The following is a 57,671-nucleotide window of genomic DNA, read 5'->3' on the forward strand; positions in this document are numbered from 1 at the left end:
CCGAAGGTTTCATAGGGCTTTTCGACAATGCTGGTGCCGTCACGGACGACGGTGAACTTATAGGAACCGAGCTTGAATTGATTGATCTCGGGCAAAAGCGTTCCATCCATATGATTGCTTTCTCCAGTTGCGGCCGCTTCGGCCTTCTCTCTTAAAATGACCGGCGCCGCCAGCAGGCCAAGGCCTGCGGCAAAAAGGGTACGTCGTTTTATTCCCGATGAAATTGCCATATGTCCATCCTCTTATGACGTGCGGTGCGTCGCCGCACGGCCCCAGTGTCGATTCCGACCGGATTTCTTGCCCCGGCCAAGTAAACATATGTCAATCTTGACTGGCGACGTTGTTGCGCAAGCCGTCTCACGCAGACGTGAAGCAAACGTGTCGTCGACCCGGATTTGGGGATTGGCAGAACCCGCCACTGGGACTAAACAGCACGGGCCTTTCCAGCTCCAATCCGCTGCCCCATCAAGGCTCCCGCCTATGAATCGCATCGTCCCGCTGATCCTCGCCGTCGCCCTTTTCATGGAACAGATGGACTCCACCGTCATTGCGACGGCGCTGCCGGCGATCGCGGCGGATTTGCATGTCGGGCCAATCACGCTGAAGCTGGCGCTGACCTCCTACATGGTGGCGCTTGCGGTATTCATACCGGTCAGCGGCTGGATGGCCGACAGGTTCGGCGCCAAGAAGATCTTCCGGCTTGCCATCTCAGTCTTCGTCATCGGCTCGATCCTCTGCGCAATCTCGTCCAACCTCGTCGAATTCGTGCTTGCGCGCTTCCTCCAGGGCATGGGCGGCGCGATGATGACGCCCGTCGGCCGCCTCGTGCTGGTGCGTACCACGAAGCGCAGCGATCTGGTCTCGGCCATGGCGCTGCTCACCATCCCCGCACTTGTCGGCCCGCTCACCGGACCGCCGCTCGGCGGCTTCATCACCACCTATTTCAGCTGGCACTGGATCTTCCTGATCAACGTGCCGGTCGGCATCATCGGCATCTGGCTTGCGACGATTTTTCTGCCGGAGGTGGAAGCGACGGCGCCGCCGCGGCTCGATTTCACCGGTTTCGTGCTGACCTCGCTTTCGGCCGCGGGTGTCGTCTTCGGCCTGTCGGTGGTCAGTCTGCCAGCCCTGCCCCCGATCATAGGCATCACCGCCACCTTGATCGGCGTGCTTTGCGGCTTTCTCTATATGCGCCATGCCAAGCGGCATCCGGCGCCGATCCTCAACCTCAACCTGTTCAAGAACCCGACGTTTCGAACCTCCACCTTGGGCGGCACGCTCTTCCGTATCTGCGTCGGCGCCATGCCCTTCCTGACGCCGCTGATGCTGCAGCTCGGCTTCGGGCTGACGCCGTTCCAATCCGGCCTCATCACCTTTGCCGGCGCAATCGGGGCGATCACCACCAAGTTCATGGCGAAGCGCGTCTTCGCCGCCGCCGGCTTCCGCACCACGCTTCTCGGCGCCGCCATGGTCACGACCCTGGTGACTGTCGTCACTGGCCTGTTCACACCGTCGACGCCGCATCTCGTCATCATCGGCGTGCTGCTGCTCGGCGGCTTCTCCCGCTCCTTCATGTTCACCGGCGTCAATGCGCTTGCCTTCGCCGATATCGAAGATTCGGAAGCGAGCCAAGCGACATCGATGAGCTCGGTGATGCAGCAGATCAGCCTGGCGCTTGGCGTCGCACTCGCCGCCGCGATCCTCGAGAGCTCGATCTATTTCCGCGGCGAAGCGCTGCAGGTGGCCGATTTCCACCTTGCCTTCTACATCATTGCCGGACTGACGGTCATTGCGACCATTCCCTTCATCCGGATGGACCGCAATGCCGGCGCACTCGTTTCCGGCCACCGCTTGAAGACGATGACGGCAGCAACTGTCGAAGCCGAACAGCACGCGGTGAAATAAAGCATGCGCGCAAAAGTGTGCAGCGGTTTTGCGGTAACGACATGCGTGGAAACAAAGAGCTAAAGCTCGAGGAGCGAATCTGAAAGATTGCGACGAGCTTTTGGCAGCTGCTACCGCGGGTTTTCGCAGACTGCAGAGAGCTTGTTGCCGTCGAGGTCACGCACATAGGCGGTATAGAAATGGGCATGGTAGGAGCGCAGGCCGGGCTCACCCTCATCCACGGCGCCTGCCGCGATTGCCGCCGCATGGAAGGCATCGACATCCGCCCGTGTTTCGGCTGCAAGCGCCACCATGGCGCCATTGCCTGAGGTCGCCCTGCGGTGATTGAACGGCGTCACCACCCAGAAGCGGCAGCGCGTATCACCCTCGGCGGCATAGCCGATTTCCTCTTCGGAAGAGCGCTGGCGGCGATAGCCGAGGGGAGACAGCACGGCATCATAAAAATGCCCTGCGCGATAGAGGTCGTTGGTTCCGAGCGTGACGTAAAGAAGCATGGGATCAGCGGTTCAATCCTTACAGCGCCGCGCGTCCTTTCAGACGCGCAAAGGACGCGGCGACGCTTTCCATTGCTGCATATCTTATCCTTAAATCGATACCGTTTTAAGGAGTTATGCAGTCGATCGCCATCATCCGTCAGGACCGGCCCGAAGATCAAGCTTCTTCAGCGTCGCCTTCGGCCTTGCGCCCCTTGAACCCCTTGGCCAGCAGGAACATCTCGACCGATTCGGCGCGCGACGAGTTCGGTTTGACATGGACGACCTGGCGGAAGTTCTGCTTCAGCATGGCGAGTAGCTCACGCTCGGTGCCGCCCTGAAAGGTCTTGGTGAGGAAGTGCCCGCCTTCCCCCAGGACTTCGACGGCGAAATGTGCCGCGACTTCGCAGAGATGCATGGTGCGCAGATGATCGGTGCGATGGTGGCCGGTGGTGGGCGCCGCCATGTCCGAGATGACGAGATCAGGCGTGCCGCCGACGGCCTCCAACAGCTTTTCCGGCGCACTGGGATCGAGGAAATCGAGCTGCAGGATCTTGACCCCCGGCAGCTGGGTCATTTCAAGGAAATCGATCGCAGCCACACGAATATCATCATCTGTCGAGCCGGTGACCTTGGCTGCGATCTGCGACCAGCTGCCCGGCGCAGCGCCGAGATCGATGATGCGCCTGGCGCCGCGCAGGATATGATGTTTCTCGTCGATCTCCAGCAGCTTGAAGGCGGCCCGGGCGCGATAGCCTTCAAGCTGGGCGCGCTGCACATAGGGATCGTTGATGTGACGCTCCAGCCATTGGCGGGAGGAGGCCTTCATCTTCTTGTTTTTGACGCGCTGGCCGAGTTTGCGGCCGGTGCGGTTTCCCGCGATCGGTGCCTTGGTCATGCCTATTCCTTATCTCACGATCTCACGCGCTGGCCGCGGCGGTTGCGATTGCGCCGCCACACGCCGTCATCGGCCATCATGTCGGTGAGCAGGCCTTCCCTCAAGCCGCGATCGGCAACCCGCATGCGCGGGCTCGGCCAGCGGCGGCGGATCGCCTCGAGAATGGCGCAGCCGGCGAGCACCAGATCGGCCCGGTCAGGCCCGATGCAGGGATTAGCGGCGCGGCTTGCGAAATCCCAGGAGAGAAGCTTTGCCTGCATGGCGGAGACCTCATCGTCGGACAGCCAGATGCCATCGACCTTGCGCCGGTCATAACGCGGTAGGTCGAGATGCACGCCGGCAAGCGTCGTCACCGTGCCCGATGTGCCGATCAGGTGAAAGTCGCCGCTCTGGGCGACCTCGATCTCCGGGCAATTGAAGCTTCCAAGCATGCCTTCGACTTCACGCACCATGCCTTCGAAGGCCTCCGGCGTGACGTCGTGCCCGCCATGGCGCTCCGACAGGGTCACGACGCCGACCGGAAGCGAGGTCCAGTGGGTGATGTGATTGGCAAGGCGGCTGAAGCGATTGTCGCCAATACGGATGACGGCAATCTCCGACGAGCCGCCGCCGATATCGAAAAGCACGACGGAGCGCGTCTCGCGACCGACCAGCGAGGAGCAGCCGGAGACGGCAAGCCGCGCCTCTGTCTCGCGATCGATGATCTCGAGCGCGAGGCCGGTTTCGGCAACGACCCGGCTGAGGAATTCCTCGCCATTGACTGCCTGGCGGCAGGCTTCGGTGGCGATCAGCCGCATGCGGCGGATCTGCCGGTTCCTGAGCTTGGAGGCGCAGATCCTCAGCGCCTCGATCGCCCTCTCCATCGCCTCATCCGACAGACGGCCGCTTGCCGCAAGGCCTTCGCCGAGGCGCACGATGCGGGAAAAAGCATCGACGACGCGGAATTGACCCGGACGAGTCGGCTGGGCAATGAGGAGGCGGCAATTGTTGGTGCCGAGATCGAGGGCGGCGTAGAGCTCCTCCGGCCACACATGCTCGCCGGCCTGACGATCCCCCGGATGCCCGGAATGGGACTGGCTTTCCTGGCGGCCCCTGCGGTTGGCGCTTGCGCCATTCAGTGCTTCACGCAGTTCGGCCCTGAGCACGGTTTCTTCTGCGCGGCTTTCCTGCTGCTGGGCGCCTGATGGTTTTGCCGGTGTCAGCGGCCGGCCCTGCAGACCGCGCTTGCCGCGGTTTTTGCGGCGATTGCGACGGCTCGGCGCTGAATCGCTATCGGAGCGGACAGCATTGCCTGCCGCCGCCGTCTGTTCCATTGCCTGGGGGAGAGGTGAACCATCCTGCACAGCACCATGGCCACCACGACGGCGACGCTTGCGCTTGCGGGCCGGATTCCCGGCTGCATCTTCTATCGGGCGCGCAGGCTGTCCGGCACCGCCGGAGGGCTCATGCGAAGCGGGATGAGCCGCGTTGCGGGATTGCCCGCTACGTTTGCCCTTGCGGCGCCTGGACTTTTTGCCGTCCTTGCGCCCTGCCGCCGACGCCCCGTCAAATTGCGGCTTTGCGCCGCCTTCGGGGTCTTCCACGTTGTTTTTCCACCGCGCCGCGCAAGTCTTGAGATATGCAGCAGGCGCTCATTCGATTTTTGCGTTGCGGCAAGAATATCAGCGCCCGCCGAAATCGCCAAATTCTTTTTTGGACAGGGGATTTGCAGCGGTTTCACCTTTCCGTGGCAGCACCGATTTTTTTCAAAACAGCTATTTGCAATCCCCCGGCTTTTGGTTATAAGCGCCGCACACCAGCCGACCGCCCGCCGGTTCGCTTATACTGGGGAATAGTTCAATGGTAGAACGACGGACTCTGACTCCGTTAATCTTGGTTCGAATCCAGGTTCCCCAGCCAATATTTCACTAAGCGATTGATTTTACGGCAAAACGGGTTTGCTTTTATCTGCCCTCCCGGTGCCCTCCTCCAATGCCTGCTTCCTTTTCGCTGCCCTGATCACTTGGATCGATTGGCGCAGCATGTCGGCGAATCCGACATCGTGGCTTGGGCGAGCATCTTGCAGCATCTACGCACTACACGCGCCCATTTCGATTTTTGTTGCTTTCGTGCGTGCCGTGGTGGGCAGCGATTGTAGGCGCTATTGGCATCGGCCTGACGTCTTCTGGCTTCTGGAACGGCCCATCGACAAAATTGGTCAGCGACTGGGAAAACAAATGCAAACTAATGAGGGTTCCGGAATGCTGATTTACAACAGCGCAGAAAATAAAGATTGAAATCGGCCCCGCCCACAAATCTTTTATCAGGCCACACTGTTCTCCCTCCAAGATCTCTGTGTTAGGCACCCCAAAAGCGCCAATCTTGCGCGCGACCAAAGTACGCTCTCGATATCGAAGGCAGGCACATTGAAGGTTTACCGACCAGAGATTGATGGCTTACGGGCCATATCGGTGATCGCGGTCATTCTTTACCACGCCGGGTTCACGGTTGCCGGCCACACGTTGCTTCCTGGCGGATACATTGGCGTCGACGTATTTTTTGTGATCAGCGGCTTCCTGATTTCCCAAATTTTGTTGACGGAAATCGAAGCAACGGGGCGTATCGATTTCCTTAAATTCTATGCTCGGCGCGCGCGGAGAATTTTGCCGGCGTTGTTCGCAGTCATTTTTGCGACAATTCCCCTCGCCTATTATTTTTTGTTACCATTGGAACTCACAGACTACGCGAACTCCATAGGGTCGTCGCTCCTGTTTGGATCGAATATCTATTTTTATTTTACTGCGGCTCTGTACGGGGAGCCCAATACCCTTCTCAAGCCCTTTCTTCACACCTGGTCGTTGAGCGTCGAAGAGCAATTTTATATCGGCTTTCCGGTCTTATTGCTGATCGTGCGTCGATACTTGAAATCAAAATTCTTGCCATACGTGTTGCTCGTGGCAGCCCTCAGCTTTGTATTGTGTATCGTGACGGTGCGGCATGATCCGCAACAGGCCTTCTACTCGCCACTCACCCGGGCCTGGGAACTGCTGGCCGGAACACTTCTCGCCTATCACGAAGTGAGGCGTGGACGAACCCGCCCTCGGCCGTTACTCGCGGCGGCCGGGCTTATCCTCGTTCTTGGCTCACTCATCTTTTTTGGAAAGGATACGGTTCATCCTGGCAGGTTGACTTTGATCCCAGTCATCGGGACCTGTCTGGTGCTCGCATTCGCCGGTCAGCAGAACGCAGCCGGGCGCCTGTTGGCTTCTCGGCCTGCGGCGCTCACCGGATTGGTATCCTACTCTTTATATTTGTGGCATTATCCGGTCTTCGCCTTCTGGCGGTTGACAAGCTTGAATTTCGACAATGGTGACAAGCTTCTCGCCATCGCAGTGACGGTCCTGGTCGCGGTCGTCAGCTTTGTCGTCATCGAAAAGCCCCTTCGCCACACCAGGAGAAGCCGCGCTCTCTGGATCACCCTGAGCTCATCCGTTGTCACCATCACGGCTGCTGTCCTGTCAGCAATCACTATGGCCGGTTTTCCTCACAGGCTGGATGAAGTCTATTCACCTCTCGCGCAGACGAACGAAGCACGGCTCGAAAGCACTTTTCTAAGCCTGAACGACAACATTCAAGCTGGGAAACCAATTATCTTCATCATTGGGGACTCGCACGCCAGAAACTGGTCGATCGCGCTAAAAAATTACATCGATACCGACCGATATCAAATCGTGGCAATCAGCTACTTGAACTGCATGGTGGAGATCAAGAACGATATCGTTAAGGCCCCCTCTCGCGCCAGCATTTACGACAAATACTGCATTCCCTTTGAAAAATATATCAACGACAAGTCATTGCTCAGCCGAACGAAAGCGATCTTTCTCACGAGCCTTCGGCCTTTCGAGTACACCGTCAACCCCTTCAGGTTTGAGCTTCTTTCCTGGATGAAAAGCCACTCGGACGACGCGCGCATTTTCGTTTTCGGAAATTATTTCCAGCTCGACGAATCGCACTCGTGCCTAGGGCTGATGTTTCAGAGAAAATCTGATGCCTCCATATGCCTGCGGGAGGCGACCTATCCGCCGGCTAACCAGCCTTTAGAGCAACTGCCATTTTTCCCATCCGATCTAGCGTTCACCTACGTCGATATCGTCAAGCTTCACTGCGATTACGACAAGGAGAAATGCCTCACGAGCAGCAGGGGTGTTCCGTTCATCACAGACTGGAACCATCTGACAGCACAATTTCTGACGACCCTGATTGGTGACATTCTGGAAAAGAGAACCGCCGACCTACGGGGCGACGGTCTCCTCGATTTCCTGGTACCGCCGCACGCCAGGCAATCCGAACGAACTGCAAGTTCTCAGCCGAACGCTGGTCGAACGTCTTCCGCTTCTCCATGAGTTTGAGCGGACGGACGCCGGGAACGACGGTAAACTTGGTGTTCAAGTCCGGACCTCGGCATGCCCCATCGTCTCGATCAAGGAGCCACGTCGCCTAAAGCTGACGGCTCACACGTCACGCCAATCGCAGCCCTTTGGAGTTCTGGATGCCCGACAGCTATTGTCGCGCTACGGCGGCTTTGCCTTCGAACTGCAGGAACCAATCATACACTGCGCGGATACCTTCCTCCAGCGAGATGCGTGGCTTCCAGCCCATGTTCTTCAGCTTGTCGGTGCTCATGAGCTTACGCGGCGTCCCGTCAGGCTTGGAGAGGTCGTGGGCAATTTTTCCTTCGTAACCGACAACACGGCAAACCAACCGCGCGAGCTCGATGATTTCAATGTCCTCTCCCGAACCGACATTGACGTGCTGCGCGTCCGAATAGTTCTTCAACAGGAAAACCAGCGCATCCGCGCAATCGTCAACGTGGAGGAATTCCCGTCGTGGCTTTCCGGTTCCCCAGATGGCAATTTCGGATGCCCCCGTCACCTTTGCGAGGTGCGCTTTGTGAATTAGCGCCGGCAGAACGTGACTGGATTGCAGATCGAAATTATCGCCCGGACCATAGAGGTTGGTGGGCATGGCAGAAATATAGTCGCGTCCGTGCTGCTTGCGGTAGGCGTCGGCCAGCTTGATCCCGGCAATCTTGGCTATAGCATACCACTCGTTGGTCGGCTCAAGCGGTCCGGTCAAAAGCGCATCTTCAGAAATCGGCTGCGGCGCGAATTTAGGATAAATGCAGCTTGAGCCCAGAAACAGAAGCCTGTCGACGCCGTTACGATGCGCGGCTTCGAAGATATTGGCCTCAATAATCAGGTTATCGTAGAGGAAATCGGCCGGGAAGGTATCGTTCGCAAGAATACCGCCAACCTTTGCAGCAGCGAGGATGATCGCATCCGGTCTGTTCGTCTGGACGAATCTCTCGACCTCGTCCTGCCGTTTGAGATCAAGCTCCTGTCGCGTTGCCGTGATGACAGTGCAATTTTCTGAGTGAAGCCTGCGCACAAGCGCGCTGCCGACCATGCCGCGATGACCGGCGACCCAGATTTTCTTGTTGGACAGGTCGGACACTCAGATCTCTTTCCGGCTGTTTTGAGCCTTCCAGTGCTTGACATCCTCCCGCACCATTTCGGCGGCGAGTTCGCGAACCGGGGTCTTGTGGTGCCAGCCCAATTTCTGACGTGCCTTGGTCGGGTCGCCAAGCAAAAGGTCGACTTCCGTCGGGCGGAAATACCGCGGGTCGATTTCCACAAGGCAGGCACCGGACGCGGCGTCATAACCCTTTTCGTCGACGCCGGACCCCTTCCATTCCAAAGCAATGCCCACGTCGGCAAAAGCCCACTCCACAAACTGGCGGACACTCGTCGTCTCACCGGTCGCCAAGACGTAGTCATCCGGCTTGTCCTGCTGCAGCATGCGCCACATGCCCTCGACATATTCACGCGCGTGGCCCCAGTCACGCTTGGCGTCGAGATTGCCGAGGAAAAGCTTATCCTGCCGCCCCAGATGGATTGCAGCCACCGCCATCGTGATCTTGCGCGTGACGAAGGTTTCGCCGCGAAGCGGGCTTTCGTGATTGAAAAGAATGCCGTTCGACGCATGCATGCCGTATGCCTCGCGATAATTCACGACGATCCAGTAGGCATAGAGCTTGGCTGCAGCATAGGGAGAACGCGGATAAAAGGGCGTCTTCTCGTTCTGCGGCACTTCCTGCACAAGACCGTAGAGTTCCGAGGTCGATGCCTGGTAGAATCGGGTCTTTTCCTCGAGCCCCAGGATACGGATCGCTTCGAGCAACCTCAACGTCCCGATGCCATCGGCATCCGCCGTATATTCAGGCGTTTCGAAGCTGACACCCACATGGCTTTGTGCGGCAAGATTGTAGATTTCATCGGGCTGCGTCTGCTGCACGATCCGCAGCAGGTTGGTCGAGTCGATCATATCGCCATAGTGGAGAATGAAGCGAGGATGTGTCTCATGCGGATCCTGATAGATATGTTCGATGCGGCCGGTATTAAAAGACGAGGACCGCCGCTTGATACCGTGCACCGTATAGCCCTTGCTCAGAAGCAATTCGGCCAAATAGGCACCATCCTGACCAGTCACCCCAGTAATAAGCGCGGTTTTTGTCATTTTTTCACATCGTCGTTCGATACAATCTTCGGGTCGTGTTTATGGAAACGACCGAACGAGTGCAACCCCCATGTAACTGCGGGCAGGTCGGCGAAATGAGTATCGTCGACCTCTTCGGCTGACGTGAGACTGGCACAATGAGACTAGAGCTTTCATTTGTCAGATGTCCAAGGGCTAAATATGATCCTGGTGACGGGAGGAGTCGGCTTCATCGGTGCGAATTTCGTGCTCGGCTGAGCTTGCGCTTCACGATGAACCAGTCGTCAACCTCGATGCGCTCACCTATGCCGGCAATCTTGAAAACCTTACGTCCGTGATGGCCATTCAAGCACCATAGAAGAAACTGTCGATCACTGTCTCAAGATTGCAACGGCACCCTCCAAACAGGTCCAAATTTGCCTTGTGACCGGGCCGTTGTGGGTGTTGTCGTGATCGCAGGATATGCTAAGGCCAATACCAGGAATTAATTAGGTGCAACTGAATGGATGACGCGGATGGCCCCTCGCCCCAATTGGTGAGAGCGCCCTTTTGCGGATCTCCGTGACGATCAATTCGTGACAGCATCCGCTGGCTGTGACCCTTTTACAAAGGGACGAGAAATTGAGGAGCGAGATCCGCTGTGTCAGATTATCTGTGAAAAACGACGCGGTTCTCCGGCCTGATCGAAATGTGAAGTAGGCGTCTGCTGGCGGAGGCTGAGGTTAGTCAAAGCATGAAAATTGGCATCTTGTTAGAAAACCCGATTCAGGTCGGTGGCGGATTCAATCAAGCAATCAATGCGATCGTACAACTCCAGCGTATCATCGGAAAACAGCATGAGGTCGTGGCTTTCACGACAATCAAAGCCAATCTTCAGCATCTCAAGCGGCTTGGAGTTCCCGCAGAATACCTGCCTGCCGCCGGAAGGCTATCTCGAATTGCACTCGCCGTGTTGCGCCGCTTAATCCGCAAGGAAATTGGCAAAGCGTGGATGGCAAACAAGATCGAAAATGCGCTGCTGAAAGCAGGCATGGATCTGGGGTATTTCGTTACACATTCCTCAACTCCGAACTATTTCCGCAAGCTCAACTACGTCACAACAGTCCTTGATCTCTGTCATCGGGACGATCTCGAATTTCCGGAAGTCAGCTCCGAAGGCAGATTCGAAGAACGAGAGCGGCACTTTTCCACATGCCTGCCACGTGCGGTCGCCGTCTTGGTGGCATCACATCAGCTACTGAAGAGGATTGTCGTTCGCTACGGAGTTGACGAAGAGCGCATGATTGCGATGCCGTTCGAGCCCTCTCCTTTCTTAAGTGAAGCGCATTCGATTGATCGCACAGCCGTGCTCGGCAATTACGGGCTGAGGGATGGCTATTATTTCTATCCGGCGCAATTCTGGCCTCATAAGAACCATATACGCATTCTTGAAGCGATCTCGTTGTTAAAGCAAAAGGCGGCCGTTAATTCCGACGTACGCGTGGTCTTTTCGGGTGCGGATAGCGGTAATTTGGCCTGGATCAAGCAGCAAGCGCAGCGGTTAGGCGTCTCTGACAATGTGACGTTTCTCGGCTTTGTACCGGTTGATCACATGCGCGCGCTTTACGAAGGCGCTCTGGCCGTCGTGATGTCGACTTATTTTGGCCCGACCAATCTACCGCCGTTGGAAGCGTGGGCAGTCGGCCGCCCGTTGATCTATTCGGCGCACCTCAATGAACAGGTCGGCGATGCGGCGTTGTTTGCCGACGCTAATGACGCAGAGCAGTGGGCCGACGCAATGTTGCGCATTCGGGATCCTGCGGTGGCAGTTGATCTGATCGAAAAAGGGCGTAAGCAGCTAAAAGCGATCGACACGGAGCGGCTCGAAGCCGAGACCCTATTCGTACATAGACTCGAGCAATTTGCGCAACGCAGGAAATGCTGGGAATAATCATGGAATGCGCACCAGTCATACTTTTTGTCTTCAATCGTCCCATGCATATGGCACGGACTATCGCTGCATTGCAGGCAAACGAATTGGCGGAACAGACGCCGCTGTTCATTTTTTGCGACGGTCAGCGCAATGAAAAAGAAGCGGAGCGCGTGCGCCAGGTCCGTGAACAGGCAAAGACGGTAACGGGTTTCAAGTCAGTCACTATCGTCGAGCGTGAAAAAAACTATGGCCTTGCCGGCTCCATCATCGATGGCGTGGGCCGTCTGTGCGAACAATATGGCCGCGTCATCGTCGTCGAGGATGACCTGATAACCTCGCCTGACTTCTTGCGCTATATGAACCAGGGGCTGGATCTTTATGCAGATGAGGAGCGCGTCGCCAGCATTCACGGTTACGCCTATCCGGTCCCCAACGACGATGCTCCCGAGAGCTATTTCCTACGTGGGGCGGACTGTTGGGGCTGGGCCACGTGGGCCCGGGCATGGAAACATTTCGAACCCAATGGGGCTAAGCTTCTGATAGGCCTGAAAGAGAAAGGCCTTGCCAAAGCTTTCGACTATGATGGGAACGCCTTTTTCCTGGCGATGCTGCGCAATCAAGTCAAAGGCAAGAATCAATCTTGGGCGATCAGGTGGCATGCCAGCGCTTATCTGGACAATATGCTGACTCTCTACCCTCGCCAGAGCCTTGTGGAGAACTCAGGGTTTGACGACAGCGGAGTCCACTGCAGCGATGTCGATTATTACGCCGGCAGCCTCGGGCATGCGCCGGGGAAATTGCAAAAGATCCCCGTTGAAGTTAACGAACAAATGCGACTGCGCGTGTTGGGCTTTTTCGCAAAGATGCGCCGCCAGCGGATGAATGATTTTTACAAGCTCGTATTCTCGGCCGGGGTCAAGCGCATACGCAAAGTAGTCGGTTTGGCGGCATCCTGACGCATCGGTCGATTTGGGAAAGAGAAACATGATAGAAAAGATCACGAACCGTGGCGAACTGCAGGCCATGATATTGCGGTCGAACTACACGTTCGATGGTATCCAATTTTTCACGCCGGACGAATTTTCGCAGCAACTCGCCTATATGAAGCGACCGACTGGCTATGTCATCCAACCCCACGTTCACAACGCCGTCGCGCGCGAGGTCCTCTATACGAAGGAGGTCCTGCTTATAAAGTCGGGCGTTGTCCGCGTGGACTTCTATTCCGACGCGCAGGAATACTACGAAAGCGCGATCCTGCGCGCTGGCGACGTCATCCTGCTTGCCTTCGGCGGACATGGTTTTGAAATCATCGAAGAAGCTGAAATCATCGAAGTCAAACAGGGACCTTATGCCGGAGAATCCGATAAGACACGATTTGTACCGTCGGTGCGGGAACTGAAGATAAAGGGTGTCGAATGATTCCGGTCAATGAACCGCTGCTGAATGGTAACGAGAGCAAGTATCTGCTGGAATGTATCGAGACCGGCTGGATTTCCTCCGAAGGCCCTTTCATCACACGTTTTGAGCGTGAGTTTGCCGCGACTGTCGGCCGCAAGCACGCAATCGCCGTTGCGAACGGTTCGATGGCTCTCGACGCTGGCATGATGGCGCTTGGCCTGGAGGAAGGCACTGAGGTCATCATGCCGTCCTTCACGATCATTTCCTGCGCAGCAGCCATCGTGAGAGCGGGTTGTGTGCCGGTTGCGGTGGATTCGGATCCTCTCACCTGGAATATCGATCCGACGAAGATCGAAGCAGCTATTACGCCGAAGACGCGCGCCATCATGGTGGTGCATATCTATGGCCTGCCCTGCGATATGGCCGCGATCAACGAGATCGCCCGCCGCCACGACCTCAAGATCATCGAAGACGCTGCAGAAATGCATGGACAGACATATAACGGCCAGCCTTGCGGCAGTTTCGGCGATGTCAGCATTTTCAGCTTCTATCCCAATAAGCACATTACCACAGGCGAAGGTGGCATGATCGTCACCGATTCCGACGCCCTTGCCGACAGATCTCGAAGCCTGCGAAATCTCTGCTTCCTGCCTGCCCGTCGCTTTGTTCACGAGGAACTGGGCTGGAATATGCGTATGACAAATATGCAGGCGGCTTTGGGTTGCGCGCAGCTTGAGCGCCTTCCGGAATTCGTCGAGCGCAAACGTGCGATGGGCAAACTGTATACCGAGCTGCTTCAGGACCTGCCCGGCATTCAACTGCCGTTGCCCGAGACAACGTATGCCCGGAATATCTATTGGGTCTATGGCATCGTGCTGAAGGACGAGATCGATTTCGACGCAGCCGAAGCGATGAAACGATTGGCGGCCAAAGGGGTAGGCTGCCGTCCGTTTTTCTGGCCGATGCACGAGCAGCCCGTTCTGCAGAAGATGGGCTTCTTCAAGGACGCAGATCTTCCCATCGCCGCAAAGCTTGCGCGCCGCGGCTTCTATATTCCAAGCGGCATGGCGCTGAGGGAAGATCAAATTCGCGAAGTCGCGGGTATCGTAGCGGAGGTCATCCGTTGACGACCAGTTTCGGATTGTACTCCCAGTATTACGATCTTCTCTATAAGGACAAGGACTACGAGGGCGAAACAGCTTATGTGAAAGCTCTGCTGGAGCGTTATGCCACCGGCCCAATCTCACAGATTATGGAGCTAGGCTCCGGCACCGGCATTCACGCCGAAAAGATCGCAGAAGCCGGATATGGGGTGCTGGGGGTAGAGCTGTCGGAAACCATGCTTGCGGCGGCCATGCCGAAGGCGGCACAGTCGGGCGGCAAACTTGATTTCAAGCTGGGCGATGCACGCACATTCCGGACGGATCGGCAATTCCAGGCGGTCATCTCCCTTTTTCATGTTTTGAGCTATCAGACGTCCGATGCCGATCTCGAAGCGATGATGGAGACTGTCTCCCACCATCTCGAAGATGGAGGAATTTTCATATTCGACTTCTGGTACGGACCAGCAGTCCTTTGGCAGCGGCCGAGCACCCGCGTCAAACGCTTGGAAAACGATGAGATTTCCGTCGTTCGCGTTGCAGAGTCGGTCGTGCATGACGCCGAGAACGTCGTGGATGTCAATTACACGATCTTCGCGACGGAGAAGCTGAGCGCCAAGACCGAAATGGTTTGCGAAACCCACCGCATGCGCTACCTCTTCCTGAACGAGATAAACCGCCTCCTGACGAATGCGGGGATGAGCCGTGTGATTGCCGAAGAGTGGATGTCCAGTTCGACGCCGGGGACCGAAACCTGGGGCGTCTGTGTCGTAGCGCGCAAGAACGCGGGCTGACTGTTGGCGATACATTTGGACGACCGAATTACCTTGCGCCGGAAGAGGATTGGTTTCTATCTCGGAGTAGGCCGCCATGCCGGTGGTATGTTCCAGTATGCGCAAAGCCTTGTGCAGGCCCTGTCTTCAATCGACGGCACGGACGTGGAGGTCATCGTTGCCTATGGGGACGAAGCCTGGCGCTCTGAACTTGATGCCAGCCCGCTGAAGACCGTCCCGCTGCAGCACTGGAAGCGGGGCGAGACACTTGCCAAGCTGTTCATGGTTCTGCCCGGCTCCGTAGCGCGTAACATCGCGAGATGGGTGAACCCACTCGTGCGGGAATTGACATCTCTCCAATGTGATCTGTGGATTTTTCCGGCTCAAGACGCCCTGACCTGGCAGATCAAGGAGCCCTCGATCGCAACCATTCACGATTTGATGCACAGATATGAACGCAGCTTTCCAGAAGCCGGAAGCTGGTTGCGCTTTCAACTGAGAGAAAGCCGGTTCCGTCACCTTGTGAACCAGGGCGTTGCCGTGCTCGTCGATTCCGAAACCGGGCGGCGGCATGTCATGGAAAGCTACGGTACGCCAGAAGATCACATATATCCGCTGCCTTATATCGCTCCGAACTATCTTACGGATTCGGTCGAGACGCCCGCCTTCGCCGAACGCTACCGGCTTCCGGAAAAATTCTATTTTTATCCGGCGCAATTCTGGCCTCACAAGAATCACTTGCGGCTCATACAAGCGCTGGCAGCCGCGCGCAGGACTCATCCGAACATGGAACTGGTCTTGGCGGGCAATACAAAGCGCGAATATGCGGCCGTCAAAGCGACAGCAAGCGAGCTTGGGCTATCCCAAGCTGTTCACTTCGTCGGTTATGTACCGGATTCGGATCTGGCTGGGTTTTATCGTCGTGCCAGAGGGTTGGTCATGCCGACTTTTTTCGGCCCGACAAACATTCCGCCGCTTGAAGCGATGGTGTGTGGTTGCCCCGTTTTGATATCGGACAAGTATGGTATGCGTGAACAGTGCGGCGACGCGGCTCTCTATTTCTCGCCGCAATCCGTCGCGGAAATTCAAGGGGCAATGAGCCGCCTGTGGGAAGATGAAGACCTACGTTCCTCTTTGATCAAAAAGGGGCTTGAAAGAGCTTCCTTGTGGAAGCAAGAAGATTTCGACCACCGTCTGAGAGAAATTTTGGGGCGTGTCCTCGATCGAGTCGCATGATACATGGCGTTGGTCCATGCAGTCCCCTGAGGCCGTAGAAAATATGGCACGAGTAACGGCTAACGGAGAGTTTGAGCGCATTAATATGACAGGTCACGTGACAAAACAGGAAGGGGAAAGCGGCACCGAACCCTGGGATATAGTCATCAAGCCGTCCGGCACCATCAGCGTCGGGCTGACGACCGCGTGGAAATATCGTGAACTTATCTGGATGTTCTTCAAAAGGGATTTCACGACATTCTACAAGCAAACCGTGCTTGGACCGGTTTGGTATCTCATACAACCGATACTGACGACGGTCACCTATTACATCGTCTTCGGAAAGATTGCCAATCTCTCGACCGATGGAATTTCCCCGCTTGTCTTTTATATGTCCGGCACCATTATCTGGAATTATTTCTCAGCTTGCCTCACCAATAACTCAGAAACATTTTCGAAAAACTCGAACTTGTTTGGAAAAGTGTATTTCCCCCGGCTAGTCGTACCACTCGCAGTCGCGATGAGCGGCCTGGTCGCATTTGCCATCCAATTCACGCTGCTGCTTACGATCTCTTTTGTTCTCTGGCTTAGTCAGGATGATATTGTGATCAGCTTGCGTTTCGTTTTCGCGACACCATTGATTTTGCTATATGTTGCAACGCTTGGTGTGGGAATGGGACTCTTGGTTTCCGCGCTGACAGTTCGATATCGTGATCTGGTTTATGCCGTCGGTTTCGTTACGCAGCTTTGGATGTATGCGACACCCGTCGTCTATGCTTTCAGCCAGGTTCCCGAACGATATCAATGGTTTTACTACCTCAATCCGATGACGACTCCGGTTCAGGTATTCCGTTGGGCACTTTTCGACGCGTCGCCGCTTCCTCTGAGCATTTGCCTGGCGAATGTCGCGGCCACTCTGATTATTATGTTTGGCGGCTTGATACTTTTTGCGCGGGCTGAGGCAACCGCTATGGATACCGTTTGATGAATGATATCGTTATACGCGCCGAGAATGTCAGCAAACACTATCGCTTGGGTATCATCAATCACGGCACCTTGTACCGCGACCTCCAAAGCTGGTGGGCGCGGTTCCGCAATCTGCCGGACCCCAATGCCTCCGTGTCGGATTACGCTTCCGACAGACAGAACAAGGCTCGGCTTAAGAACGATATTTTTCACGCCCTGGATGATGTCTCCTTCGAGATCTCCCGCGGCGATATCGTTGGCGTAATCGGTCGCAATGGGGCAGGCAAGTCGACCCTTCTGAAGCTGATGTCTCGCATAACGCGTCCAACCTCGGGCTATATTGGCATTCGAGGCAGGATTGCGAGCCTCTTGGAAGTCGGAACCGGCTTCCACCCCGAACTCACGGGCCGCGAAAACGTTTACTTAAACGGTGCCATTCTTGGAATGACACACTCCGAAGTTCGCAGGAAGTTCGATGAAATCGTCGAGTTCGCAGAAATCGGCGATTTCATCGACACCCCAGTCAAACGTTACTCTTCAGGCATGTATGTTCGACTTGCCTTTTCCGTTGCGGCACATCTGGAACCCGAAATACTTCTTGTCGATGAGGTTTTGGCAGTTGGCGACGTCAACTTCCAGAACAAATGTATGGGCCGAATGCGGGAGGTGACCAAGGCGGGCCGAACAATCATGTTCGTCAGCCATAATATGACAGCTGTAAGCAGTCTTTGCCCTCAATCCATTCTGTTGTCCGACGGTCGCGTAGCTGCCGTGGGCAGTACGTCCGATGTCATTCGCGCCTATCTCGACCGGCCTGAACTGAGCGGGAAGATAGATTTTGAAATCGACCCACAGGATGTCGACGGCAAGGCGGTGATCTCTCGCCTTTCCATCCGAAAGGAAGATGGCGAGTTAGCACAAACTGTTGAACTCACGAAGAATTTTATCATCGAGATGGAGTATGAACTGCGCGAGCCACTGACAGGGCTTTCCGTCGGGCTGCAGATCATGATGGAGGATGGTTATTCCTCGGTCATCAGCCTGTCTGATCCGGAACTCGACGTAAGCCGCCTCGACACCCGGTCCCCAGGTTATTATCGGGCACGAGTCGTCATTCCGGCTGGCTTGTTGAACACTGGAACCTTTTATCTCCGCGCCGGCATTTCCAGCCGTTTTTCGATCTATTCGGTGGTTGAGGGTATTCGGTTCGAAGTCGAAGACAATGTCGGGATCATCCAGATGCTGGGGCAGCAGCGAAAACCGTCGATTTCGGCGATCCAGCTCCCCTGGGATGTGAAGATGCTCTACCTCCGCGATTCTGAAGGCTTATTGAAATGAAGAAAGTACTCGTGACCGGTGCGGACGGCTTCATCGGCTCTCACCTCGTTGAAACCTTGGTCAAGGCAGGCGTGGAAGTCCGCGCCCTCTGCCAGTACAACTCGTTTTCCAGCTGGGGCTGGCTGGACCAGTCTGAATACCGCGGCAAGTTCGAGGTCATTCTTGGAGACGTTCGCGACCCGGCGCAAATGCGTGCCGTCGCTAAAGGCGTTGACACGATATTTCATCTGGCCGCGCTCATCGCTATTCCCTATTCCTATCAGGCGCCGTCCAGCTATGTAGACACCAACATTAATGGCACGTTGAATGTGCTTCAGGGCGCTCTCGATGCAAGCGTTGGCCGCGTCATCCAGACCTCGACCAGCGAGGTCTACGGAACGGCTCGCTTTGTCCCAATCAGCGAAAGTCATCCGCTGCAGGCACAGTCGCCCTATTCGGCGTCAAAAATCGGTGCTGACGCGATGGCCTACAGCTATCATTCGAGCTTCGACCTGCCGGTGACGGTCGCACGGCCTTTCAACACTTTCGGCCCACGACAATCCGCAAGGGCGGTAATTCCGACTGTGATTTCACAGCTTCTGAGCGGACGGACGACGCTGAAGCTTGGTGCGCTCTCGCCCACCCGGGATTTCAATTTCGTGCAGGATACATGCGACGGCTTTCTGGCGCTCGCGGCCTGCGACGAAGCCATCGGCCAGACGGTCAATATCGGCTCGGGCAGCGAGATATCGATCGGCGATACCGTTCGGCTGATCGCCGATATCATCGGCGTCAGCGTCGAGATCGAATGCGATGAACAGCGTTTGCGTCCGGCAAACAGCGAAGTGGAACGTTTGTGCTGCGACAACAGCCTGATCAAGTCTCTGACAGGATTTTCGCCGCGTTACAGCTTGGAAGATGGTCTGAAAGCGACGATCGACTGGCTGCGTCAGCCACAGAATCTGGCGAGATACAAGGCGGATATCTTCAATGTCTAGGCGCGCAGTCATTCTGGCCGGCGGAATGGGAACGCGGTTGCGGCCCTATACCGTCGTGCTTCCAAAGCCTTTGATGCCGATCGGCGACTATCCTATTCTTGAGGTGATCATTCGTCAGCTGATATCAGGCGGATTTCAACATATAACGCTTGCCGTCAACCACCAGGCCGAGCTGATCAAGGCTTTCTTCCAGGATGGCGACAAGTGGGGTGTACGCATCGACTATTCGCTTGAGGACGAACCTCTTGGCACCATGGGGCCGCTGCGGCTGATAAAGGATCTGCCGGAGAATTTCCTGGTGATGAACGGCGACATTCTGACGGATCTCAACTATGCCGATTTTCATGATGCTCACGTCCGCGACGGGAATATATTCACGATCTCGTCCAAGACGCGTCAGCATCGCATAGACTATGGCGTTCTTGACACCGGCGAGGCCGGGCTGTTGACCGGTTTTCGAGAGAAACCGACGGCCGAATACAAAGTCAGCATGGGCGTCTACATGGTGTCTTCGAGGGCCGTCGAGCACATACCACAAGGTGGTGCCTACGGCTTCGATCAGTTGATGCTTGATCTTCTTGCGGCCGGCAAGCCGGCCACGGTTCGAGATTTTGCAGGCTATTGGCTCGATATCGGACGGCCTGACGATTATGCCTTGGCGATCGAGCAGTTCGAATCCATGCGGTCCAGGTTCTTGAATGGTTGATGCCATCGTCACCGGTGCTGGCGGTTTTCTTGGGAGTCGTCTGGTCAGACGGCTTGAGCAAGCTGGTTTTGACGTGCTCGCGCTTGACCGAACGCATGGAGACATAAGCGAAGAAAAGGTTTGGCAGGAGCTTCCCGCCGCACGCACGCTGTTTCACCTTGCCGGCAGGACATTTGTTCCAGATAGCTGGAGCCAAGGACCGAGTTTCACGGCCGCCAACGTCCTCGGAACGCAACACGCTTTGAACTGGTGCAAGCGACACAAGGCCAAACTCGTGTTCGCAAGCGCCTATGTTTACGGGGTGCCTGACCGGCTGCCGATCCATGAAAGCGATCCGGTCAGGCCGAACAACCCTTATGCCCTTTCCAAACATCTTGCCGAACAGCTTTGTGAGTTCGCCGCCACGCACGAGCAGATACCGGTGGTGGTATTGCGTCTTTTCAATATATACGGCGCAGGGCAGCGACCCGAATTTCTGATACCGACGCTTCTGAACCAGATACGGGCGAAGCAGGAAATACAGGTCCTGGATCTCAGTCCCCGGCGAGACTATATCTTCGTTGACGATGTCCTGAGCGCCTTTGCCAAGGCCATGGACGTCGCGGAAGGCTACCATTGCATCAATATCGGCTCCGGAATGTCGTATTCGGTGCAGGAAATAATCGACATCTTGCAAGAAGCTGCCGGCACTGCTCTACCTGTAGTGTCATCTTGCACAGTTCGGCGGAATGAAATACCTGACGTGCGGGCCGATATCACGCGGGCTCGCACCATTCTCGGATGGCGGCCGGAATGGGATCTGCCGGCCGGGATGCGCGCGATGATGAAGGAGTCGTAAATTGAACGAACGTTACGTTCCGATCAACAAGGGCAACTACTCGATGGACACGGTCGAGCGCGAAGCCGCGTTCGACAAATTCCGGGGCGAAGGGTGGGAAGCCGAATACGCAGATTACCGTCGCAAATGGTCAGAATATGCCCTGACCCAGCAGGTTTCGGACTATCCGCTGCTGGTCGATCTTGAACTGGCATCGATCTGCAATCTGCGCTGCCCGATGTGCTATACGATCAGCGACGAGTTCAAGAAAAGTGTGAACACGACGCGGATGGACTGGGATCTCTACTGCCGCATCATCGATGAGATCGGCGGCAAAGTTCCTGCGATCCGTCTGTCGCTGCGGGGCGAGGCCACGCTGCACAAGCGCTTCGCCGACTGTGTGCGTTATGCCAAGGATCATGGGATCAAGGAAGTCTCGACCCTCACGCACGGCTTCAAGCTCAACAGAGACTATTTCGCTCAGCTTGTCGACGCCGGCATCGACTGGATCACCGTTTCAATCGACGGCACCGGTGAGACCTACGAGAAAATCCGCAAGCCGATCAAGTTCGAGGCCCTGCTCGACAAGATCAAAGACATCAAGAAGTACAAAGACGAGCGCGGGCTCCACCGTCCGGTCATCAAGGTGCAGGGCATCTGGCCGGCGATCAGGGAAAATCCGGATCTCTACTATGAAACCTTTGCGCCTCATGTGGATCTTGTCGCCTTCAACCCGCTGATCGACTATCTCGGCAACGATTCTGACGTTCAATATCTGGATAACTTCACCTGCCCTCAGCAATACCAGCGCCTCGTTATCGGCGCCGACGGGCTTGTGATGAAGTGCTCGAACGACGAGGAAAATCGCGAAGTCATTGGTGACGCGACGATGGAGACGGTACACCAGATTTGGCACGGCGAAAAAATGAATGCAGTCCGCGCCTTGCACAAAGAACCGCAGGGCTTCTTGAAAAGCGAAGTATGCCGCCGATGCTACCTGCCTCGCCTGACGGATGACGAGCCGACCGAAATCTGCGGCCGGAAAGTGATTGTCCGAAATTACGTGGATCGGGCTCAGGAAATCGGAAAATAGAGAAGCAGCCGGGAGTCGTATACTGGTCGTGTGCGGGATGACGTCGCTGTGCTACCGCTATTGGAACGCCGGCTGTATAGTGAATTGCAGGAGTAGCAGATGTTCCGGAACTACCGACCTGACCGGTGTTATATTATCGCCGAAATCGGCGGGAATTTTACGACTTTTGATCAGGCAAGACGGCTGATCAACGAGGCAAAGGCGTCCGGCGTGGATGCTGTCAAGCTCCAGACTTATCGCGCAGAGACCCTGTCGAGCCGCAACGCCATGTTCGATATGGAAAACACCGGCGTTACCTCGCAATTCGAGCTTTTCCGTAAGTATGAAATCGGTCACGAGCTTCACGAAGCGGTTTTCCGCTATGCCGAGGAGCATGGGCTGGACTGGTTTTCGTCGCCCTCACACGAAACGGATGTCGATCTGTTGGAGAAGTGTGGGGTTGGTGCCCACAAGGTGGGTTCGGACGATGCGGTCAACATTCCCTTTCTCCGCTATCTGGCAAAAACGGGCAAGCCGATAATCCTGTCGACGGGGATGTCGACGCTCGACGAAGTTCGGGAATCCGTTGCCGCAATCAAGGAGGCGGGTAATCAGAAGCTCATTCTGCTGCACGCCATCACAAGTTATCCGACGCATCCGGAAAATGTGAACCTGCGCGCAATGCAAACGATGATGGAGGCGTTTCCGGATCTCGACGTTGGCTATTCCGACCATACGTTGTCCCCCGTCGCCAGCCTTTGTGCTGCCGCGATGGGGGCACGGGTTATAGAGCGGCATTTCACCTACGACAAAGCCGCCGACGGTCCCGACCACATACTCTCCGCCGATCCGGCGGAAATGAAATGGCTTGTGGATGCGATACGTGCGTTCGAGATCATGAAGGGCAGTGGTCGCAAAGAGCCGGCAGCAAGTGAAGCGACGACAAGATTGAACAACCGCAAAAGCATTGTCGTCAATCGACCGCTCAAAGCCGGCCATGTCATCTCTGCCGGCGATATCTCTGTCAAACGACCTGGGACGGGAGTCGAACCTAAGCATCTCGAAACTCTTGCGGGGCGACGGCTCGTAAAGGATCTTGATGCGGACGCCGTTCTCCAGTGGAGCGATCTGGCGTGACGCTTGGCATCATTATCCAGGCGCGGATGGGATCGACCCGATTGCCGGGAAAGGTGCTTCGCGACATTTCCGGCAAGCCGCTTCTCGGACATGTCCTGGGTAGGCTTCAGATGTTGACGCGGCCTGCCAGGATTGTCGTTGCAACATCATCGGCCGGCGAGAACGATATGATCGAAGCCTGGTGCCTTGAGCACGGCGTAAGCTGCTTTCGTGGCGACGAAGCCGATGTTCTCGATCGTTATTTTCAATGCGCAAAATCGCTCGGAATGTCCGACATTGTTCGATTGACCGCGGATAATCCTTTCACTGACATCGAGGAGCTCGAAAGGCTGATCGATCTGCACCAAAGACAGGGATTCGACTACACGCATGCGTTCGGCCAGTTGCCTATAGGCGTCGGCGCCGAAATATTTACCTTCGAAGCGCTGTCGCGCAGTCATCGCGAGGGAAAACTGCCGCACCATCGCGAGCACGTGAATGAATACTTCACCGACCGGCCGGAACTGTTCAAGATCGGCCAGCTCGACGTGCCGCCGGCCAAAATATCCCCCGAACTGCGCCTGACGGTAGATACTGAAGAAGACTGGAGACGTGCCTGTGCTCTTACAGCGCGCGGGGGTGGGAACTGGCTCGGGACAGAAGAAGCGATCAGACTATGTTCGTCTTCTGCATAGAAAGTTCGCATGCACGCGGAATGGGGCATCTGTTTCGATCGTTGACACTCGCCACCGAACTGCGTTCGCGCGGTCATCCGGTCCTATTTCTAGCGAACGATCATCCGAATTCGTTGAGGATCATCCGGGAGCGCGGCTTTGACGTGGCGCTTTATGGTCTCGCCTCCGTGACCGGATGGGAGAATGGCTTTATCGAACCCGATGCAAGTTCCTCGGTCTGGATCAATGACCGCCTCAATACGCAGCGATCCCACAGTGAAGCGATCAAGCGTTTGGGCGCCAAGCTCGTTACCTTTGATGATCGTGGCGATGGCGCGGAACTTGCCGACATCAACATCTGCGCTCTCCTGTTCGAAAAGACGGAGGATCTCAAGGGCAAGGATGTTCGGCTGGGGGTGGAGTACATGATACTCAATCCGGAAATCGCGGCGTTTCGCAGGCTTCGGCAAAGCCTCGCGTCGATCCTGGTCACGCTCGGCGGCGCCGATACCTACGGCGTGACTGTCCGCGTCGCCAAATGGCTGAGCAGCAAGTCTTTTCCCGTCACGATCGTTACAGGCCCGAGCTTCCAGCACATGGCGGAGCTTGAAGAGGTCGTCGCGACCGCGGCACCCGATCGGTTCAAACTGCTCAACCAGGTGCCGTCGCTTGCGGCAGAGATGCATGGGCACGATCTGGCGATTACCGGCGGCGGTGTTACACCTTTCGAAGCCTGTGCGGCTGGCTTGCCGTGTGTGGTGATCGCCAACGAACCTTTCGAAATCCCGGTCGGACGTGCACTCGAGGGGTTAGGAGCGGCGTTCTTTGCCGGGCATCACTCGGCGTTCGATCTCGGCATCCTGGAAAAGCCGATCCCCATCAGGACCATGAGCGAGACTGCCATGGCCAAGGTTGACCTTGGCGGCGTCGGCCGCGTTGCCGATTTGCTTGAAAGACTGGCTGCATGACCATCACAGCGGTTATTCACCAGCCGGATTTCGCTTCATATCTCGGCTTTTTTCAGCGTTTTTTGAATGCCAACCTCTATATCGTTCTCGATCACGTTCAGTTTGTCCATGGCACGAGCAAGAGCTGGACGCATCGTGATAAAATAAAGACGGCACAGGGCGATCGGTGGCTCACCGTCGGAATCAGAAAGCCAAGGCTCGGCACCCGGATCAACGAGGTGGAAATGGCGCCCGGCACCGAATGGATTGACCAAAACCTTTCCCTGCTTCGCGAAAACTATCGCAAGTCCGCCGGTTGGAGCGAGGTCTTTCCGCGCATCGAGGCTCTCTACGGCAAGCGGTTCGATCTGCTGGCCGATTTCAACATGCATTTCCTCGAAGGCATCCTGGATATGCTTCAAATCACCATGCCAACAGTGCGGTCGAGTGCGTTAAGCCCGGAGGGGCATAAGAACGAATTGCTTATCGAACTGCTGCGCAAGGTAGGAGCAACACGTTATCTCTCAGGTCTCGGCGCGCGCGGCTATATGCAGCCTGAACTGTTCGAGGCAGCCGGGATCGAAATCGAATGGCAGCATTTCGTCCATCCGGTTTATCCACAGCCCTTCGGCGAGTTCATGCCCTATCTCAGCATCCTCGACACACTGCTGAATTGTGGTATTGCAGGCACGCGTGACCTGCTCTGGAGTTGCAAATGAATATTCTCGCGATCGGTGCCCATTTTGACGACGTGGAACTAGGCTGTGGCGGTGCATTGGCGCGTCACGCTACAAACGGCGACACGGTTTATGTCTATGTCGCGACCGTATCCGGCTTTTCCAACCAGTATGACCAGTCCGTCCGCAGCAGCCAGGTCGCCAGGGCGGAAGCGGATGCTGCGATGGACATTCTCGGCGTCCAAAAGATGTTCTGTGGTGAGTTCAAAACCCTTCAGATCGAATTCGTCGATCCGCTGAATATCGAGATCCTCAAGCTCGTGCAGGATCTGAAGATCGATATGGTCTACACCCACTGGGTCGGAGACATCCACCATGACCACCTGGCCTTGTCGCGCGCATCGCTGCACAGCTGCCGCCATGTGCCTCGTCTGCTGATGTACCGCAGCAACTGGTACCATTCGACCGTCGATTTCAGGGGGAATTTCTACGTCGACATCACCTCCCATTGGGACCAGAAGGAAAAGGCGATCCTTGCCCATGAATCCGAGATGGAGCGCACGGGGCGGAAATGGGTGAGCTTCTTCCGCAACGAAGCCGAGAACGCCGGCCAGCGCATCGGTGTAAAATACGCGGAGGTTTTTGAGGTGGTGAAGTGGCTGCAGCTTTGAGGAAGATTTTGACCTTTGGCTCCATGCTGCTCCCCTATGGTGTGCATGAGTTGAGGCGCAGGCTAAGTACTCGCCACAAATTCTCTGCTGATGTCGCGAGATCACTGGCAGAAAATAGACAGCTTGCTGGTCAGCACGAGGGTGGCCGCTGTTTTATTTTAGGGAACGGCCCGAGCGTCAAGGGCTTGGATCTGTCGCGACTTCATGGCGAAGCCGTTATAACCGTTTCCAACGGCTATTTGCACTCCGATTTTGGCAAGTTCCAGTCTCGTTATCATTGTGTCCCGCAGATTACCTACGTGACGATGACATCGGAGGACGTGATCGACTGGTTTAACGAGATGCATTCGCACTTGGGCGCCGCGGAACTGTTTCTCAGTTCTACTGAAGCGGAGCTCGTTCGAAAACACAATCTGTTTTCAGGGCGAACGGTTCGGTATCTCGTGCTCGGTGAAAGCTTCGACGAAAGAACATCAGAGGAAATCGTCGATATCTCTCAACCGGTCCCTCGTGTCGAGTCGGTGCCGGTGATGGCCTTGATGATAGCGATGTATCTTGGTTTCAAAGAGATCATCCTGCTCGGCGTCGACCACGATCGTTTCCTGTCATCAACCTACCAATATGCGTTCGACCTCAAGGTGCAAAAGGGAAAAGATTTCACCGTCAATGCGGACGGCACCCTGACAAGGAGCCGTCACGACGAGTTTCAGCAGCTGGCGCGGCTGTGGCGGCAGTATCGAGCCATCGCAAATATTGCCAAAGCGAATGGTATCCGCGTCGTCAATTCCACACCCGGCGGAGCACTGGACGAATTTGAGAGGCGGCCTTTCCAAGCTTGGTTCGAAGAATGAAGCGCCTTCATCCTGCGTCAGTACTGGTTGATAGAACAAACGCGCGGTTCGCTGTCGCCGATGTGTCTTTTGCGCAACGGCCAGATTTCTGTTGGTTCGTAAGGAAAGACGACAATATTTGATGCGCGTAAAGGTCCTAATTCCGGTCTTCAACCGACTTGAGCACACTCGCAAAGTTATCGCGGCCTTGAGGGCCCAAACCGTTGTCGACAGTATTCGAATTGTCGTCATTGATGACGGCTCAACCGATGAAACGGCTGAGTTCCTCGCGGCGCAGCCTGACGTGACGAGCATAAGAGGCGACGGCAATCTTTGGTGGGGCGGAGCCATAGAGGTCGGTCTGAAGCGGGTTCTGCCCGACTGCGGTCCCGAAGACTACATCCTGTTCGTCAACAATGACACGTGGTTTGGCCCGACCTATGTCGAGACATTGATACGGTGTTCACGCGAAAATGGGGATGCCATTGTCGGCAGCGTCGTTCATGAGGAGGAGAGCGACCCACCTTTGACGGGCGTGGGACCGCGCTTGAACATAAATCGTATTGCGGTATGGGACATTCTTGCCGAGTTGAGTGAAGAGGAGCGCCGGAATCCTAAGCCGCTCTATAAGGCGGACGCGCTCAGCGGTCGCGGAACGTTGTTTCCCGCGGAACTGTTCAAACGACATGGAACCATGCGTCCGCGTTTCCTGCCGCATTATATGGCCGATTACGAAATATCCATGCGCTTCGCACGAACGGGCGTACAACTCCTTGTTTCCAGCGAAGCCATAGTTTATTCACCGCCAGTCTACGGCGCTCACGTGTCGAATACGTCTTCGTGGAAGAAGCATTTTGGCCGGCGCTCGCCCCACAATGTATTTCAGCGGGCCGCGTTCTATTCTTTGATCGGCACGCCTTTGCAACGGCTGACAGCGCCATTGCGCATGGCGGCCTTCATGATTATCCGGACGGCCCACACTCTGCGAGCGAAGAAATGAAAAAGGACAATAACGACGCAATGAAGAGCGATCATCAGATGCAGTGTATTGCCTGCGGTTCGAATATGGAAACATTTATCGAGCGCATATCCGACGATCGATACGGCTGCCCCGGTGTATATTCGATCGAGAGGTGCGTGTCTTGCGGTCATATGACGACAACACCGCCGCTGACGGAAGAAGACCTGCCTGGGCTTTACAGCACCTATTATCCGCGCCGGGAAGTCGATTTCTCCGCCATAGAGCGAGAAGCTGCGCTGGTAAACAAGCCTTTCGCCGCTTTCAATCGTTGGATGGCCGGCACCGATCACCAAGGCCACTATCTGGCGCAGCCTGGTGAGAAGGTACTGGATGTCGGTTGCGGCTCATGCATTTCGCTGCTCGAAATGAGGAACAAGGGTATCGAAAGCTGGGGGATTGAGGCCGATCCGAATGTACGGACGATTGCCGATCACTTCGGTTTGCAAGTCCATATCGGCAACATTTACGATCTGCCTTTTCCCGACATGAAGTTCGACCTGATTGTATTGAATCAGGTGCTCGAACATGTGCCGGATCCCTCGGCCATGCTGCAGGCGGTAAGAGAACGTCTCACCCCCCAGGGCCGCGTGATCATGGCGTTCCCCAATACGGGCTCGTTTCATCACAAGATCTGGAAAGACCGCTGGATCAATTGGCACATTCCCTATCACCAAAATCATTTCAACCGCACCTCTTTTACCAAGCTCGCCGGCAAGTTTGGTTACAAGGTCGAAAACGTCAGAACGGTTACGCCTAATCTCTGGTCGGTCCTGCAATTACGCACCGCACGCGAGCGGAAGCAGGAGGGCAAGTCATCATCCACCTGGACGCACAATGCTGATGCAATCCAAGTCAGGCCACCGTTCTTCACTCGACTGAAGAACGTAGCCCTATCGCGTGGCGCACGTGGGGCCGGGATGGTGATGGGATTGGGCAATCGAATTCTGGATGCCGCAGGCAAGGGCGACAGCCTTCTCTTCGTGCTGAGGCCGATCTAGAAATTCCACCCCGCTCTCCCGCAAGGTCAGGCGATCGCAGGTAGGAGAATTCAACATAACGCTCCGACTGCATGGGAGCGGATATGCAGGCATGGGTGCAGTTCAAGCTCACGCCGCGAGGCCTGGATACAATGACATATGGCGTGTCAAGAACCGGAAGAAGTTGCTTCGAACTGGCGAGGGTCGCAGGATGGAGCCGAGTGCTCGAGGCCCCGGCTAGAAAGATGGCCTTGCGCGGCTTTTTCTTCGGGATCTCCTGCATTGATCAAGGATAATCTGCAGTACTGGATTGCGACGCCGCCTTTCCGTCTGCTACGGGTTGGCCAGATTTCGCCCCTTAAAATGTAAGCAAGACACCCGTCAAGATGGCTGCAGACACTGCCGATCCACGTATTCCCCGGATAAGCCTCATCACCGTTTGCTGGAACGCCGAGCGGACCATTGCCGATACGTTGCGGTCCATCGACACGCAAACCTACCGCGATTTCGAGCACATCATCATTGACGGGGGCTCAAGCGATTCCACGCTCGCCATCATCGCTTTGGCGCCGGCGGACAACCGCCGCGTACTTTCGGGACGGGACGGAGGTATCTATGAGGCGATGAACAAGGGGATTGGCCTTGCGAGCGGCGACATCATCGGCTTTTTGAATGCGGACGACACTTTCGAGAGCAGCGACTCCCTCGAAACCGTGGCGGCCGCGCTGGAAGATCCAGCGTATGATGGCTGCTACGGCGATCTCGTCTATGTTTCCAACCGGCATATCGACCGCAAGATCCGCTACTGGAAATCGCGTACGTTCAGGTCCGGTTCGTTCGCCCGTGGCTGGTGTCCACCGCATCCGACATTTTATGTTCGCCGTAGCATTTATGAACAGTTCGGGCGGTTTGATCTGCGTTATCGGCTTGCAGCCGACGTCGAGCTTATGATGCGATTTTTGGAAGTCGCGCGGATCAGAACAATCTATATCCCGCGAGTCCTGGTCAGGATGCGCTTAGGGGGGGCCACGAACAAGAACGTTCAAAATATATCGCGTCAGAACAAGGAGGTGCTGTGCGCCCTTGCCGACCACGGCCTGAAGGTCTCAACATCAATGTTCTGGGTCTTTAAGATCGTGAACCGGTTGGGCCAGTTCCTGATGCGCAATCGATCGCAGGATTTATAAGCGTAAATCCACGCCGCCGTCGATAGCCGGTTTCACACCGCCACCCTCCCCGAACCCGTCCGCAATCGCCGTCATCCGCTCCGCCGCAGCATGCCCGATCTCCCCCCGGGGTACCAGGAGGTCCGATTGGGTTCACGCAAAAAGGAAATCCCCCGAGTCTAGGCTCGTCAAGGCTACGTTCCTCAACACTATGGTGTTGTCGATATCGGCTGTAACGATTGTATCGTTGCCATACTGACTGGATGCAGCAAAAAGCGATTCCCAGTCGGCGAAAATGTTGTGATCGATTCTGATCGTGTCGTGCGCCGTGCCGGTTGCCATGAAGTCTATGATCGTGTCGTGGCCCCAGTTCGACAAATAAACGAACAAGTCTGCCGCCTCGCCACCAACGAGGATGTCGTTGCCGGCGCCACCGGCAATGGTGTCGGTCCCGCTACCGCCGACGATTAGGTTGTCCAGCGAGTTTCCTGTTCCGACAAAGTCCGTCGTTCCGATATAGGTGAGGTTCTCGACATCACTGCCAAGCGTGTAACTCGCCAGTGTCGTGCGAACCGTGTCGATCCCCGCGTCAGCGTTCTCGGCTACGATATCGACGGCATTGTCGACGATGTAAGTGTCATTGCCTGCCCCGCCGATCAAGGTATCGGCGCCGGCGCCACCATCCAGCACATCATTGCCGGCGCCGCCGGTGATCGTGTTGGCGAGAGCATTGCCGGTGCCGGTGAAGTTTGCCGATCCCGTGTAGGTGAGGTTCTCGACATTGTTGCCGATCGTATAGCTGGCAAGCGCCGTCTGGACCGTGTCTGTCCCCTCGTTCGCATTCTCGATCACAAGGTCGGTCGCAATATCGACGACATAAAGGTCGTCACCCGTCCCGCCTGACATCGTGTCGGAACCCGCACCACCAATCAATGTGTCGTTGCCGACGCCACCGCTGAGATTGTCCGCAGCTGCCCCACCGGTCAGGACGTTGCTCAGCGCATTGCCCGTGCCGGCAAAGGCTGCCGTTCCGATATAGGTGAGGTTCTCGACATTGGCTCCCAGTGTGTAGGCGGCCAGGGCCGTGCGAACCGTGTCGGTTCCCGCGGCGGCGTTCTCGGCAACGCTGTCACCGACATTGTCGACGATATAGGTGTCGTCGCCCGCACCGCCGATCAGCGTATCGGCGCCTGCCCCGCCATTCAGCACATCGTTGCCGGCGCCGCCGGTGATGGTGTTGGCGAGCGCATTGCCGGTGCCAGTGAAGCTGGCCGATCCCGTGTAGCTCAGGTTCTCGACATTGATCAGTGCAGCGATCGAGTAGGTCGCAAGCGACGTGCGGATTTCGTCGGTGCCGGCACTGGCCAACTCGGTGACGATGTCGCTCGCACTGTCGACCACATAGATGTCGTTGCCCGCACCGCCGTTCAGCGTGTCATTGCCGGCGCCGCCGTCCAGCAGATCGTTGCCGGCACCGCCGGTGATCGTGTTGGCGAGCGCATTGCCGGTGCCGATAAAATCGCCGGTGCCGATGAAAGCTAGGTTTTCGACATTGGCAATATTGGTCAAGGCATAGGAAGAAAGCACCGTCCTGATCAGATCGGTCCCTTCATTCACCCCTTCGGTGACCACGTCGGCCAGATCATCGACGATATAGATGTCGCTGCCCGCTCCGCCGATCAAACTATCGGCACCAGCCCCGCCATTCAGCGTGTCGTTGCCGACACCACCAGTGATCGTGTTGGCAAGGCTATTGCCTGTCCCGGCAAAGGCTGCCGTTCCGATGTAGGTGAGGTTCTCGACATTGGCTCCCAGTGTGTAGGCGGCCAGTATCGTGCGAACCGTGTCGGTTCCTTCATCGGCGTTCTCGGCAACGCTGTCGCCGGCATTGTCGACGATATAGGTGTCGTCGCCCGCACCGCCGATCAAGCTATCGGCACCTGCCCCGCCATTCAGCGTATCGTTGCCGTCGCCGCCTGACAGCGTATCGATGGCAGCCGCCCCTGTGATTACATTGTCGAGATCGTTCCCGGTCCCGGCAAAGGCTGCCGTTCCGATATAGGTGAGGTTCTCGACATTGGCGCCAAGCGTATAGCTTGCCAGGGTCGTGCGAACCATGTCGGTTCCCGCGGCGGCGTTTTCGGCAACGCTGTCGCCGACATTGTCGACGATATAGGTGTCGTCGCCCGCTCCGCCGATCATCGTGTCGGCGCCTGCCCCGCCATTCAGCGTGTCATTGCCGGCGCCGCCGGTGATCGTGTTGGCCAGCGCATTGCCGGTGCCGGTGAAGTTGGCCGATCCCGTGTAGCTCAGGTTCTCGACATTGATCAGTGCAGCGATCGAGTAGGCTGCAAGCGACGTGCGGATTTCGTCGGTGCCGGCACTGGCCAACTCGGTGACGATGTCGCTCGCACTGTCGACCACATAGATGTCGTTGCCCGCACCGCCGTTCAGCGTGTCATTGCCGGCGCCGCCGTCCAGCAGATCGTTGCCGGCGCCGCCGATGATCGTGTTGGCGAGCGCATTGCCGGTGCCGGTGAAGTCGGCGGATCCCGTGTAGCTCAGCTTCTCGACATTGTTGCCGAGCGTATAGTTTGCCAGCACGGTCTTGACCGTGTCGGTTCCCGCGCCGGCGTTCTCGGCAACGCTGTCGCCGGCATTGTCGACGATATAGGTGTCGTCGCCCGCACCGCCGATCATCGTGTCGGCACCTGCCGCACCATTCAGCGTGTCGTTGCCGACACCACCAGTGATCGTGTTGGCAAGGCTATTGCCTGTCCCGACAAAGGCTGCCGTTCCGATGTAGGTGAGGTTCTCGACATTGACGCCAAGCGTATAGTTTGCCAGCACGGTCTTGACCGTGTCGGTTCCTTCATCGGCGTTCTCGGCAAGGCTGTCGCCGGCATTGTCGACGATATAGGTGTCGTCGCCCGCACCGCCGATCAGCGTATCGGCGCCTGCCCCGCCATTCAGCGTATCGTTGCCGTCGCCGCCTGACAGCGTATCAGCGGCGGCCGCCCCTGTGATTACATTGTCGAGATCGTTCCCGGTCCCGGCAAAGGCTGCCGTTCCGATATAGGTGAGGTTCTCGACATTGACGTCAAGCGTATAGCTTGCCACGGTCGTGCGAACCATGTCGGTTCCCGCAGCGGCGTTTTCGGCAACACTGTCACCGGCATTGTCGACGATATAGCTGTCGTCGCCCGCTCCGCCGATCAAGCTATCGGCACCTGCCCCGCCATTCAGCGTGTCATTGCCGGCGCCGCCGGTGATCGTGTTCGCCAGCGCATTGCCGGTGCCGGTGAAGTTGGCCGATCCCGTGTAGCTCAGGTTCTCGACATTGTTGCCAATCGTATAGCTTGAAAGCGCCGTCTGGACCGTGTCTGTCCCCTCGTTCGCATTCTCGATCACAAGGTCGGTCGCGATATCGACGACATAAATGTCATCACCCGTCCCGCCCGACATCGTGTCGGAACCAGCACCGCCAATCAATGTGTCGTTGCCGCCAGCGCCAGTGAGCTTATCGGCAACGACACCGCCCTTGATGATGTTGTCGAGCGCATTGCCCGTGCCGGTAAACGCGGCCGTGCCGCCATAGGTGAGGTTCTCGACATTGACCCCCAGCGTATAGGCGGTCAGATTCGTCTGCACCGTGTCGATACCCTCATCGGCATTCTCGATGACGATGTCACCGGTGGAGATGACATAGGTGTCGTCGCCCGTGCCGCCATTTAGCGTGTCGACCCCGGCACCTCCAGCCAGGACATTGTTCAGCGCGTTGCCTGTCCCGGCAAACGCACCAGTTCCGATATAGGCGAGGTTCTCGACATTGGCGGCAAGCGTATAGCTTGCCAGGGTCGTGCGAACCGTGTCGGTTCCCGCGGCGGCGTTCTCGGCAACGCTGTCGCCGGCATTGTCGACGACATAGGTGTCGTCGCCCGCTCCGCCGATCAAGCTATCGGCACCTGCTTCGCCATTCAGCGTGTCGTTGCCGACGCCGCCGGAAAGCGTATCAGCCGCGGCCGCCCCTGTGATTACATTGTCGAGATCGTTCCCTGTTCCGACAAAGTTCGTCGTTCCGATATAGGTGAGGTTCTCGACATCACTGCCAAGCGTATAGCTCGTCAGTGTCGTGCGAACCGTGTCGGTCCCCGCGTCAGCATTCTCGGCGACGATATCGACGGCATTGTCGACGATGTAGGTGTCGTTGCCTGCCCCACCGATCAAGGTATCGGCGCCGACGCCACCGTCCAATATGTCGTTGCCGGCGCCGCCGGTGATCGTGTTGGCCAGCGCATTGCCGGTGCCGGTGAAGTTGGCCGATCCCGTGTAGGTGAGGTTCTCGACATTGTTGCCAATCGTATAGCTGGCAAGCGCCGTCTGGACCGTGTCTGTCCCCTCGTTCGCATTCTCGATCACAAGGTCGGTCGCAATATCGACGACATAAATGTCGTCACCCGTCCCGCCTGACATCGTGTCGGAACCCGCACCACCAATCAATGTGTCGTTGCCGACGCCACCGCTGAGATTGTCCGCAGCTGCCCCACCGGTCAGGACATTGTCGAGATCGTTCCCGGTCCCGGCAAAGGCTGCCGTTCCGATATAGGTGAGGTTCTCGACATTGGCGCCAAGCGTATAGCTTGCCAGGGTCGTGCGAACCATGTCGGTTCCCGCGGCGGCGTTTTCGGCAACGCTGTCGCCGACATTGTCGACGATATAGGTGTCGTCGCCCGCTCCGCCGATCATCGTGTCGGCGCCTGCCCCGCCATTCAGCGTGTCATTGCCGGCGCCGCCGGTGATCGTGTTCGCCAGCGCATTGCCGGTGCCGGTGAAGTTGGCCGATCCCGTGTAGCTCAGGTTCTCGACATTGATCAGTGCAGCGATCGAGTAGGTCGCAAGCGACGTGCGGATTTCGTCGGTGCCGGCACTGGCCAACTCGGTGACGATGTCGCTCGCACTGTCGACCACATAGATGTCGTTGCCCGCACCGCCGTTCAGCGTGTCATTGCCGGCGCCGCCGTCCAGCAGATCGTTGCCGGCACCGCCGGTGATCGTGTTGGCGAGCGCATTGCCGGTGCCGATAAAATCGCCGGTGCCGATGAAAGCTAGGTTTTCGACATTGGCAATATTGGTCAAGGCATAGGAAGAAAGCACCGTCCTGATCAGATCGGTCCCTTCATTCACCCCTTCGGTGACCACGTCGGCCAGATCATCGACGATATAGATGTCGCTGCCCGCTCCGCCGATCAAACTATCGGCACCAGCCCCGCCATTCAGCGTGTCGTTGCCGACACCACCAGTGATCGTGTTGGCAAGGCTATTGCCTGTCCCGGCAAAGGCTGCCGTTCCGATGTAGGTGAGGTTCTCGACATTGGCTCCCAGTGTGTAGGCGGCCAGTATCGTGCGAACCGTGTCGGTTCCTTCATCGGCGTTCTCGGCAACGCTGTCGCCGGCATTGTCGACGATATAGGTGTCGTCGCCCGCACCGCCGATCAAGCTATCGGCACCTGCCCCGCCATTCAGCGTATCGTTGCCGTCGCCGCCTGACAGCGTATCGATGGCAGCCGCCCCTGTGATTACATTGTCGAGATCGTTCCCGGTCCCGGCAAAGGCTGCCGTTCCGATATAGGTGAGGTTCTCGACATTGGCGCCAAGCGTATAGCTTGCCAGGGTCGTGCGAACCATGTCGGTTCCCGCGGCGGCGTTTTCGGCAACGCTGTCGCCGACATTGTCGACGATATAGGTGTCGTCGCCCGCTCCGCCGATCATCGTGTCGGCGCCTGCCCCGCCATTCAGCGTGTCATTGCCGGCGCCGCCGGTGATCGTGTTGGCCAGCGCATTGCCGGTGCCGGTGAAGTTGGCCGATCCCGTGTAGCTCAGGTTCTCGACATTGATCAGTGCAGCGATCGAGTAGGCTGCAAGCGACGTGCGGATTTCGTCGGTGCCGGCACTGGCCAACTCGGTGACGATGTCGCTCGCACTGTCGACCACATAGATGTCGTTGCCCGCACCGCCGTTCAGCGTGTCATTGCCGGCGCCGCCGTCCAGCAGATCGTTGCCAGCGCCGCCGGTGATCGTGTTGGCGAGCGCATTGCCGGTGCCGGTGAAGTCGGCGGATCCCGTGTAGCTTAGCTTCTCGACATTGTTGCCGAGCGTATAGTTTGCCAGCACGGTCTTGACCGTGTCGGTTCCCGCGCCGGCGTTCTCGGCAACGCTGTCGCCGGCATTGTCGACGATATAGGTGTCGTCGCCCGCTCCCCCGATCAGCGTGTCAGCACCTGCCGCACCATTCAGCGTGTCGTTGCCGACACCACCAGTGATCGTGTTGGCAAGGCTGTTGCCTGTCCCGACAAAGGCTGCCGTTCCTGCATAGGTGAGGTTCTCGACATTGACGCCAAGCGTATAGTTTGCCAGCACGGTCTTGACCGTGTCGGTTCCCGCAGCGGCGTTCTCGGCAACGCTGTCGCCGGCATTGTCGACGATATAGGTGTCGTCGCCCGCACCGCCGATCAAGCTATCGGCGCCTGCCCCGCCATTCAGCGTGTCGTTGCCGTCGCCGCCTGACAGCGTATCAGCGGCGGCCGCCCCTGTGATTACATTGTCGAGATCGTTTCCGGTCCCGGCAAAGGCTGCCGTTCCGATATAGGTGAGGTTCTCGACATTGGCGTCAAGCGTATAGCTTGCCACGGTCGTGCGAACCGTGTCGGTTCCCGCAGCGGCGTTTTCGGCAACACTGTCACCGGCATTGTCGACGATATAGCTGTCGTCGCCCGCTCCGCCGATCAAGCTATCGGCACCTGCCCCGCCATTCAGCGTGTCATGGCCGGCGCCGCCGGTGATCGTGTTGGCGAGCGCATTGCCGGTGCCGGTGAAGTTGGCCGATCCCGTGTAGCTCAGGTTCTCGACATTGATCAGTGCAGCGATCGAGTAGGCTGCAAGCGACGTGCGGATTTCGTCGGTGCCGGCACTGGCCAACTCGGTGACGATGTCGCTCGCACTGTCGACCACATAGATGTCGTTGCCCGCACCGCCGTTCAGCGTGTCATTGCCGGCGCCGCCGTCCAGCAGATCGTTGCCAGCGCCGCCGATGATCGTGTTGGCGAGCGCATTGCCGGTGCCGGTGAAGTCGGCGGATCCCGTGTAGCTCAGCTTCTCGACATTGTTGCCGATCGTATAGTTTGCCAGCACGGTCTTGACCGTGTCGGTTCCCGCGCCGGCGTTCTCGGCAACGCTGTCGCCGGCATTGTCGACGATATAGGTGTCGTCGCCCGCACCGCCGATCATCGTGTCGGCGCCAGCCGCACCATTCAACGTGTCGTTGCCGACACCACCAGTGATCGTGTTGGCAAGGCTATTGCCTGTCCCGGCAAAGGCTGCCGTTCCGATATAGGTGAGGTTCTCGACATTGGCTCCCAGTGTGTAGGCGGCCAGTATCGTGCGAACCGTGTCGGTTCCCGCGGCGGCGTTCTCGGCAACGCTGTCACCGGCATTGTCGACGACATAGGTGTCGTCGCCCGCTCCGCCGATCAAGCTGTCCGCACCTGCTCCGCCATTCAGCGTGTCATTGCCGGCGCCGCCGGTGATCCTGTTGGCGAGCGCATTGCCGGTGCCGGTGAAGCTGGCCGATCCCGTGTAGCTCAGGTTCTCGACATTGATCAGTGTAGCGATCGAATAGGTCGCAAGCGACGTGCGGATTTCGTCGGTGCCGGCACTGGCCAACTCGGTGACGACGTCGCTCGCACTGTCGACCACATAGATGTCGTTACCCGCTCCGCCGTTCAGCGTGTCGTTGCCGGCGCCGCCGTCAAGCGTGTCGTTGCCGGCGCCGCCGGTGATCCTGTTGGCGAGCGCATTGCCGGTGCCGGTGAAGCTGGCCGATCCCGTGTAGCTCAGGTCCTCGACATTGATCAGTGCAGCGATCGAATAGGCTGCAAGCGACGTGCGGATTTCGTCGGTGCCGGCACTGGCCAACTCGGTGACGACGTCGCTCGCACTGTCGACCACATAGATGTCGTTGCCCGCTCCGCCGATCAGCGTGTCAGCACCTGCCCCGCCATTCAGGATGTCATTACCGACACCACCAGTGATCGTGTTGGCAAGGCTATTGCCTGTCCCGGCAAAGGCTGCCGTTCCGATGTAGGTGAGGTTCTCGACATTGGCTCCCAGTGTGTAGGCGGCCAGTATCGTGCGAACCGTGTCGGTTCCCGCGGCGGCGTTTTCGGCAACGCTGTCGCCGGCATTGTCAACGACATAGGTGTCGTCGCCCGTTCCGCCGATCAAGCTATCGGCACCGGCCCCACCATCCAACACATCATTGCCGGCGGCGCCGGTGATTGTGTTGGCCAGCGCATTGCCGGTGCCGGTGAAGCTGGAGGATCCCGTGTAAATCAGATTCTCGACATTGTTGCTGAGAATATAACCTGAAAGCGCCGTCCGTACGGTGTCCGTCCCCTTGTTCGCACTCTCGACCACAAAATCGACGCCAGCGTCGACCACATAGATGTCGTTGCCGGCACCGCCGATCAGCGTGTCGTTGCCGGCGCCGCCATCCAGCGTGTCGTTGCCGGCGCCGCCGGTGATCGTGTTGGCGAGGCTACTTCCAGTTCCGGTAAAAGCGCCAGTGCCGGTGAAGGTCAGGTTTTCAACATTGGCATTGATGGTCAAGGCATAGGAAGAAAGCACCGTCCTGATCAGATCGGTCCCTTCATTCAGCCCTTCGGTGACCACGTCGACCAGATCATCGACAATATAGGTGTCGTTGCCCGTTCCGCCGATCAATGTGTCATTGCCGGAACCGCCGGAAAGCGAATCATTTCCGGCATTGCCCCAGAGCGTATTGTCCGCCTCATTACCTATAATCGAATCGTTGCCGGAGCCGGCCTGAACGTTCTCAATCAACGATGCAACATTGCCCTGATAAAGAAGGGCGTTGAAAATGTTGCCGCGGGCATAGCCATTATTCGGACCTCCGCCCAGATCGGCCAGCTGACCCTGGGAAAAAACCGAGTGCCCCCCTGCTCGCAAGTCGATTTTGAGGCCCGTCGTATAGGCACTCAGGTCGTAGGTATCGATACCGCCGCCGTCCCAGATTGTCGCGAAGATCCTGTTGGCAGCGGGCGTGATGGCCGCAACGCCGTCGACATAGGTGATGCCCTGGTTCGGATTCCACTTGTAGACCGTATTGCCACTGTTCGTGGTATAGTCCGCACCATACATCTCCTGCAGGGCGGCGATGTCGAGCATCATGAAGCTTTGTGGCGCGCCATCATGCTCATACTTGTACCCACTCAAACTGTCTCCGACATATGTGTGGTAGGTCATGATCGTATATTCGAGCGAGTCGTAGGCGTTCGGAACGACTATCTCCCCTTCGTGACCATGTTTCAGTCCGAGAGCGTGACCCAGCTCGTGCGCCAAGGTATGGCCCGCATAGTTGCCGAACCTCGGAAAGCGAAGATCATCTTCGGTGCCAGCATATCCCGTCCCGAACCAGACATCACCACCCGGCCAGCCGGCAATTGGTAAATAGGCCCATGCCGTGTCAGGCAGAGACGATTGAGCGAACCGCACCGTTGCGGTACCCGCGCTTCCCGCCTCAAAGTTGGCGTTCGTGAATCCCTCGACGGAGAAACCGTCATTTGCCGCACTCCCGTAAGACTGCTCCATAAAGTACAAGGCGAGAGACTGCTGCTGGGACGAAATTGAAGAGAAAGAATGGTATTTTTCGTCACCATAGGCATACGATGACGAGCTCGTGGGAAACGCATAGGTTATCGTTCCGCCCCAGGCAAAGTTGCTCAAGAGCCCGTCTACCTTCTGATCCCCAGTCGAGAAGACGTACGTGGTCCAATTATTAACGTCCGTCATAAAGTCCCCGTTTGCGCACGCCATTCGGCCGCGCCTAATGCCAGTTTCCCTCTGCCCGAAATCAGAGGAAAATTCAACTAAAAGCTTTATTTCGCTTCGGAAAAGTTTTTGACCTTAGTAACTAACGCTCATGAAGCGCTTCCGCCGCAACCTCTACCAAAGGCCAGAAGACATATTCCAGGATCCTGTGCTCGCCCGTTCGAACCTTCGCAATTGCTGCCACGGCGGCACTTAAATTGACGTTACGGTCATCTGCTGAAATTTAATAAGCCTCAGGCTTGGTGATATCGGGAAAGCGAGAGGCCCGCATTGTTTCGGCGCCGCCGCAGGTCGTCTCCGGCTATCGTGCCGCGTCGGGTTCGAGGATCGCATCTGCCGCAATCTTGGTGACGTGGGCTGCGATCGTTCCGTAGTGAAGGGAAATGCTTCGAGCTTGACGACAGCGTCCTGTCCGACCGTGGTGAAGCCGATGTCCTTGTTCAAAGCGCAATTTGGAGATCAAACGCGCTCCCCAAGAAAAATGGGCGAAGCTGAAATCCCGCTGAGCTGGTCAGCTTGAAAGCCTGCTCCGGGCGTTCTCCGCCAATTCCTGCACCCGGTCTACGGGGATGCGGCCGATCAGCATGAAGGCGTGCGTCGCATTCGACCAATAGACGACGTTCATACCCTTGCGGCTTTCGAGGTCCGGTGCCTTCGGCCCCTTGTCAGACTTGACGATGCAGAGCGCCATCGGCCCGGTCTCGGGGTCGAGATAGGCGATCTGGGCGAGCGTCTTGCCGTCATATTGCAGCAACTGGGCGCGTTTGAAATCGATGCCTGGGAGCGAGACGGCTTCGGGGGAGAGTGAGAGGCCGAGTTTTTCGTCAAGACCGGCGAGCTGGGCGGCCTGATCCTCCCTGCCGGGGACGGGGCCGGCGAGCGTTTCGGCGGTATAGAGCGAGATATAATCGGCGACCACGGCGCGCCATTCGCTGTTTTCGTCCTTTGCCGACAAGCCCTTGCTAATGCCGATGACGGCGCGGTCGATGGCGATGCCGGCGACCAGCGAGGCGGCGAGCGCGCCGAGGAAGCGGCGGCGGCTGGCGAATGCGGGCGTGGAGGCGGAACTGGCGCTTTGCTGCGCCGGGATGGCGGCGAGCATCGCCTCCAGCTTCTCGCGAGGGGCTTCGGCGAGCAGCGGGGCGAAGGCTTGCTCGAAGGGCAGGTTGGCGCGCGCCAGGAATTCCAGCCGTTCGGCGGTGCTCTCGTCTTCGTTCACAATGGCCTCGATGCGAGCAGCCTCTTCGGCTGTCAGTTCGCCATCGATGAAGGCGGTCAGGTCCTCGTCGGAGGGAATGGTGTGTTTCTTCGTCATTGCCGTCCCCCTTCCGGTCCGGCGTCGGAGAGCTTGGCGCGGGCGGCCGCCAGCCGGCTCATCACGGTTCCGATCGGAATATCCAAAATGCCCGCAACCTCGCGATAGGAAAGTCCTTCCACATAGGCGAGGAAAACCACCGTCCTTTGCGCCTCGGGCAGCGCATTCACCTGTTTCAGCACCTGGTTCGCCATCACATGCGTTTCGGTGTCGTGGGCGCCGTCGAAGGTCAGCGTCTCCCCGGCATCGACGAAACCCTGGCCCTGGCGCACCCGGCGCGAGCGGATCTCGTTCAGCCAGATCGAATGCAGGATCGAAATCAGCCAGCGGTCGAGCCGGGTACCGGGGATGAACTGATCGGCGCGCTCGAGCGCGCGAAGGCAGGTAGCCTGCACGAGGTCGTCGGCGACATCGCGCCGGTGCGAGAGAACGAGACCATAACGCCAGAGCCTTGCCAGATTTTCCGTCAGGCCGCTCCTGATATCCGCTTCGCTCGCGATGGCCGCCTCCGCCGATCCTGCTCTCTTCGGAACCGCCGGACGAACCGGCGATTCCATTCTCGCGCGACTATAGGCAGGAAATATGCTGCGCGCGACCGACATTCTCACATCCCTTTCGCGGTTCAAATCTTCCCGCCCTGCCTGCCGATCAGATCTTCGACGGGTCGAGGATGACAGCGTTCAGATCCTGATATTCCTCGCAGCCGGTGCCGCAGATCGCCTTGATTGACTTCAGCTGGTCCTTGGCGAGATCGAGCTGACCCTTGATGACATAGGCTTCGCCGAGATATTCGCGGACCTTGGCATATTGCGGGTCCATCTTCACCGACCGCAGATAATAGGAAATGCCCTCGTCGGTGCGGCCAAGCTTGCGGGTGGCATAACCGCGATAGTTCAGTACTTCGGCAGTGTTCTGGTCCTTGACCGTGTCGAGCACGGCAAGCGCCTCCTCATAGCGGCCGGCCTTGGCCAGCGAATAGGCATAGTCGGCACGGTTCTCGTCGGAGACGTTGGCGCTCTGCTGCTTGACGCATTTCTTCGTCTTCTGGTCGTAGATCTCGCCCTTCTTGCAGACCGGCGTCGTGCTGCTATCATCGCCGATCGCAAAAACCGGGCCGGAGACAACAGAAGCGGCAAGGCAGCCGCCGAGAATGATGGAAGCGATGCGGACTGTCATGATCGTCATGGGGAAACTCCTCGAAAGTGACGTTGCGACGAGAGAACACCGCTGCATCCAGCTTTATTCGGCTGCTGCTTGCATTTCCTTCTTCACCCTTTCGTGAAGCTTCAGAGCTGAATAATTTGGGCGTCCGCGTGTTTTCCTTCGTTCCGCCGGAGGGACAAGGAGAATTCTGTGACCGATACCGTGAAACTCGTCAGCCTCGCCGTCGCCACACCCGAACATGTCATTTTCCAAAAACAGGCGCTCGAAGCCTCGGCCCGGCTGTTTGCCGACCGCTTCGAGGATTTCCGCCATCTTGCCCGCGTCTTCGATAGCGCCGGCATCGACAAGCGCCATGCGGCGCGGCCGCTTGCCTGGTTCGACGAGCCGCATGGCTGGCAAGACCGGATGCAGGCCTTTGCAGAGGTGGCGGGCGGGCTTTTCGTCGAGGCTGCCAGCTCGGCTCTTCGCCAGGCAGGGCTTGAGGCTGGCGATGTCGACTGTGTCGTGACCGTCTCCTCCACCGGTTTTACGACACCGAGCCTTGATGCGCAGCTTAGCCGCAGAATGGGTTTCAGACCCGATATCGAACGCGTGCCGGTCTTCGGGCTTGGCTGTGCCGCCGGCGTGTCAGGTTTTGCGATCGCCTCGCGACTGGCGCGGAGCCGGCCGGGCACTGTTGTGCTTTTCGTCTCGATCGAGCTTTGCACGCTCGCCTTCCGGCTGGACGAGCTGACGCGGCCGAACATCATCGCAACGGCGCTTTTCGGCGACGGCGCTGCCGCCTGCGTGCTGCGATCAGGCGAAGACGGGCTGGCGGAAGTGGAATCGACCGGCGAGCATCTTTTTCCCGACACGCTCGATATCATGGGCTGGAAGATCGATGACGGCGGCTTCGGCATCGTGCTGGCGCAATCGCTGCCACCCTTTGCCGAGCGGGAGCTTGGCCCAGCGGTAACGGCCATTCTGGCCCGAAACGGGCTGAAACCGGAGGATATAGACCGCTTCATCTGCCATCCCGGCGGCATGAAGGTGCTGGCCGCGATGGAGAGCGCGCTTTCGATGGTCCCGGGCACGTTGGATCACGAGCGCGCCGTGCTGGCCGAATATGGCAACATGTCCTCGCCAACCATCCTCTTCGTGCTGGAGCGGGCGATCCGCGCCGGATTGCCGGCGCGCGCTGCGATGATCGCCATGGGGCCGGGCTTTTCGGCCAGCTGCGTGACGCTCAGGAGGGTGGCATGATGTGGCCGTCAATCGCGCTTCTGGCATTCGTAACGCTGCAGCGGCTGGGGGAACTCGTGCTCGCCCGGCACAATACGGCGGCGCTTCTTGCCAGAGGCGCCAGAGAGGTGGCACCCGAGCATTATCCCACCATGGTGGCGCTTCATGCCGGCTGGATTATTGGTCTCTGGCTGCTTGCACCGGGTAGACCGGTCGCGCTCTTCTGGTTTCTGGTATTCATGGGGCTGCAGGCGTTGCGGCTCTGGGTGCTGGCGACGCTGAAAGGCCGCTGGACGACGCGCATCATCATCCTGCCCGGCGCGCCACTCGTCAGATCAGGGCCCTATCGCTTCCTCCGGCATCCAAACTATGCGATCGTCGTCGGCGAGATCGCCGTCCTTCCCCTCGCCTTCGGCCTGCCGCTTTACGCGATCGTCTTTTCACTTCTCAACGCGCTTATCCTCCATGTCCGCGTGAAGGCTGAAAATGCCGCACTGAAAAGCGCAATGATTTTGAAATGAATGCGATTTTCCGTTTGCGTCGCGGTATCGGCACGGGCATTTTCACCCCGACAGACAAAGCGGAATGCAAGCGGAAATGACGAAAAACGCAATCGTGCTCGGCGCCGGCATCGTCGGGGTCTCCACGGCCATCCATCTTCAGCGGCGCGGCAGGCAGGTGACGCTGATCGACCGCAAGGATCCGGGTAACGAAACCTCGTTCGGCAATGCCGGCCTGATCCAGCGGGAAGGTGTGGCACCCTACGGCTTTCCCCAGCAGCTCGGGCTTTTGCTGCGTTATGCGCTGAATAACCGCATCGACGCGCATTATCACCTGCGCACACTGCCGAGCCAGATCGCCTTTCTCGCCCGCTACTGGTGGAATTCCAATGCGCGCCGCCACGCGATCATTACCCGGGCCTATGCGCCGCTGATCGAAAATTCGATTGCCGAACACAAGGACCTGATCGAGGCGTCGCAGGCCGAAGGGCTGATCCGCAAGGACGGCTGGATCAAGATTTTTCGCACTGAAGCCAAGCGCGACGGAGCTCTTTCGGAGGCAGCACTTTGGCAGAATGAATTCGGCGTGGAGTATGACAGCCTGAGTCCGGCCGATATCGCCCGCATGGAACCTCATCTTACCGGCGATTTCGCCGGCGGCATCCGCTGGCGCGATCCCTGGTCGGTGCTCGACCCGCATGCGCTGACATCGGCCTATCGCCGCTATTTCGAAAGTATCGGCGGCCGCTTCGTCACGGGTGACGCCGCCTCGCTCGGCCCGTACGGCTCCGGCTGGAAGATCCTGACGAGGGAAGGTCCGCTCGAAGCAGAGGATGCGGTGATAGCGCTCGGCCCCTGGGCGGCCGTTGCAACGCGCCGGCTCGGCTATTCATTCCCGCTCGGCGTCAAGCGCGGCTATCACATGCATTATGCCGCCGAGGGCAATGCCGTGCTCAACAATTGGACGCTCGATGCCGAACGCGGCTATCTCCTGGCGCCGATGCGCCGCGGCATACGCCTGACGACAGGGGCGGAGTTTGCAACGCTCGACGCGCCGAAGACGCCGGTCCAGCTCGACCGCGCCGAAGCCGTGGCGCGCACCATCTTCCCGCTTGGAGACCGGCTCGATCCCGAGCCCTGGATGGGCGCGCGGCCCTGCACGCCAGACATGATGCCTGTTATCGGCAAGGCGCCGCGCCATCAGGGCCTGTGGTTTGCCTTCGGCCATGCCCATCACGGGCTGACGCTCGGGCCGGTGACCGGCCGCGTGCTTGCCGAACTCATCACCGGTGAGGCGCCGTTCATCGATATTGCGGCCTATTCGCCGCGGCGTTTCAACCCGTGATACCGAGCGCTGCAAGGCTCTTGAGCGCCGTTGCCGCGATGCCTTCGATCGTGTCGTCGATATCGACAGTGACGACGCCCAGCTCGCCGGTCGGCGGTTCCAGCGTCGCCAGCTGACTTTCGAGCAGCGAGGCCGGCATGAAATGTCCCTTGCGCTCGCCCATCCGCTTCATCAGCAACGCTTTGGAACCTTCGAGATAGACGAAGAACAGATTGCCGCCGACAGCAGCCCTGAGCCTGTCGCGATAGATGCGCTTCAGCGCCGAGCAGGAGACGATAATGCCCTCGCTCTTCTCCATCGAGGCTTTCATGTCTTCGCCGATGCGGTCGAGCCAGGGCATCCGGTCCTCATCGGTCAGCGGAATGCCCTTCGACATCTTCTCGACATTGGCGGCGGGATGGAGCGCATCGCCTTCGACGAAGGTCAGGTGCAGGGCTTCGGCGAGTTTCTCGCCGACGGAGGATTTGCCGCAGCCGCTGACTCCCATGACGATGATCGCATGGGATTTGTTCATCTGCTCCGACATGATTCCTCCTTAGCTTGCCTTCCCGCTCAATCGAGCGGGAAGTGACAGGCATATTGTTGTGCACCCTCTCCACTTAGTTCGGGAGAAACCTGGCGACAATAGTCCTGTGCCTTCCAGCAGCGCGGATTGAAGTGGCAACCCGACGGCGGCTTCAACGGCGAAGGCAGTTCGCCCTGCAGGCGAATGCGGGTCTTTTCGCGATCGGGATCGGCGATCGGCGTCGCCGACAGCAAGGCTGCCGTATAGGGATGGCGCGGCCGGGCGAAAACCTCGGCGGCCGGGCCGGTTTCCACAGGACGGCCGAGATACATTACCATCACCTCGTCGGCGATATGATGGACGACGGACAGGCCGTGCGAGATGAAGAGATAGGCAAGCCCCATCTCCTTCTGCAGGTCCATCAACAGGTTCAGCACCTGCGCCTGGATCGACAGGTCAAGCGCCGAAACCGGTTCGTCGAGCACCAGCACCTTCGGCCGCAGCATCAGGGCGCGGGCAATGGCGATGCGTTGGCGCTGGCCGCCCGAGAACATATGGGGATAGCGGCCATAATGCTCCGGCCGCAGACCGACGCGGGCCATCATCTCCTCCACCTTGCGGCGGCGGGCGGCGGCGTCGAGACTGGTGTTGATCTTCAGCGGCTCTTCGAGGATCGAGCCGACCTTCTGGCGCGGGTTGAGCGAGCCGTAGGGGTTCTGGAAGACGATCTGCACCTGGCTGCGCAGGCTGCGATCGCCGACATGGGCGGGCTTGCCGTCGATCAGCAATTGCCCCGATGTCGGATTCTCGATCATCGTGACCAGACGGGCGAGCGTCGACTTGCCACAGCCGGATTCGCCGACGACGGCGAGCGTCTTGCCGGAATGCAGGCTGAAGCTGACGCCGTTCAGCGCCTTGACCGTGGCATCGGCTTTGAAGAGGCCGCGGTTGACGGTGTAGAAGCGGGCGAGATCCCTGCCCTCGAGAACAGCGCCCGTCATACGAGATCTCCTGCAGTTTCAACGGCCATGATGCCGGGGTGCCCGAGCGGCTTGCCGTCCTTCAAAGGATAGTTGCAGAGCGCCAGTCCAAGCTCCGGTCCCTGACGGACGACACCGCGATCGCACTCGACCGTGGCAAAGCCGCAGCGCGGCGCGAAGAGACAGCCTGTCGGGCGACCGTGCTGGCCGGGAACGACACCGGCGATCGAGGGAAGACGCTGGCCGACCTTGGCGCGCTCCGGCAGGGCGGCGAGGAGGGCTGCGGTATAGGGATGATGCGGATCGCGAAACAGCGCCCTTACCGGCTGTTCCTCGACCTTCTGGCCGGCATATTGCACCTGCACGCGTTCGGCGGTTTCAGCAACGACCCCCATGTCGTGGGTGATCAGCACCAGCGCCATGCCCTGCTCCTTCTGCAGGCGAACGAGCAGATCGAGGATCTGTGCCTGGATCGTCACGTCGAGCGCAGTCGTCGGCTCGTCGGCGATCAGGAGCTTCGGATTGCAGGCGAGCGCCATGGCGATCATGACGCGCTGGCTCATGCCGCCGGACATCTGATGCGGGAAGTTCGACAGGCGCTCTTCCGGCGCCGGAATGCCGACGAGGTTGAGCAGTTCGATCGAGCGCTGGCGGCGCTCCTTGCGGTTGAGGCCCATATGAAAGCGCAGGGTCTCGCCGAGCTGAAAGCCGACGGTGAAGCACGGGTTGAGGCTCGACATTGGCTCCTGGAAGATCATCGCCATATCCTTGCCGATGATCCTGCGGCGCTGGCGGGCGGAGATGCCGCGCAGGTCCTTGCCATCGAACTGCATCCGGTCGGCGGTGATCCTCGCCGTCCAGGGCAGAAGCCCCATCAGGGCCAGCATGGCCACGGATTTACCCGAGCCGGATTCGCCGACGACCGACAGGATCTCGCCCTTGTCGCAGGCAAGCGATACGCCGTCGACGGCCCGGAAGAGACCGGAAGAGGTCTGGAATTCGACCGTCAGATTTTCAATCTCGAGGAGTGACATCACGACCTCTTCAGTTTGGGATCGAGCGCGTCGCGCAGGCCGTCACCCATCAGGTTGATGGCGAGAACGGTGATGAGGATGGCAAGACCCGGGAATGTCACCACCCACCAGGCGCGCGAGATGAACTCACGGGATTCGGCCAGCATCGTTCCCCATTCGGGTGTCGGCGGCTGGGCGCCCATGCCGAGAAAGCCGAGCGCGGCGGCATCGAGAATCGCCGCCGAGAAGGCGAGCGTCGCCTGAACGATCAGTGGCCCAAGACAGTTCGGCAAGATCGTCTTGAACATCAACCGGAAGGTGCCGGCACCGGCGACGCGCGAGGCGATCACATATTCCTTCTCACGCTCTGAAATGACCGAGGCCCGCGTCAGCCGGACGAAATGCGGCTGGTTGACCAGCGAAATCGCGATCATCGCATTGGTGAGACCGGGTCCCAGCACGGCCACCAGAACGAGAGCCAGCAGCAGCGACGGGAAAGCCAGGATGATGTCCATCAGGCGCATGATTGCCGTATCGATCTTGCCGCGGAAAAATCCGGCAACGAGGCCGATCAGGACGCCTGAAATGACCGAAAGCGTGACGACGACGACGCCGATGAAGAGCGAGAACCGCGCGCCATAGATCAGGCGCGAGAGGATATCGCGGCCGACAGCATCCGTTCCGAGCGGGAAGGAGGCGCTGCCCGCCTCCATCCAGAACGGCACGGCGAGCAGCACCGCACGGTTCTGCTCGTTCGGCTGATGTGGCGCAAAGAGCGGCGCAAGGATTGCGACGACCAGGATGATGGTGAAAACCACGAGGCCGATGACGGCGCCCTTGTTGCGGGAGAAATAATGCCAGAACTCCGCAAGAGCGGATGGCTGGCCGGTTTTGACGGTGACCGTGCTCATGGACCGCTCCTAATGACGAATGCGCGGATTGATGAAGCCATAGAGAACATCAACAATCAGATTGACCAGCATGATGACGCCGGCGATCAGCAGAAGACCACCCTGGACCACGGCATAATCGCGCTTGAAGACCGAATCGACCATCCATTTGCCGATGCCCGGCCAGGAGAAGATCGTCTCGGTGAGGATGGCGCCGGCTAGAAGAACGCCAATCTGCAGACCGATCGTGGTGATGACAGGGATCATTGCGTTGCGCAGCGCATGCACGCCGACGACGCGCAGCGGCTTCAGGCCTTTCGAGCGCGCGGTGCGGACATAGTCCTCACCCAGAACTTCGAGCATCGCCGAACGCGTCTGGCGCGCGATGACGGCGAGCGGGATGGTCGCCAGCACGATGGTCGGCAGAATGAGGTAGCTGACGGCTGAGGCGAAGGCTCCCTTCTGGCCCGACAGCAGGCTGTCGACAAGCATGAATCCGGTGACCGGCTTGAAGAAATACATCAGCGAGATGCGGCCGGAAACCGGCGTCCAGCCGAGATAGCCGGAGAAGAAGATGATGAGCAGCAGACCCCACCAGAAAATCGGCATGGAATAACCGATGAGGGCAACACCCATCACGCTCTGATCGAACCACGTGCCTCGCTTGACGGCCGCAAAAACGCCGGCGGGCACGCCAAGACAGACGGCGATAATGATGGCACAGAGCGAAAGCTCCAGTGTTGCCGGGAACAATGTGAAGAACTCGCCGAGAACGGGCCGCTTGGTGACGATCGAGGTGCCGAGATCGCCTTGCAGCACTTTTCCGAGATAATCGAAATACTGCACATATATGGGCCTGTCGAAACCGAGATCGTGCATGATCTGGGCGTGACGTTCCGGCGCCATCACACGTTCACCCGACAAAAGCATGACGGGGTCGCCGGGGATCATGCGGATGAACGAGAAGGCTATTAGCGAAACGCCAAGGAATGTCGGGATCAGCACCGCGAGGCGGCCGATGAAAAAACGCAACATAGCAGGTTTTCCAATAGTTTCCGGCGGTCAGGGGAACCTGACCGCCGGCCGCACCCGGCGTTGACCGGGCAGTTTACAGATTTTTTATTATTCGGAAATGTCCACACCGTCGAAGCGGTGAATTCCGAGCGGGTCCATGAAGAAGCCCGAGACCTTCTTGCTCATCGGAACGAAGACCAATGAGTGGTCGAGCGTATTCCAGGGAGCTTCCTTCTTGAAGATCAGCTGAGCCTGTTCATAGGCCTTCGTGCGCTCGGCGACGTCGGCCGTCTGCTTGGCCTTCGTCATCAGATCGTCGAATTCCTTGTTGCACCACTGAGCGCGGTTGTTGCCGCCGACAGCGTCGCAGCCAAGCAACGTATCCATGAAGTTGTCAGGGTCGCCATTGTCGCCGGTCCAGCCGAGGATGACGGCACCGTCGCGATTCTTGTCGGACGAGAGCTTCAGATATTCGGCCCATTCATGAGTGACGATTTCCGCATCGACGCCGACCTTGGCCAAGTCGGCCTGCATCAATTCTGCGGCGCGGCGCGCGTTCAACATGTACGGACGCGAAACCGGCATCGCCCAGATCTTCATCTTCAGATCCTTGACGCCGGCATCTGCCAGCATCTTCTTCGACGCATCGGGATCGTACTTGTCGTCTACGACGGCATCGTTATAGGACCACATCGTCGGCGGGATCGGGTTCTTGGCAACGGCTGCGGCACCCTGGAAGACGGCGTCGACGATCGCCTGCTTGTTGATCGCCATGTTCAGCGCCTTGCGGACTTCGGCCTTGTCGAAGGGAGCAATCAAGGTGTTGTAGGCGAGATACGAAACGTTCAGGCCGGCTTGCTCGAGCACGGTCAGGTTTTCGTCCTTCTTGAGTTCGGCGACGTCAGCCGCATTCGGATACGGAATGAGGTGGCATTCGCCGGCCTTCAGCTTCTGCGCGCGGACGGCAGCATCAGAGGTGATCGCGAAAACCAGATCGTCGATCTTTTCCTTGCCCTTGAAATAGGTTTCGTTCGCCTTGTAGCGGATAACGGCATCCGGCTGATAGGCGACGAAGGTGAACGGGCCGGTGCCGAGCGGCTGCTGGTTCAGCTGCGCCATCTTGCCGTCGGCGGCGAGCTTGTCGGCATATTCCTTGGAGACGATCGAGGCGAAGTCCATGGCGAGGTCGGCGAGGAACGGCGCTTCGGGATGGTTGAGCGTGAACTTGACGGTGAGGTCATCGACCTTCTCGATCGACTTGATCAACTCCGGGAAGCCCATGCCGGCAGCATATTCGTAAGAGCCGCCCTCGACATACTTGTTCCACGGATTGTCAGCCTTGAGCTGGCGCTCGAACGAGAAGATGACGTCGTCGGCATTGAAGTCACGCGTCGGCGTGAAGAAGTCGGTGGTCTGGTACTTGACGCCCGGATGAAGCTTGAAGGTGTATTCCTTGCCGTCGGCCGAAACGCTCCAGCTGTCGGCCAGGCCCGGCTCGATCTCGGTGCCGCCATGCTTGAATTCGACGAGACGGCTATAGACCGTACGCGACGACGCGTCGAAGGTCGTGCCTGCCGTGTAGAGGCTCGGGTCGAAGCCTTCCGGCGAGCCCTCGGAGCAATAAACAAGGGTCTTGGACCAGGCCGACGTCGCCATGACGGAAATCAGGGCCGTCGCTGCCAGGAGGACAGAGATCTTTTTCATAATATTGTTTCCCGGTTGTTCTTCTTGATGTTTGGAGATCGTAGAATGCATCTCGATCGACGGTTGATGGAACGATATTTATCTACTGAAAGCAACGGGCTATGCAGAAAAATTTTCCAGCTGGACAATTTTAGAAATTTTCAGTCAAAAATCAGCCGCATTTGGAAATATTCGGACAAAAATGACCAAAATTTTGTCGCATTTGGTATAAAAGCGCGCCCATCGCGACATGCAACCGGCATTTCCCAGCATTCGGAGGCCGATGAGACGCCTGCAAAAACAAAAACCGCGGTTGCCAGGGCAACCGCGGTTCAGAAGCAAATTCTGATCTTTAAATCAGGCGGCGGGGGCAACGATCGCGGGTTTGCGATATGCCGGCTCGCCGGTGATTCCGAGAAGGAAATTGATCTGCGGACGCGCCTTGACGAGGTCGTCAATGGAGTATTCCGAAAGCACTGCAAAGAAGGCGTTGAGCGCCTTGCGCAGCGCCGAATTCAAACCGCAGCTGTCGACCAGCGGGCACTCGACCTCACCGTCATCCTCGAAGCATTCGGCCATGGCGAAGCTGTCTTCCGTCACCCGAACGACGTCGAAAAGACTAATGTCGGCGGCCGGTTTGCCCAAGCGCACGCCGCCGTTGCGACCGCGCACGGTTTCGACCAGACCCGCCTTGTTGAGCGGCTGGAGGATCTTGAAAAGAAAGAGCTCGGAAACGCCATAGGCCCTGGCGATTTCCGGAATCCGGCTCAAGTGTCCGTCGTTGGCAGCACAATACATCAACATGCGAACCGCATAGTTGGTCTGCTTCGTCAACCGCATGCCATTCTCCTGACTCGTCTGTTCAGACCTATATAGGCGGTTTGCTAGTTTTGAACAATTCCAAAATATGAAATTCGCATTCAGCTTATGAGGCCATTTGCCGCGACGTCAATCCCGCTTCAGGATCTCGACGTAATCCAGAATCGCCTGCTTGCGCTCGGGCGTGCCTGGATGAGTGGACAGCATGCTGGTGCGGGAGTGGTCGCCGAGCTTGGTCTCCAGCAGATCGAAAAATCTGGCGATCGCGACGGGATCCATGCCGGCCTTGCGCATCAGTTCGACCGAGCGCCGGTCGGCCTCAGCCTCGGCACCGCGAGAATAGGACAATGCGAGCAGGCCGCCGCCTTGCGTCAGGATGTCCTCGACGCCGGAGCCGATATCGCCGGCAATCAGCATGACGAGACCGGCGACGCCCGCGGCCCGATAGAGCTGCCTGAGGCTGTGCTTGTATTCGACATGGCCGATCTCGTGTGCGAGAACGCCTGTTATCATCTCGTCGTCGCCACCCGCCAATTCGATCAACTGGTCGGTGAGGACGATATTGCCGTCGGGAAGCGCGAAGGCATTGGGACCGATCAAACCGCCATTGCGAAAATTCAGGACATAGCGGTCGGCGCCGCCTTCGGCATTGGCCGCCACCTTTCGGAAGCGATCGGCGATTTCGGCCTGCCGGATCTCCTTTATGTGGCTTGGAGACAGCGCCGTCGTATCAAGCGTGTTGAGAGCGCCATAGGACATCATCTCAGAGACGACAGGCGGCGTCACGAAGATGGCGACTTCGACGAGCGCCGGCAGCGCATAACGATAGATTCCGACGGCAAGCAGAACGACCGCGACCGCGAAGACGAAGATGCGGGGATGAAACTCTTCAAGCCGATGCACCCATCCGCTTTTGCCGCCAGCGCGAAGAAAGGCATCGATTGCGTCATTGTCGGCGCTCTCGAAGACCGAACCGTCGGTAAAGACCGCACGCCGGGGGATCGATCCGACGCGCGCCGTAAAGGAGACCTTTCCGATGGCGCCATCGGAAAGAGCCGCATCTTCCGCGGTCACGGCGATGAGGCGCCCGCCCCGCGACAGCAGGCGGGCGGGAACGGCGGCGCTCGAATGCGGCGGATACCATTCCCCCGTCGCGATGGTTTCTCCGTCAGAAACCAAAATCAAGCCCTTCCATGCTCATATATTCCGAACCGACGGCAGTGCCGCTGGCTTCAAACTGCGTAAAGACCTCGCCGATCTCGCCTTCGATGCGGATCGCTGTGTGCTCGGTGACATAACGCGCCAGCCGAACCGCCGCCCAAGGGCGCATCAGGCCGAGGGTAAGCACCGTCACCACGACGTTCGATATGGCGATCCAGGCATAGCGTGCACGGGAAAGATCGCTCCGCAAGACATGCCGGCCGTCGATCCGTGTCGACGACCAGACGATGTTGTGGACAGCCGCCCGATAGATGAGACCGGCAAGGCCGTAGATGATGATGAGGCCGAAGACGACCAGATACATTCCCGACACCACCATGAAGATAAGTGGATCACTCTCAACCGAGCTGGCATCAGAAGCCTGTATCCCGACGACTATGATCGCAATCAAGGCAGAGAGCACGACCGCGCCCAGCACGACCATCACGGCCGGGATGACAAGCGCGCCGTAAAGCGCGCCGAGCTTGGGATCGGTATCGAAAGGCCGGTTGCCGTAGCGGAGATTGTTGAAAATGTAGCGGTTGAGCCAGCGGCTGGCGAAGGGCGCAAGCAAACCCAGCGACAGGACGGCGACGAGGCTTCCGAGCATGACGGAGACGAAGGCGCCGCCGGCGGAGCCGGTGAAATCAAATCGGACGTTGCGGTAGCTGGTTACGCGGGCGTTGAAACGAAGGCCCCTCACGATCAGCCAGGGAAGTGCGATGAGGATGAGGACCGTGGTTACTAGCGAGAACAGCGGATGAATCACCGCCAGAATGTTGGCAACGATAACGAAGGCCACCACAATGAGGCGGCCGATAAAGATCTGCATGCCGGTGGCGTGATATTCGAAACTACGGCCGAGCAGGACGGTGTTGCCGTAGAAATAACGATTGCGCCGCACCTTCGCCCAGGCCGAATAGATGCCAAGCGTTACGATCGTCAGAAGAACGTTGACGATCCAGATGCCGAAATATTCCGATGCCGTGCCGGTGAACCTTGCACGCTCGAATGCGTTCGCCGCGGCGCCCGCGGACACTCGATTATCCATATTTGCTTCCCCCAAAGCGTAACAAGCCCACCGGCTCATGACGGGAATCACGCGACCGGCAGCTCATCTGAAAGCAAATCCGGCAAAAATCAACAACTTAGAATCGAAAAATCCGGGAGCCGAAAGGCCCCCGGATTGCAGATTGAAGATTGGAAGCTTGTGAAGATTACTTCATCGTCGGCATGACGAATTCGGCGCCGCTCTTGATGCCGGAGGGCCAGCGGGCGGTGACAGTCTTGGTCTTCGTCCAGAACTTGATCGAATCCGTCCCGTGCTGGTTGAGGTCGCCGAAGCTCGAGGCCTTCCAGCCGCCGAAGGAGTGGTAGGCGAGCGGAACCGGGATCGGAACGTTGATGCCGATCATGCCGATATTGATGCGCGAGGCAAAATCGCGGGCGGCATCGCCGTCGCGGGTGTAGATTGCAACGCCGTTGCCGTATTCGTGCTTCATCGGCAACGACAGCGCTTCCTCATAGTTGTTGGCGCGAACGACGGAGAGGACAGGTCCGAAGATTTCGGTCTTGTAGATATCCATCTCCGGCGTGACGTGATCGAACAGGCAGCCGCCGACGAAATAGCCGTCTTCATAGCCCTGGAGTTTGAAATCGCGGCCGTCGACGACGAGCTTGGCGCCTTCCTCGATGCCGCGGTCGATCAGGCCGCGAACACGGGTATAGGCCTCCTTGGTGACGAGCGGGCCCATGTCGGCCTTGTCGTCGGTATAGGGGCCGATGCGCAGGGATTCAATCTTCGGCGCCAGCTTCTCGACGAGGCGGTTGGCGGTTTCTTCGCCGACCGGAACGGCAACCGAGATTGCCATGCAGCGCTCGCCGGCCGAACCGTAGCCTGCGCCCATCAGCGCATTGACGGCCTGATCCAGGTCTGCATCCGGCATGATGATCATGTGGTTCTTGGCGCCGCCGAAGCACTGGGCGCGCTTGCCGTTCATCGCCGCGGTGCCATAGACGTAGCGGGCGATCGGCGTCGAGCCGACGAAGGAGACAGCGCCGATATCGGGATCGGTGAGGATCGCGTCGACGGCACCCTTGTCGCCATTGACGACGTTGAGGATGCCGGCGGGCAGGCCGGCCTCGATCATCAGTTCGGCGAGACGGATCGGCAGGGAGGGATCACGCTCGGAGGGCTTCAAGATAAAAGCGTTGCCGCAGGCGATTGCCGGTGCAAACATCCACATCGGGATCATGCCGGGGAAATTGAAGGGGGTAATGCCGGCGCCGATGCCGACCGGCTGGCGGATCGAATACATGTCGATCGCCGGGCCTGCGCCCTCGGTGAACTCGCCCTTGGCAAGATGGGGAATGCCGCAGACGAATTCGCAGACTTCGAGGCCGCGAATGACGTCGCCCTTGGCATCCTCGATCGTCTTGCCGTGCTCCTTGGAGAGGATTTCGGCAAGCTCGTCCATGTGCTTGTTCAGGAGTTCGACGAACTTGAAGAAGACGCGGGCGCGGCGCTGCGGATTGGTGGCAGCCCATTTCGGCTGCGCAGCCTTGGCGTTTTCGACGGCGGCACGCAGTTCCTCGACGCTTGCGAGTGCGACCGTCGCCTGCACTTCGCCAGTCGCCGGATTGTAGACATTGCTCACGCGGCCGCTGGTGCCGGCAACATGTTTGCCGCCGATGAAATGACCGATCTCATGCATGGGTGTTCCTCCTGTTTTTCGATGGCCGACAATCGCACTTCAATTTGCACAAATCAATGCGCTGATATAAGCAACCGTTGTGCGTAAATTATAGCCCTGTCGTTGTATTAGGCGCTGCGGCTGCTTCAAATTTGGCACCGCACGCCGACAAGTCAAACGCCGACAAGTCAAACCCTGGGGGAGGTCAAACCGATGAGCCGGAAACCCGTTGTCAGAATGGCGGAGCTGGAGATCGATCCGGACACGCTTGAAACCTATTGCGCATTGCTTACGGAAGAAATCGAAGCAGCCGTCGCGCTGGAAGACGGCGTCCTTTCCCTGAGCGCCGTTTCCATCAGGGACAACCCAAACCGGATCCGTATCCTTGAAGTCTACGCCGACCAGGAAGCATACGAGGCACATCTGCGGACACCGCATTTCCTTAAGTACAAGAACCAGACGGCGCACATGGTCACATCGCTGACACTTATCGAGGTCGATCCGATCGCAATGCTTGCCAAGCCATGAACTGGGACGATGTTCGTATTTTCCTCGCCGTCGCCCGCACCGGGCAGATCCTTGCCGCTTCGAAGCGGCTCGGGCTCAATCACGCCACGCTCTCGCGTCGACTGACTTCTCTCGAAGAGGCGCTGAAGACGCGGCTTTTCATCCGCCGCACGAATGGCTGCGAGCTGACGGCCGAAGGCGAAGTGTTCCTGGCATCCGCAGAGCGGATGGAAACGGAAATGCTCGCGGCACAGGCCAGCCTCGGCCATACCGATACGGCAATCGCCGGGACCGTGCGCGTCGGCGCGCCTGATGGGTTCGGCGTTTCCTTTCTTGCGCCGCGCATGGGCAGATTGATCGAGCGCCATCCGGAGCTGAAGATCCAGCTCGTACCGGTGCCGCGTTCTTTCTCACTCTCGCTGCGCGAGGCCGATATCGCCATCACGCTGGAGCGGCCCGAACAAGGCCGGCTCGTCTCCTCCAAGCTCACCGACTACACGCTCGGCCTTTATGCCTCGCGGGATTATCTGGCGTCACAAGGAGCGCCCGCCGATGTCGACGCGCTCAAGGCGCATCGCCGCATCGGCTATGTCGAAGACCTGATCTTCACCGCGTCACTGAATTTTTCCGGCGCAGTCATGCGGAGCTGGGATGCGGGCTTCGAGATTTCGACGGCGATCGGACAGACGGAGGCGGTACGAACAGGTGCCGGCATCGGCATCCTGCACGATTATATCGCCAGGCAATATCCGG

At 58.2% G+C, this 57,671-nt stretch carries 48 protein-coding genes, 1 tRNA gene and 2 pseudogenes (2 of these 51 running past the window's edge); 30 read left to right on the forward strand and 21 right to left on the reverse strand.

Translation table 11 applies throughout. The features are described from left to right. Positions 1-230, reverse strand: partial view of an MBL fold metallo-hydrolase gene (locus FFM53_RS08975; protein WP_138328948.1) — the 5' portion only. 763 nt of this gene lie to the left of the window's left edge; the window shows 230 of its 993 coding nt (coding positions 1-230); it begins with the start codon at positions 228-230; the stop codon falls past the left edge of the window. 250 nt (positions 231-480) lie between these two features. Here FFM53_RS08975 and FFM53_RS08980 point away from each other — a divergent pair, with 250 nt between their 5' ends. Then, entirely contained in the window at positions 481-1,905 is a 1,425-nt protein-coding gene (locus FFM53_RS08980) for a DHA2 family efflux MFS transporter permease subunit (RefSeq protein WP_138390710.1), read from the forward strand. A 110-nt stretch (positions 1,906-2,015) separates the two neighbouring features. Here the strand turns inward: FFM53_RS08980 and FFM53_RS08985 are convergent, their stop codons facing one another. From FFM53_RS08985 to FFM53_RS08995, 3 genes are all read right to left on the reverse strand, one after another. Continuing rightward, on the reverse strand, positions 2,016-2,399 hold the full coding sequence (locus FFM53_RS08985) for a VOC family protein (RefSeq protein WP_138390711.1): 384 nt from the start codon (positions 2,397-2,399) through the stop codon (positions 2,016-2,018). Positions 2,400-2,556: 157 nt separating this feature from the next. Then, the gene (locus FFM53_RS08990) at positions 2,557-3,276 is read right to left on the reverse strand and encodes an RlmE family RNA methyltransferase (RefSeq protein ID WP_017993025.1); all 720 of its coding nucleotides are present in this window, start codon (positions 3,274-3,276) and stop codon (positions 2,557-2,559) included. Between the two features lie 14 nt (positions 3,277-3,290). Beyond that, complete coding sequence (locus FFM53_RS08995) at positions 3,291-4,859, reverse strand: Ppx/GppA phosphatase family protein (protein WP_138390712.1); 1,569 nt, start codon at positions 4,857-4,859, stop codon at positions 3,291-3,293. A gap of 242 nt (positions 4,860-5,101) precedes the next feature. On the opposite strand from FFM53_RS08995, the gene FFM53_RS09000 reads away from it, so the two are divergent. Both FFM53_RS09000 and FFM53_RS09005 read left to right on the forward strand, forming a co-directional pair. Beyond that, a tRNA-Gln gene (locus FFM53_RS09000) sits at positions 5,102-5,175 on the forward strand. Positions 5,176-5,681: 506 nt separating this feature from the next. Continuing rightward, positions 5,682-7,658, forward strand: coding sequence for an acyltransferase family protein (locus tag FFM53_RS09005; protein WP_138390713.1), 1,977 nt, complete (start codon positions 5,682-5,684; stop codon positions 7,656-7,658). Between the two features lie 157 nt (positions 7,659-7,815). Here FFM53_RS09005 and fcl read toward each other — a convergent pair whose 3' ends face one another. Both fcl and gmd read right to left on the reverse strand, forming a co-directional pair. Then, a complete protein-coding gene (gene fcl, locus FFM53_RS09010; RefSeq protein ID WP_138390714.1) occupies positions 7,816-8,769 on the reverse strand; it encodes a GDP-L-fucose synthase in 954 nt (317 codons plus the stop codon). After that, a complete protein-coding gene (gmd, locus tag FFM53_RS09015; RefSeq protein WP_131630351.1) occupies positions 8,770-9,831 on the reverse strand; it encodes a GDP-mannose 4,6-dehydratase in 1,062 nt (353 codons plus the stop codon). It abuts the gene before it with no gap. Between the two features lie 180 nt (positions 9,832-10,011). Here gmd and FFM53_RS36260 point away from each other — a divergent pair. The 21 genes and pseudogenes from FFM53_RS36260 to FFM53_RS09120 all read left to right on the forward strand — a co-directional run. Beyond that, positions 10,012-10,147: pseudogene (locus tag FFM53_RS36260) on the forward strand (dTDP-glucose 4,6-dehydratase); the annotation flags it as partial. Positions 10,148-10,543: 396 nt separating this feature from the next. After that, complete coding sequence (locus FFM53_RS09025) at positions 10,544-11,740, forward strand: glycosyltransferase family 4 protein (RefSeq protein ID WP_138390715.1); 1,197 nt, start codon at positions 10,544-10,546, stop codon at positions 11,738-11,740. A 2-nt stretch (positions 11,741-11,742) separates the two neighbouring features. Then, entirely contained in the window at positions 11,743-12,678 is a 936-nt protein-coding gene (locus FFM53_RS09030; RefSeq protein WP_138390716.1) for a glycosyltransferase family protein, read from the forward strand. A gap of 28 nt (positions 12,679-12,706) precedes the next feature. Then, positions 12,707-13,141 (forward strand): hypothetical protein, encoded by a 435-nt coding sequence (locus tag FFM53_RS09035; protein ID WP_138390717.1) that lies wholly within the window; start codon positions 12,707-12,709, stop codon positions 13,139-13,141. After that, the gene (locus tag FFM53_RS09040; protein WP_138390718.1) at positions 13,138-14,247 is read left to right on the forward strand and encodes a DegT/DnrJ/EryC1/StrS family aminotransferase; all 1,110 of its coding nucleotides are present in this window, start codon (positions 13,138-13,140) and stop codon (positions 14,245-14,247) included. The genes FFM53_RS09035 and FFM53_RS09040 overlap by 4 nt, the downstream gene beginning before the upstream one ends. After that, positions 14,244-15,014 (forward strand): class I SAM-dependent DNA methyltransferase, encoded by a 771-nt coding sequence (locus FFM53_RS09045; protein ID WP_138390719.1) that lies wholly within the window; start codon positions 14,244-14,246, stop codon positions 15,012-15,014. The genes FFM53_RS09040 and FFM53_RS09045 overlap by 4 nt, the downstream gene beginning before the upstream one ends. A gap of 15 nt (positions 15,015-15,029) precedes the next feature. Next, positions 15,030-16,229, forward strand: a complete 1,200-nt coding sequence (locus tag FFM53_RS09050) for a glycosyltransferase family 4 protein (RefSeq protein WP_246413126.1) — start codon at positions 15,030-15,032, stop codon at positions 16,227-16,229. 85 nt (positions 16,230-16,314) lie between these two features. Next, positions 16,315-17,193, forward strand: a complete 879-nt coding sequence (locus FFM53_RS09055) for an ABC transporter permease (protein WP_138390736.1) — start codon at positions 16,315-16,317, stop codon at positions 17,191-17,193. Continuing rightward, positions 17,193-18,512 (forward strand): ABC transporter ATP-binding protein, encoded by a 1,320-nt coding sequence (locus FFM53_RS09060; protein ID WP_138390720.1) that lies wholly within the window; start codon positions 17,193-17,195, stop codon positions 18,510-18,512. The genes FFM53_RS09055 and FFM53_RS09060 overlap by 1 nt, the downstream gene beginning before the upstream one ends. Continuing rightward, positions 18,509-19,489: an NAD-dependent 4,6-dehydratase LegB gene (locus FFM53_RS09065; RefSeq protein WP_138390721.1), complete on the forward strand. Its 981-nt coding sequence runs from the start codon at positions 18,509-18,511 to the stop codon at positions 19,487-19,489. Before FFM53_RS09060 ends, FFM53_RS09065 begins: the two co-directional genes overlap by 4 nt. Continuing rightward, positions 19,482-20,195: a nucleotidyltransferase family protein gene (locus tag FFM53_RS09070; RefSeq protein WP_003545678.1), complete on the forward strand. Its 714-nt coding sequence runs from the start codon at positions 19,482-19,484 to the stop codon at positions 20,193-20,195. The genes FFM53_RS09065 and FFM53_RS09070 overlap by 8 nt, the downstream gene beginning before the upstream one ends. Then, a complete protein-coding gene (locus FFM53_RS09075; RefSeq protein WP_138390722.1) occupies positions 20,188-21,033 on the forward strand; it encodes an NAD-dependent epimerase/dehydratase family protein in 846 nt (281 codons plus the stop codon). Before FFM53_RS09070 ends, FFM53_RS09075 begins: the two co-directional genes overlap by 8 nt. Before the next feature lies 1 nt (position 21,034). Beyond that, a complete protein-coding gene (locus tag FFM53_RS09080; protein WP_138390723.1) occupies positions 21,035-22,105 on the forward strand; it encodes a radical SAM/SPASM domain-containing protein in 1,071 nt (356 codons plus the stop codon). Between the two features lie 99 nt (positions 22,106-22,204). Beyond that, positions 22,205-23,221: an N-acetylneuraminate synthase family protein gene (locus FFM53_RS09085; RefSeq protein ID WP_138390724.1), complete on the forward strand. Its 1,017-nt coding sequence runs from the start codon at positions 22,205-22,207 to the stop codon at positions 23,219-23,221. Continuing rightward, positions 23,218-23,895, forward strand: a complete 678-nt coding sequence (locus tag FFM53_RS09090) for a cytidylyltransferase domain-containing protein (protein WP_138390725.1) — start codon at positions 23,218-23,220, stop codon at positions 23,893-23,895. The genes FFM53_RS09085 and FFM53_RS09090 overlap by 4 nt, the downstream gene beginning before the upstream one ends. Continuing rightward, the gene (locus FFM53_RS09095; protein WP_138390726.1) at positions 23,877-24,842 is read left to right on the forward strand and encodes a PseG/SpsG family protein; all 966 of its coding nucleotides are present in this window, start codon (positions 23,877-23,879) and stop codon (positions 24,840-24,842) included. Before FFM53_RS09090 ends, FFM53_RS09095 begins: the two co-directional genes overlap by 19 nt. Continuing rightward, on the forward strand, positions 24,839-25,540 hold the full coding sequence (locus tag FFM53_RS09100; RefSeq protein ID WP_138390727.1) for a WbqC family protein: 702 nt from the start codon (positions 24,839-24,841) through the stop codon (positions 25,538-25,540). The genes FFM53_RS09095 and FFM53_RS09100 overlap by 4 nt, the downstream gene beginning before the upstream one ends. Next, positions 25,537-26,169 carry a PIG-L deacetylase family protein gene (locus tag FFM53_RS09105; protein WP_138390728.1) on the forward strand — a complete coding sequence of 211 codons (633 nt, stop codon included), beginning with the start codon at positions 25,537-25,539 and terminating at the stop codon, positions 26,167-26,169. The genes FFM53_RS09100 and FFM53_RS09105 overlap by 4 nt, the downstream gene beginning before the upstream one ends. Continuing rightward, on the forward strand, positions 26,154-27,020 hold the full coding sequence (locus FFM53_RS09110) for a motility associated factor glycosyltransferase family protein (protein WP_138390729.1): 867 nt from the start codon (positions 26,154-26,156) through the stop codon (positions 27,018-27,020). Before FFM53_RS09105 ends, FFM53_RS09110 begins: the two co-directional genes overlap by 16 nt. 121 nt (positions 27,021-27,141) lie before the next feature. Continuing rightward, positions 27,142-27,999, forward strand: a complete 858-nt coding sequence (locus tag FFM53_RS09115; RefSeq protein ID WP_138390737.1) for a glycosyltransferase family 2 protein — start codon at positions 27,142-27,144, stop codon at positions 27,997-27,999. Beyond that, complete coding sequence (locus FFM53_RS09120) at positions 27,996-29,018, forward strand: class I SAM-dependent methyltransferase (RefSeq protein WP_138390730.1); 1,023 nt, start codon at positions 27,996-27,998, stop codon at positions 29,016-29,018. Before FFM53_RS09115 ends, FFM53_RS09120 begins: the two co-directional genes overlap by 4 nt. A 133-nt stretch (positions 29,019-29,151) precedes the next feature. Here the strand turns inward: FFM53_RS09120 and FFM53_RS36905 are convergent. Further along, positions 29,152-29,280 (reverse strand): annotated as a pseudogene (locus FFM53_RS36905) (sugar phosphate nucleotidyltransferase); the annotation flags it as partial. A 103-nt stretch (positions 29,281-29,383) separates the two neighbouring features. On the opposite strand from FFM53_RS36905, the gene FFM53_RS09125 reads away from it, so the two are divergent. Further along, on the forward strand, positions 29,384-30,184 hold the full coding sequence (locus FFM53_RS09125) for a glycosyltransferase family 2 protein (protein ID WP_138390731.1): 801 nt from the start codon (positions 29,384-29,386) through the stop codon (positions 30,182-30,184). Between the two features lie 132 nt (positions 30,185-30,316). Here the strand turns inward: FFM53_RS09125 and FFM53_RS09130 are convergent, their stop codons facing one another. The 4 genes from FFM53_RS09130 to FFM53_RS09145 form a co-directional block, all read right to left on the reverse strand. Next, complete coding sequence (locus tag FFM53_RS09130) at positions 30,317-39,484, reverse strand: M10 family metallopeptidase C-terminal domain-containing protein (RefSeq protein ID WP_343075042.1); 9,168 nt, start codon at positions 39,482-39,484, stop codon at positions 30,317-30,319. A 1,096-nt stretch (positions 39,485-40,580) separates the two neighbouring features. Beyond that, complete coding sequence (locus tag FFM53_RS09135) at positions 40,581-41,384, reverse strand: anti-sigma factor family protein (RefSeq protein ID WP_138388042.1); 804 nt, start codon at positions 41,382-41,384, stop codon at positions 40,581-40,583. Further along, positions 41,381-41,986 carry an RNA polymerase sigma factor gene (locus FFM53_RS09140; RefSeq protein WP_138388043.1) on the reverse strand — a complete coding sequence of 202 codons (606 nt, stop codon included), beginning with the start codon at positions 41,984-41,986 and terminating at the stop codon, positions 41,381-41,383. The genes FFM53_RS09135 and FFM53_RS09140 overlap by 4 nt, the downstream gene beginning before the upstream one ends. A 46-nt stretch (positions 41,987-42,032) precedes the next feature. Beyond that, complete coding sequence (locus tag FFM53_RS09145) at positions 42,033-42,569, reverse strand: tetratricopeptide repeat protein (protein WP_138388044.1); 537 nt, start codon at positions 42,567-42,569, stop codon at positions 42,033-42,035. 168 nt (positions 42,570-42,737) lie between these two features. On the opposite strand from FFM53_RS09145, the gene FFM53_RS09150 reads away from it, so the two are divergent. From FFM53_RS09150 to FFM53_RS09160, 3 genes are all read left to right on the forward strand, one after another. Next, complete coding sequence (locus tag FFM53_RS09150; RefSeq protein WP_138388045.1) at positions 42,738-43,790, forward strand: type III polyketide synthase; 1,053 nt, start codon at positions 42,738-42,740, stop codon at positions 43,788-43,790. Beyond that, positions 43,787-44,290 carry an isoprenylcysteine carboxyl methyltransferase family protein gene (locus FFM53_RS09155; protein ID WP_138388046.1) on the forward strand — a complete coding sequence of 168 codons (504 nt, stop codon included), beginning with the start codon at positions 43,787-43,789 and terminating at the stop codon, positions 44,288-44,290. Before FFM53_RS09150 ends, FFM53_RS09155 begins: the two co-directional genes overlap by 4 nt. A gap of 76 nt (positions 44,291-44,366) precedes the next feature. Beyond that, positions 44,367-45,614: an NAD(P)/FAD-dependent oxidoreductase gene (locus FFM53_RS09160; protein WP_138388047.1), complete on the forward strand. Its 1,248-nt coding sequence runs from the start codon at positions 44,367-44,369 to the stop codon at positions 45,612-45,614. Here the strand turns inward: FFM53_RS09160 and FFM53_RS09165 are convergent. The 10 genes from FFM53_RS09165 to FFM53_RS09210 all read right to left on the reverse strand — a co-directional run bounded on the left by FFM53_RS09165 (position 45,604) and on the right by FFM53_RS09210 (position 56,432). Further along, positions 45,604-46,140: a gluconokinase gene (locus FFM53_RS09165; RefSeq protein ID WP_425504953.1), complete on the reverse strand. Its 537-nt coding sequence runs from the start codon at positions 46,138-46,140 to the stop codon at positions 45,604-45,606. The genes FFM53_RS09160 and FFM53_RS09165 overlap by 11 nt on opposite strands. 26 nt (positions 46,141-46,166) lie before the next feature. Next, positions 46,167-47,120: a peptide ABC transporter ATP-binding protein gene (locus FFM53_RS09170; protein WP_138388049.1), complete on the reverse strand. Its 954-nt coding sequence runs from the start codon at positions 47,118-47,120 to the stop codon at positions 46,167-46,169. Continuing rightward, positions 47,117-48,133, reverse strand: coding sequence for an ABC transporter ATP-binding protein (locus tag FFM53_RS09175; protein WP_138388050.1), 1,017 nt, complete (start codon positions 48,131-48,133; stop codon positions 47,117-47,119). The genes FFM53_RS09170 and FFM53_RS09175 overlap by 4 nt, the downstream gene beginning before the upstream one ends. Then, positions 48,133-49,023 carry an ABC transporter permease subunit gene (locus tag FFM53_RS09180; protein ID WP_138334317.1) on the reverse strand — a complete coding sequence of 297 codons (891 nt, stop codon included), beginning with the start codon at positions 49,021-49,023 and terminating at the stop codon, positions 48,133-48,135. The genes FFM53_RS09175 and FFM53_RS09180 overlap by 1 nt, the downstream gene beginning before the upstream one ends. A 9-nt stretch (positions 49,024-49,032) precedes the next feature. After that, the gene (locus FFM53_RS09185) at positions 49,033-50,037 is read right to left on the reverse strand and encodes an ABC transporter permease subunit (protein ID WP_017959055.1); all 1,005 of its coding nucleotides are present in this window, start codon (positions 50,035-50,037) and stop codon (positions 49,033-49,035) included. Positions 50,038-50,124: 87 nt separating this feature from the next. Further along, a complete protein-coding gene (locus FFM53_RS09190; protein ID WP_028758279.1) occupies positions 50,125-51,720 on the reverse strand; it encodes an ABC transporter substrate-binding protein in 1,596 nt (531 codons plus the stop codon). Between the two features lie 336 nt (positions 51,721-52,056). Then, complete coding sequence (gene rirA, locus FFM53_RS09195; RefSeq protein WP_003545647.1) at positions 52,057-52,539, reverse strand: iron-responsive transcriptional regulator RirA; 483 nt, start codon at positions 52,537-52,539, stop codon at positions 52,057-52,059. A gap of 108 nt (positions 52,540-52,647) precedes the next feature. Further along, a complete protein-coding gene (locus FFM53_RS09200; RefSeq protein WP_138388051.1) occupies positions 52,648-53,697 on the reverse strand; it encodes a M48 family metallopeptidase in 1,050 nt (349 codons plus the stop codon). Next, a complete protein-coding gene (locus FFM53_RS09205; RefSeq protein WP_138388052.1) occupies positions 53,687-54,769 on the reverse strand; it encodes a YjgN family protein in 1,083 nt (360 codons plus the stop codon). Before FFM53_RS09205 ends, FFM53_RS09200 begins: the two co-directional genes overlap by 11 nt. 166 nt (positions 54,770-54,935) lie before the next feature. Beyond that, on the reverse strand, positions 54,936-56,432 hold the full coding sequence (locus FFM53_RS09210) for a CoA-acylating methylmalonate-semialdehyde dehydrogenase (protein ID WP_138388053.1): 1,497 nt from the start codon (positions 56,430-56,432) through the stop codon (positions 54,936-54,938). 192 nt (positions 56,433-56,624) lie between these two features. On the opposite strand from FFM53_RS09210, the gene FFM53_RS09215 reads away from it, so the two are divergent. Together FFM53_RS09215 and FFM53_RS09220 are read left to right on the forward strand one after the other, a co-directional pair. After that, positions 56,625-56,939: a putative quinol monooxygenase gene (locus FFM53_RS09215; protein WP_138388054.1), complete on the forward strand. Its 315-nt coding sequence runs from the start codon at positions 56,625-56,627 to the stop codon at positions 56,937-56,939. Next, positions 56,936-57,671 carry the 5' portion of a LysR family transcriptional regulator gene (locus FFM53_RS09220; protein WP_138388055.1) on the forward strand. Its footprint extends 146 nt past the window's final position, so only the first 736 of its 882 coding nucleotides appear in the window; it begins with the start codon at positions 56,936-56,938; the stop codon falls past the right edge of the window. The genes FFM53_RS09215 and FFM53_RS09220 overlap by 4 nt, the downstream gene beginning before the upstream one ends.

This window comes from Rhizobium indicum, assembly GCF_005862305.2.
Classification (GTDB): Bacteria; Pseudomonadota; Alphaproteobacteria; order Rhizobiales; family Rhizobiaceae; genus Rhizobium; species Rhizobium indicum.

Bases quoted from the DNA above. Each gene is read 5' to 3' on its own strand.
- FFM53_RS08980 (WP_138390710.1), top strand. From the start codon at position 481: ATGAATCGCATCGTCCCGCTGATCCTCGCCGTCGCCCTTTTCATGGAA.
- FFM53_RS08985 (WP_138390711.1), bottom strand. From the start codon at position 2,399: ATGCTTCTTTACGTCACGCTCGGAACCAACGACCTCTATCGCGCAGGG.
- FFM53_RS08990 (WP_017993025.1), bottom strand. From the start codon at position 3,276: ATGACCAAGGCACCGATCGCGGGAAACCGCACCGGCCGCAAACTCGGC.
- gmd (WP_131630351.1), bottom strand. From the start codon at position 9,831: ATGACAAAAACCGCGCTTATTACTGGGGTGACTGGTCAGGATGGTGCC.
- FFM53_RS09025 (WP_138390715.1), top strand. From the start codon at position 10,544: ATGAAAATTGGCATCTTGTTAGAAAACCCGATTCAGGTCGGTGGCGGA.
- FFM53_RS09030 (WP_138390716.1), top strand. From the start codon at position 11,743: ATGGAATGCGCACCAGTCATACTTTTTGTCTTCAATCGTCCCATGCAT.
- FFM53_RS09035 (WP_138390717.1), top strand. From the start codon at position 12,707: ATGATAGAAAAGATCACGAACCGTGGCGAACTGCAGGCCATGATATTG.
- FFM53_RS09040 (WP_138390718.1), top strand. From the start codon at position 13,138: ATGATTCCGGTCAATGAACCGCTGCTGAATGGTAACGAGAGCAAGTAT.
- FFM53_RS09055 (WP_138390736.1), top strand. From the start codon at position 16,315: ATGACAGGTCACGTGACAAAACAGGAAGGGGAAAGCGGCACCGAACCC.
- FFM53_RS09060 (WP_138390720.1), top strand. From the start codon at position 17,193: ATGAATGATATCGTTATACGCGCCGAGAATGTCAGCAAACACTATCGC.
- FFM53_RS09065 (WP_138390721.1), top strand. From the start codon at position 18,509: ATGAAGAAAGTACTCGTGACCGGTGCGGACGGCTTCATCGGCTCTCAC.
- FFM53_RS09070 (WP_003545678.1), top strand. From the start codon at position 19,482: ATGTCTAGGCGCGCAGTCATTCTGGCCGGCGGAATGGGAACGCGGTTG.
- FFM53_RS09075 (WP_138390722.1), top strand. From the start codon at position 20,188: ATGGTTGATGCCATCGTCACCGGTGCTGGCGGTTTTCTTGGGAGTCGT.
- FFM53_RS09085 (WP_138390724.1), top strand. From the start codon at position 22,205: ATGTTCCGGAACTACCGACCTGACCGGTGTTATATTATCGCCGAAATC.
- FFM53_RS09095 (WP_138390726.1), top strand. From the start codon at position 23,877: ATGTTCGTCTTCTGCATAGAAAGTTCGCATGCACGCGGAATGGGGCAT.
- FFM53_RS09100 (WP_138390727.1), top strand. From the start codon at position 24,839: ATGACCATCACAGCGGTTATTCACCAGCCGGATTTCGCTTCATATCTC.
- FFM53_RS09105 (WP_138390728.1), top strand. From the start codon at position 25,537: ATGAATATTCTCGCGATCGGTGCCCATTTTGACGACGTGGAACTAGGC.
- FFM53_RS09115 (WP_138390737.1), top strand. From the start codon at position 27,142: ATGCGCGTAAAGGTCCTAATTCCGGTCTTCAACCGACTTGAGCACACT.
- FFM53_RS09120 (WP_138390730.1), top strand. From the start codon at position 27,996: ATGAAAAAGGACAATAACGACGCAATGAAGAGCGATCATCAGATGCAG.
- FFM53_RS09125 (WP_138390731.1), top strand. From the start codon at position 29,384: ATGGCTGCAGACACTGCCGATCCACGTATTCCCCGGATAAGCCTCATC.
- FFM53_RS09130 (WP_343075042.1), bottom strand. From the start codon at position 39,484: ATGACCTACCACACATATGTCGGAGACAGTTTGAGTGGGTACAAGTAT.
- FFM53_RS09135 (WP_138388042.1), bottom strand. From the start codon at position 41,384: ATGACGAAGAAACACACCATTCCCTCCGACGAGGACCTGACCGCCTTC.
- FFM53_RS09140 (WP_138388043.1), bottom strand. From the start codon at position 41,986: ATGTCGGTCGCGCGCAGCATATTTCCTGCCTATAGTCGCGCGAGAATG.
- FFM53_RS09145 (WP_138388044.1), bottom strand. From the start codon at position 42,569: ATGACGATCATGACAGTCCGCATCGCTTCCATCATTCTCGGCGGCTGC.
- FFM53_RS09155 (WP_138388046.1), top strand. From the start codon at position 43,787: ATGATGTGGCCGTCAATCGCGCTTCTGGCATTCGTAACGCTGCAGCGG.
- FFM53_RS09160 (WP_138388047.1), top strand. From the start codon at position 44,367: ATGACGAAAAACGCAATCGTGCTCGGCGCCGGCATCGTCGGGGTCTCC.
- FFM53_RS09165 (WP_425504953.1), bottom strand. From the start codon at position 46,140: ATGTCGGAGCAGATGAACAAATCCCATGCGATCATCGTCATGGGAGTC.
- FFM53_RS09170 (WP_138388049.1), bottom strand. From the start codon at position 47,120: ATGACGGGCGCTGTTCTCGAGGGCAGGGATCTCGCCCGCTTCTACACC.
- FFM53_RS09175 (WP_138388050.1), bottom strand. From the start codon at position 48,133: ATGTCACTCCTCGAGATTGAAAATCTGACGGTCGAATTCCAGACCTCT.
- FFM53_RS09180 (WP_138334317.1), bottom strand. From the start codon at position 49,023: ATGAGCACGGTCACCGTCAAAACCGGCCAGCCATCCGCTCTTGCGGAG.
- FFM53_RS09185 (WP_017959055.1), bottom strand. From the start codon at position 50,037: ATGTTGCGTTTTTTCATCGGCCGCCTCGCGGTGCTGATCCCGACATTC.
- FFM53_RS09190 (WP_028758279.1), bottom strand. From the start codon at position 51,720: ATGAAAAAGATCTCTGTCCTCCTGGCAGCGACGGCCCTGATTTCCGTC.
- rirA (WP_003545647.1), bottom strand. From the start codon at position 52,539: ATGCGGTTGACGAAGCAGACCAACTATGCGGTTCGCATGTTGATGTAT.
- FFM53_RS09205 (WP_138388052.1), bottom strand. From the start codon at position 54,769: ATGGATAATCGAGTGTCCGCGGGCGCCGCGGCGAACGCATTCGAGCGT.
- FFM53_RS09210 (WP_138388053.1), bottom strand. From the start codon at position 56,432: ATGCATGAGATCGGTCATTTCATCGGCGGCAAACATGTTGCCGGCACC.
- FFM53_RS09215 (WP_138388054.1), top strand. From the start codon at position 56,625: ATGAGCCGGAAACCCGTTGTCAGAATGGCGGAGCTGGAGATCGATCCG.